Origin of the sequence: Novosphingobium nitrogenifigens DSM 19370 (assembly GCF_000192575.1) — a bacterium.
Classification (GTDB): domain Bacteria; phylum Pseudomonadota; class Alphaproteobacteria; order Sphingomonadales; family Sphingomonadaceae; genus Novosphingobium; species Novosphingobium nitrogenifigens.
Window position 1 is genome coordinate 60,193 of the sequence record NZ_GL876931.1, and the last position, 57,671, is coordinate 117,863.

General features: G+C 64.1%; 50 protein-coding genes and 1 tRNA gene (1 of these 51 running past the window's edge). 33 read left to right on the plus strand and 18 right to left on the minus strand.

Going from position 1 to position 57,671, the window contains the following annotated elements; translation table 11 throughout:
• Nucleotides 1–97 precede the first annotated feature (97 nt).
• Entirely contained in the window at nt 98–571 is a 474-nt protein-coding gene (locus tag Y88_RS08270) for a hypothetical protein (RefSeq protein WP_157132614.1), read from the plus strand.
• Between the two features lie 128 nt (nt 572–699).
• Here Y88_RS08270 and Y88_RS08275 read toward each other — a convergent pair whose 3' ends face one another.
• Both Y88_RS08275 and Y88_RS08280 read right to left on the minus strand, forming a co-directional pair.
• Nucleotides 700–2,025, minus strand: coding sequence for a sigma-54-dependent transcriptional regulator (locus Y88_RS08275; protein WP_008068288.1), 1,326 nt, complete (start codon nt 2,023–2,025; stop codon nt 700–702).
• Nucleotides 2,022–3,758, minus strand: coding sequence for a sensor histidine kinase (locus Y88_RS08280; protein WP_232280981.1), 1,737 nt, complete (start codon nt 3,756–3,758; stop codon nt 2,022–2,024). The genes Y88_RS08275 and Y88_RS08280 overlap by 4 nt, the downstream gene beginning before the upstream one ends.
• A 168-nt stretch (nt 3,759–3,926) precedes the next feature.
• Between Y88_RS08280 and Y88_RS08285 the strand changes: the two genes are divergently transcribed.
• The 4 genes from Y88_RS08285 to Y88_RS08300 are packed head-to-tail and all read left to right on the plus strand — an operon-like array spanning nt 3,927 to nt 6,927.
• Nucleotides 3,927–4,253, plus strand: a complete 327-nt coding sequence (locus tag Y88_RS08285; RefSeq protein WP_008068291.1) for a hypothetical protein — start codon at nt 3,927–3,929, stop codon at nt 4,251–4,253.
• A 10-nt stretch (nt 4,254–4,263) separates the two neighbouring features.
• A complete protein-coding gene (locus Y88_RS08290) occupies nt 4,264–5,484 on the plus strand; it encodes an SDR family oxidoreductase (protein WP_008068293.1) in 1,221 nt (406 codons plus the stop codon).
• Nucleotides 5,477–5,947 (plus strand): DUF2269 family protein, encoded by a 471-nt coding sequence (locus Y88_RS08295; protein ID WP_008068295.1) that lies wholly within the window; start codon nt 5,477–5,479, stop codon nt 5,945–5,947. The genes Y88_RS08290 and Y88_RS08295 overlap by 8 nt, the downstream gene beginning before the upstream one ends.
• Nucleotides 5,944–6,927: an SRPBCC family protein gene (locus tag Y88_RS08300; protein ID WP_008068296.1), complete on the plus strand. Its 984-nt coding sequence runs from the start codon at nt 5,944–5,946 to the stop codon at nt 6,925–6,927. Before Y88_RS08295 ends, Y88_RS08300 begins: the two co-directional genes overlap by 4 nt.
• Before the next feature lie 151 nt (nt 6,928–7,078).
• Here the strand turns inward: Y88_RS08300 and Y88_RS08305 are convergent, their stop codons facing one another.
• The gene (locus Y88_RS08305; RefSeq protein ID WP_008068298.1) at nt 7,079–8,194 is read right to left on the minus strand and encodes a Fic family protein; all 1,116 of its coding nucleotides are present in this window, start codon (nt 8,192–8,194) and stop codon (nt 7,079–7,081) included.
• A 191-nt stretch (nt 8,195–8,385) separates the two neighbouring features.
• Nucleotides 8,386–8,793, minus strand: a complete 408-nt coding sequence (locus Y88_RS08310; protein WP_008068299.1) for a helix-turn-helix domain-containing protein — start codon at nt 8,791–8,793, stop codon at nt 8,386–8,388.
• Between the two features lie 110 nt (nt 8,794–8,903).
• On the opposite strand from Y88_RS08310, the gene Y88_RS19165 reads away from it, so the two are divergent.
• From Y88_RS19165 to Y88_RS08315, 3 genes are read left to right on the plus strand one after another with little or no spacing between them, the layout of a single operon-like run.
• Entirely contained in the window at nt 8,904–9,098 is a 195-nt protein-coding gene (locus Y88_RS19165; RefSeq protein WP_157132615.1) for a MerR family transcriptional regulator, read from the plus strand.
• Between the two features lie 33 nt (nt 9,099–9,131).
• Nucleotides 9,132–9,311 carry a hypothetical protein gene (locus tag Y88_RS19170; protein WP_008068302.1) on the plus strand — a complete coding sequence of 60 codons (180 nt, stop codon included), beginning with the start codon at nt 9,132–9,134 and terminating at the stop codon, nt 9,309–9,311.
• On the plus strand, nt 9,308–10,387 hold the full coding sequence (locus tag Y88_RS08315) for a tyrosine-type recombinase/integrase (protein ID WP_008068303.1): 1,080 nt from the start codon (nt 9,308–9,310) through the stop codon (nt 10,385–10,387). Before Y88_RS19170 ends, Y88_RS08315 begins: the two co-directional genes overlap by 4 nt.
• A gap of 14 nt (nt 10,388–10,401) precedes the next feature.
• On the opposite strand, the gene Y88_RS08320 is transcribed toward Y88_RS08315, so the two are convergent.
• Nucleotides 10,402–10,478: transfer RNA gene (locus Y88_RS08320), tRNA-Arg, on the minus strand.
• A 187-nt stretch (nt 10,479–10,665) separates the two neighbouring features.
• On the opposite strand from Y88_RS08320, the gene Y88_RS08325 reads away from it, so the two are divergent.
• Both Y88_RS08325 and Y88_RS08330 read left to right on the plus strand, forming a co-directional pair.
• Nucleotides 10,666–11,490 carry a formate/nitrite transporter family protein gene (locus Y88_RS08325; protein WP_018075879.1) on the plus strand — a complete coding sequence of 275 codons (825 nt, stop codon included), beginning with the start codon at nt 10,666–10,668 and terminating at the stop codon, nt 11,488–11,490.
• 56 nt (nt 11,491–11,546) lie between these two features.
• Entirely contained in the window at nt 11,547–12,041 is a 495-nt protein-coding gene (locus tag Y88_RS08330; RefSeq protein ID WP_018075880.1) for an MmcB family DNA repair protein, read from the plus strand.
• A 4-nt stretch (nt 12,042–12,045) separates the two neighbouring features.
• On the opposite strand, the gene Y88_RS08335 is transcribed toward Y88_RS08330, so the two are convergent.
• The gene (locus Y88_RS08335; RefSeq protein ID WP_018075881.1) at nt 12,046–12,633 is read right to left on the minus strand and encodes a TMEM165/GDT1 family protein; all 588 of its coding nucleotides are present in this window, start codon (nt 12,631–12,633) and stop codon (nt 12,046–12,048) included.
• A 324-nt stretch (nt 12,634–12,957) separates the two neighbouring features.
• Here Y88_RS08335 and Y88_RS08340 point away from each other — a divergent pair, with 324 nt between their 5' ends.
• From Y88_RS08340 to Y88_RS08355, 4 genes are all read left to right on the plus strand, one after another.
• Nucleotides 12,958–14,421 (plus strand): DEAD/DEAH box helicase, encoded by a 1,464-nt coding sequence (locus Y88_RS08340; protein WP_008068309.1) that lies wholly within the window; start codon nt 12,958–12,960, stop codon nt 14,419–14,421.
• Between the two features lie 128 nt (nt 14,422–14,549).
• Nucleotides 14,550–15,272: a sterol desaturase family protein gene (locus Y88_RS08345; RefSeq protein WP_008068310.1), complete on the plus strand. Its 723-nt coding sequence runs from the start codon at nt 14,550–14,552 to the stop codon at nt 15,270–15,272.
• 75 nt (nt 15,273–15,347) lie between these two features.
• Complete coding sequence (locus Y88_RS08350) at nt 15,348–16,616, plus strand: MFS transporter (protein WP_008068311.1); 1,269 nt, start codon at nt 15,348–15,350, stop codon at nt 16,614–16,616.
• Nucleotides 16,609–17,496 (plus strand): HpcH/HpaI aldolase/citrate lyase family protein, encoded by an 888-nt coding sequence (locus Y88_RS08355; protein ID WP_018075882.1) that lies wholly within the window; start codon nt 16,609–16,611, stop codon nt 17,494–17,496. Before Y88_RS08350 ends, Y88_RS08355 begins: the two co-directional genes overlap by 8 nt.
• 50 nt (nt 17,497–17,546) lie before the next feature.
• Here the strand turns inward: Y88_RS08355 and Y88_RS08360 are convergent, their stop codons facing one another.
• Together Y88_RS08360 and Y88_RS08365 are read right to left on the minus strand one after the other, a co-directional pair.
• Complete coding sequence (locus tag Y88_RS08360) at nt 17,547–18,905, minus strand: NCS2 family permease (protein ID WP_008068315.1); 1,359 nt, start codon at nt 18,903–18,905, stop codon at nt 17,547–17,549.
• Between the two features lie 114 nt (nt 18,906–19,019).
• On the minus strand, nt 19,020–21,494 hold the full coding sequence (locus Y88_RS08365; protein ID WP_008068317.1) for a TonB-dependent receptor: 2,475 nt from the start codon (nt 21,492–21,494) through the stop codon (nt 19,020–19,022).
• A gap of 396 nt (nt 21,495–21,890) precedes the next feature.
• On the opposite strand from Y88_RS08365, the gene Y88_RS08370 reads away from it, so the two are divergent.
• From Y88_RS08370 to Y88_RS08405, 8 genes are all read left to right on the plus strand, one after another.
• A complete protein-coding gene (locus Y88_RS08370) occupies nt 21,891–22,751 on the plus strand; it encodes an aromatic ring-hydroxylating oxygenase subunit alpha (protein WP_008068318.1) in 861 nt (286 codons plus the stop codon).
• Nucleotides 22,748–23,347 carry a Rieske (2Fe-2S) protein gene (locus Y88_RS08375; RefSeq protein ID WP_008068320.1) on the plus strand — a complete coding sequence of 200 codons (600 nt, stop codon included), beginning with the start codon at nt 22,748–22,750 and terminating at the stop codon, nt 23,345–23,347. The genes Y88_RS08370 and Y88_RS08375 overlap by 4 nt, the downstream gene beginning before the upstream one ends.
• On the plus strand, nt 23,344–23,964 hold the full coding sequence (locus Y88_RS08380; protein ID WP_008068321.1) for a glutathione S-transferase family protein: 621 nt from the start codon (nt 23,344–23,346) through the stop codon (nt 23,962–23,964). The genes Y88_RS08375 and Y88_RS08380 overlap by 4 nt, the downstream gene beginning before the upstream one ends.
• A gap of 86 nt (nt 23,965–24,050) precedes the next feature.
• Nucleotides 24,051–25,523 carry a PAS domain-containing protein gene (locus Y88_RS08385; protein ID WP_008068322.1) on the plus strand — a complete coding sequence of 491 codons (1,473 nt, stop codon included), beginning with the start codon at nt 24,051–24,053 and terminating at the stop codon, nt 25,521–25,523.
• Between the two features lie 20 nt (nt 25,524–25,543).
• Complete coding sequence (locus Y88_RS08390) at nt 25,544–26,608, plus strand: alpha/beta hydrolase (protein WP_008068323.1); 1,065 nt, start codon at nt 25,544–25,546, stop codon at nt 26,606–26,608.
• A gap of 7 nt (nt 26,609–26,615) precedes the next feature.
• Complete coding sequence (locus Y88_RS08395; RefSeq protein ID WP_008068325.1) at nt 26,616–27,974, plus strand: M48 family metalloprotease; 1,359 nt, start codon at nt 26,616–26,618, stop codon at nt 27,972–27,974.
• A gap of 10 nt (nt 27,975–27,984) precedes the next feature.
• The gene (locus Y88_RS08400; protein WP_008068326.1) at nt 27,985–28,764 is read left to right on the plus strand and encodes a DsbA family protein; all 780 of its coding nucleotides are present in this window, start codon (nt 27,985–27,987) and stop codon (nt 28,762–28,764) included.
• On the plus strand, nt 28,761–29,738 hold the full coding sequence (locus tag Y88_RS08405; protein ID WP_008068328.1) for a M48 family metalloprotease: 978 nt from the start codon (nt 28,761–28,763) through the stop codon (nt 29,736–29,738). The genes Y88_RS08400 and Y88_RS08405 overlap by 4 nt, the downstream gene beginning before the upstream one ends.
• Nucleotides 29,739–29,771: 33 nt before the next feature.
• Here the strand turns inward: Y88_RS08405 and Y88_RS08410 are convergent, their stop codons facing one another.
• The gene (locus Y88_RS08410) at nt 29,772–30,425 is read right to left on the minus strand and encodes a TetR/AcrR family transcriptional regulator (RefSeq protein ID WP_008068330.1); all 654 of its coding nucleotides are present in this window, start codon (nt 30,423–30,425) and stop codon (nt 29,772–29,774) included.
• Between the two features lie 105 nt (nt 30,426–30,530).
• On the opposite strand from Y88_RS08410, the gene Y88_RS08415 reads away from it, so the two are divergent.
• The 9 genes from Y88_RS08415 (at nt 30,531) to Y88_RS08455 (ending at nt 43,738) form a co-directional block, all read left to right on the plus strand.
• Nucleotides 30,531–31,520: an HlyD family efflux transporter periplasmic adaptor subunit gene (locus Y88_RS08415; protein WP_008068333.1), complete on the plus strand. Its 990-nt coding sequence runs from the start codon at nt 30,531–30,533 to the stop codon at nt 31,518–31,520.
• Entirely contained in the window at nt 31,517–33,283 is a 1,767-nt protein-coding gene (locus Y88_RS08420; protein WP_008068334.1) for an ATP-binding cassette domain-containing protein, read from the plus strand. The genes Y88_RS08415 and Y88_RS08420 overlap by 4 nt, the downstream gene beginning before the upstream one ends.
• Nucleotides 33,284–33,291: 8 nt before the next feature.
• Nucleotides 33,292–34,416, plus strand: coding sequence for an ABC transporter permease (locus Y88_RS08425; protein ID WP_036500425.1), 1,125 nt, complete (start codon nt 33,292–33,294; stop codon nt 34,414–34,416).
• A gap of 1 nt (nt 34,417) precedes the next feature.
• Nucleotides 34,418–35,530: an ABC transporter permease gene (locus Y88_RS08430; RefSeq protein ID WP_008068338.1), complete on the plus strand. Its 1,113-nt coding sequence runs from the start codon at nt 34,418–34,420 to the stop codon at nt 35,528–35,530.
• 16 nt (nt 35,531–35,546) lie between these two features.
• Nucleotides 35,547–37,058: an efflux transporter outer membrane subunit gene (locus tag Y88_RS08435; RefSeq protein WP_232280982.1), complete on the plus strand. Its 1,512-nt coding sequence runs from the start codon at nt 35,547–35,549 to the stop codon at nt 37,056–37,058.
• 139 nt (nt 37,059–37,197) lie between these two features.
• Complete coding sequence (locus Y88_RS08440) at nt 37,198–38,532, plus strand: spinster family MFS transporter (protein WP_008068342.1); 1,335 nt, start codon at nt 37,198–37,200, stop codon at nt 38,530–38,532.
• 289 nt (nt 38,533–38,821) lie between these two features.
• The gene (locus tag Y88_RS08445) at nt 38,822–40,633 is read left to right on the plus strand and encodes a GMC oxidoreductase (protein ID WP_269724240.1); all 1,812 of its coding nucleotides are present in this window, start codon (nt 38,822–38,824) and stop codon (nt 40,631–40,633) included.
• Between the two features lie 160 nt (nt 40,634–40,793).
• Nucleotides 40,794–42,323, plus strand: a complete 1,530-nt coding sequence (locus Y88_RS08450; protein WP_008068347.1) for a hypothetical protein — start codon at nt 40,794–40,796, stop codon at nt 42,321–42,323.
• Between the two features lie 104 nt (nt 42,324–42,427).
• Nucleotides 42,428–43,738 carry an MFS transporter gene (locus tag Y88_RS08455; RefSeq protein WP_008068349.1) on the plus strand — a complete coding sequence of 437 codons (1,311 nt, stop codon included), beginning with the start codon at nt 42,428–42,430 and terminating at the stop codon, nt 43,736–43,738.
• 5 nt (nt 43,739–43,743) lie between these two features.
• Here Y88_RS08455 and Y88_RS08460 read toward each other — a convergent pair whose 3' ends face one another.
• The 7 genes from Y88_RS08460 to Y88_RS08490 all read right to left on the minus strand — a co-directional run bounded on the left by Y88_RS08460 (nt 43,744) and on the right by Y88_RS08490 (nt 50,273).
• Nucleotides 43,744–45,375 carry a pilus assembly protein TadG-related protein gene (locus Y88_RS08460; protein WP_008068351.1) on the minus strand — a complete coding sequence of 544 codons (1,632 nt, stop codon included), beginning with the start codon at nt 45,373–45,375 and terminating at the stop codon, nt 43,744–43,746.
• Nucleotides 45,372–45,962 carry a TadE/TadG family type IV pilus assembly protein gene (locus Y88_RS08465; RefSeq protein ID WP_008068355.1) on the minus strand — a complete coding sequence of 197 codons (591 nt, stop codon included), beginning with the start codon at nt 45,960–45,962 and terminating at the stop codon, nt 45,372–45,374. Before Y88_RS08465 ends, Y88_RS08460 begins: the two co-directional genes overlap by 4 nt.
• Complete coding sequence (locus Y88_RS08470; RefSeq protein WP_232280983.1) at nt 45,959–46,513, minus strand: TadE/TadG family type IV pilus assembly protein; 555 nt, start codon at nt 46,511–46,513, stop codon at nt 45,959–45,961. Before Y88_RS08470 ends, Y88_RS08465 begins: the two co-directional genes overlap by 4 nt.
• A 221-nt stretch (nt 46,514–46,734) precedes the next feature.
• Nucleotides 46,735–47,262 carry a hypothetical protein gene (locus tag Y88_RS08475; RefSeq protein WP_008068358.1) on the minus strand — a complete coding sequence of 176 codons (528 nt, stop codon included), beginning with the start codon at nt 47,260–47,262 and terminating at the stop codon, nt 46,735–46,737.
• Between the two features lie 160 nt (nt 47,263–47,422).
• On the minus strand, nt 47,423–48,160 hold the full coding sequence (locus Y88_RS08480) for a hypothetical protein (RefSeq protein WP_008068360.1): 738 nt from the start codon (nt 48,158–48,160) through the stop codon (nt 47,423–47,425).
• A 9-nt stretch (nt 48,161–48,169) separates the two neighbouring features.
• Nucleotides 48,170–48,574, minus strand: a complete 405-nt coding sequence (locus Y88_RS08485; RefSeq protein ID WP_008068362.1) for an ExbD/TolR family protein — start codon at nt 48,572–48,574, stop codon at nt 48,170–48,172.
• Nucleotides 48,564–50,273 (minus strand): MotA/TolQ/ExbB proton channel family protein, encoded by a 1,710-nt coding sequence (locus tag Y88_RS08490; protein WP_232280984.1) that lies wholly within the window; start codon nt 50,271–50,273, stop codon nt 48,564–48,566. The genes Y88_RS08485 and Y88_RS08490 overlap by 11 nt, the downstream gene beginning before the upstream one ends.
• 343 nt (nt 50,274–50,616) lie before the next feature.
• Between Y88_RS08490 and Y88_RS08495 the strand changes: the two genes are divergently transcribed.
• Together Y88_RS08495 and Y88_RS08500 are read left to right on the plus strand one after the other, a co-directional pair.
• Nucleotides 50,617–52,032 carry a bifunctional enoyl-CoA hydratase/phosphate acetyltransferase gene (locus Y88_RS08495; protein ID WP_008068365.1) on the plus strand — a complete coding sequence of 472 codons (1,416 nt, stop codon included), beginning with the start codon at nt 50,617–50,619 and terminating at the stop codon, nt 52,030–52,032.
• Nucleotides 52,029–53,222 carry an acetate/propionate family kinase gene (locus tag Y88_RS08500; RefSeq protein ID WP_008068367.1) on the plus strand — a complete coding sequence of 398 codons (1,194 nt, stop codon included), beginning with the start codon at nt 52,029–52,031 and terminating at the stop codon, nt 53,220–53,222. The genes Y88_RS08495 and Y88_RS08500 overlap by 4 nt, the downstream gene beginning before the upstream one ends.
• A 48-nt stretch (nt 53,223–53,270) precedes the next feature.
• On the opposite strand, the gene Y88_RS08505 is transcribed toward Y88_RS08500, so the two are convergent.
• Nucleotides 53,271–54,707 (minus strand): efflux transporter outer membrane subunit, encoded by a 1,437-nt coding sequence (locus Y88_RS08505; RefSeq protein ID WP_008068369.1) that lies wholly within the window; start codon nt 54,705–54,707, stop codon nt 53,271–53,273.
• 11 nt (nt 54,708–54,718) lie between these two features.
• Nucleotides 54,719–57,671 carry the 3' portion of an efflux RND transporter permease subunit gene (locus Y88_RS08510; protein WP_008068372.1) on the minus strand. The gene runs 236 nt beyond the window's last position, so only the last 2,953 of its 3,189 coding nucleotides appear in the window; the start codon falls outside the window, past its right edge; the stop codon is at nt 54,719–54,721.

Below are 57,671 nucleotides of genomic sequence, written 5' to 3' on the forward strand. Positions count from 1 at the left end.
TCCGGAGTGAGGGCGGCCATCGCCATCCCCGCGCCCACACCGGCATATCCGGATGCAACACCGTTGCGTACAAGGGGCTGCGTGGTAACATAAGAAAATGCGCGACGAAAAAATTCGGAATGGTGGTCTTTGGATAGCTGGCGGGGGCGGCATTCTCGCAGCCGGAAACATTTTCATCCCGCCTTTGCATCCAAGCCTATTTCCTGCGACCATTTTCGTTGCTGCGGTGGCTGCTCTACTTTTTCTGCGAATGCTGTTCAGCCGTTTTTATCGAGACGGTATTGATCTGATAAACCTCGATATGCGGGGAGGTGATCCATGGCCTGGAAAGCGCAAAAAATTCTTCGACCCAGATTGGGGGCTGTTTGGCATTCGAACTGGTAGCCCAAAGCTGCTGTGGGTTCGGGCTATTTTATTTTTGGGGGCTATGCCGCTTGCTTTGACTCAAGCATGGGTGGGCATAGCAATTGTCCAGCTATGGTGGGCAAGCCTGTTCGTCGTAATGATATTGAGCTTGATGTATGGGGCAATCGATACCCAATCAAAACACGCTGATGGCGGCCTAACCTAACTTTGCCGACGATGCGCCTGTTCGCGCTCTCCCCCAAACTCGCCGTACGTTGCCGATTTTCATCAGGTGAACGTACGACGGCTCCCGACGGCCTGGCCTTGCGCCTTGAACGTCGTGTTTGAGGGCGCCTACCGCAATCCCATCCGATCCATTTTCTTGAGCAGCCCCACGCGCGAGAGGCCAAGATCGCGGGCGGTGTGGGTGTGATTGTGGCCGGTGCGTTCAAGTGCCTCAACGATCCGACGCCGTTCCAATGCAACCACCTCATCTTCCAGCGTCAAATTTGCAGGAGTTAGGGTAACGGGCGCGGTTTCTCCGGTAGCAAAGACCAGATCCTCGACGCTGATCGCAGCACCTTGCGCCAAGGCCGCCGCGCATTCCACCGCCGCGCGCAATTCGCGCACATTGCCGGGCCAGGCACGCTGGGCGATCCACTCCAATGCCTCTGGGGCAAAGCGCGCAGCAGGTGCCGCGCGGCGCAAGAATATTTGCGCCAGCAACGCCTTGTCCGCCCCCCGTTCATCCAGCCTTGGCGTCGACAGCACCAGTCCCTTCAGGCGATAATAAAGATCTTCGCGGAACGAGCCATCAGCAACGGCGGCGGTAAGATCGCGATGCGTGGCGGCGATGATGCGCACGTCGGCTTGGCGCATCTCGCGCGCGCCAACTGGCTGATAGGTGCCATCGGCCAGAAAGCGCAGCAGCTTGACCTGCATGGCAGGCGGCATCTCGCCAATCTCGTCGAGGAACAGCGTGCCGCCATGCGCCACCTCGACAAGGCCAGCGCGGTCGGCATGGGCGCCGGTGAAGCTGCCCTTGAGATGTCCAAACAGCTCGCTTTCCAGCAAGTCGGCCGGAACCGCCCCGCAATGCACTGGCACCAACGGGCCCTTCGCGCGCGTGGAGGCTGCGTGAATGGCGCGGGCCACCAGTTCCTTGCCCGTGCCGCTCGGCCCCAGCACCATCACAGGCATGTTGGTGGGCGCCACCCGGCGGATCAGCGCGCGCAAGGCGACCATCGGCGGCGATTGGCCGATCAGCCCCATGTCCTCGCTCGTCTCATCGCGGGCGCGCAAGGCTGCCAGTTCCTGCGCTAGCCTCGCCCGCTCCACCGCTCGGGCGACGACAACCTTGAGCAGATCGGGATCGACCGGCTTGGCGAGAAAATCCCATGCGCCCGCCTCAATCGCCTGCATCGCTAGTGCCTGATCGGCATGGCCGGTCATCACCACTACTGGAGCCGGCGCAAAGGCGGAGATCAGCGCAATGCCCGCTTGCGGATCGTGGTGCGGCGGCATCGCCAGATCAAGCAGCACCACATCAGGCCGGTGCCGTGCAAAAGCGGCGCGTGCGGCATCGCCGTCGCCCACGGTGGTTACCTCATGCCCCTGCGCGCGCAGCCAGCCTGCGGTCAGGCGCTGAAAGGCGGGTTCATCATCGGCCAGCAGGATCATGCACGCTCTCGCAAATCTGGCCCGAATGTCAGGCGAAAACAGGTGGTCCAACCCTCGCGCCGGGCCAGCGTGGCGGTGCCGCCATGCGCCTCCAAAATGCGGCGCACGATGGCAAGGCCAAGCCCCGTGCCCCCGGGGCGGCGCGAAACGAAGGGCTTGAACAGGCTGTCGGCGATCTCCGGAGCGATGCCGGGGCCCTTGTCGCAAATGTCGATTGTGCGGTCATCGGCAAAGATGGCGCAATCACCACCCATCGCCTTTGCGTTGTCCACCAGATTGGCCAAAGCACGGCGCAAGGCTGCGGGATCGGCATGCAGTGTTGTGCCCTCGGCCACATCCACGGATACGCCAAATCCGGCCAGATAGGGCGCCAATTCGATGGGACGCGGCGCAATGGTCCACGCCCGCGCATAATCCAGAATATCGGTGACAAGCACGTTCATGCGCCCCACTTGCTCGCCAATCTCGGCGCGCACCTCGGGCGGAGCGCCGGTGGCGGCCATCTGCACAATGCCCAGCGGATTGCGCAAATCATGCGCTATTGTCGCCGCCAGTGCGCCCAGTTCGGCTAGCCTTGCCTCGCGCTCGGCCTCCACCATGCGGCGGGCGCTGGCAAGGCGGCGAGCGGCTTCTTCCACCAGCGTGGCGACGCGCGCGGCGGTGTGGCGCAGGGCGAAGGGCGCATCGTCCCATCCGTTCAGCGTCACAGCATCGCCCACAACGGCCAATCCCGGCCCATCCTCGGCAAGGCCCAGATGCTGGCGCAGCATGGCGTTGGCCAATGCTTCCAGCGCCCGCTCGTCCGCCACCTGCGCCAAGGCATCGCGCCACGGCTCGAGATCCAGCCTGGCACCGGGGAACACCAGCCGATCGGTCAGCCGCTTGAGCGGCGCCATCACCAACAGCCCCAAGGCCATCGCGCCTGCAAGGGCCGCCCATGTCGCCACAAAACCCTCTGGTCGCCCAGCCAGCGCCAGTGGCAGCGTGGCGATCAGCGCCGCCGCACCGCCCGCGCCCGCCAGCAGCAGGATCCACACCAAGCCCCGGCGCGCCCACACATCAGCCGCCATGAAGCGATGGCGCACCACCGCATAGACCAGCGCCACCGAGTAAAGCGGCAGCGCCAGCACCGGCCAAGGATAGGCCTCAATCCCCAGCGCGGGGAAGGCAAAGCCGGAGAGCGCCAGCAGGCCAATCCCGCTCGACACGAACACCGCGCCCGCCTGATCGCGGTGAAGCCCGCTCTGCTGCCGCCATGTCTGAAGTAGCCGCAGATGCCCCATCACCGACAGCGCCGCCGTAACCGCCAGCACACCCCAGCCCGCCAGCGAGGGGACAAAGGCCCCAGCAAAGCCATGCCAGGGCGCAATCCGTCCCACGCCCAGCGCAAGCCCCGCGACCACCGCCATAATGGCCATGCCATAGCTGCCCCATGCCACCGGACGCAGCGCGCCGCACAGCGCAAAGGCGAACACCAGGTGCACAAAGGCCGCCGCAGGCAGGGGCGATAGCGCGATCACCGTCAGCGTAAACGGCGCTGCGCTGGCGCCCAGCATCGCGGGGGCAGCCATAGCCAAGCTCCACAGCGCAACCCCGCACAGGAAAGCCACCAGCGTCCATGCCCCCGGCAAGGCTCGCGCCCTGGCGGCCACAAAACCTGCCAGCACAAAGCTGGCCAGTGCGGTCAGGCCCAGCGCGCCGATATAGGCCATGATACCAAGAGCTGTATCCATCGTTGACAGCATATCATGCGTTTCCGTTCACGTCGTTAACATTCAAGGAGCCGTTTCACCGCCGAAAACCCCTGTTTTCCGGCAATCATCGCAATTGGCATGCCAGTTGCGATGCAAGGGGCATGGCGCGGCCAACCCCGACCGCCCTTACGTGAAAGGAGCCATGCGATGTTGATCCCGATTGCCGCCTTGTTGCTCACCTATGTCATCACGCTGGTGCTGGCAGGCCTTGCTGCCTTTGTGCTGCGCCGCCCGCTTGCGATCCTGCTCTCCGAATTGTGCGGCACCGAGGAACGCTCCTCGTTCTGGACGGTGTGGTCGATGGTGATGATGATCGCGCTGCCGCTACTGTTTGTCTCGATGGCGCGGATTGCCACTGATCCTACCGAACTGATCCAGGGCACGGTGGCCTGCACCTTGGCCGGAATCCTGATGGCGATGGCTGGCATGGGGCTGGCCGTGTGGCGCCGCGTGCCTCGCCCGGTGATCGATTGAGGAGGCCGCGATGCGCGTGATGATCGTGGGCGGCGGCTTTATCGGCGGGCATCTTGCCGGGCGGCTGCGCGCTGAAGGATGCGCCGTGACGGTGGCAGGAAGGCGCGGTGCGGACATGGCATGCGATCTGGCCCGCGATGATACTGCCGTCTGGGCGCAGCGGTTGCGGGGGTATGACGCGCTGGTGAACTGCGCGGGCATCTTGGCTGCCGGGGCGAACTATGATGGCGTCCATGCCCGAGGCGCCATCGCCTTGTTCGATGGCGCAGCGCAGGCCGGGGTGGCGCGGGTGGTCCAGATCTCCTCGCTGGGCGCCAGCGACGGCACCACCGCGTATCACCGCAGCAAGCGCGCGGCAGACGAGCACTTGGTGAGCCTGAATCTGGGCTGGGCCATTGTCCGCCCCTCGCTGGTGGTGGGGCGCGGCGGGGGCAGCGCGGCTTTGTTCAGCGCTTTGGCGGCCTTGCCGCTGATGCCCGATATGGGCGGCGGCATGGTGCAACCCATCGCCATCGACGATCTGGTGGAAGCGATCTGGCGCCTTTTGCGGCGGCCGCTGCCCATGAGCGTGGTGGTGGATGCCGTGGGGCCGGAGCCGATGCGCCTTGTCGATCTGATGGCCATTCTGCGGCGCTGGCTGGGCTTCGAGGCCACACGCAGCCTGCCGGTGCCGCGCTGGATGATGCGATGGGTCGCCACTCTGGGCATCGGGCCGATGACGCGCGACAGCCTGACCATGCTGGAGGCTGGCAATGCCGCGCCGGTCGAGCCATTTGTGGCGGCGCTCGGCTTTGTGCCTCAACCTGTCGCGCGAGCCTTGGATCGCTCCCCCGCAACGCAGGGTGATCGGCTGGCCGCGCGCCTGTCGCCGCTGGGGCCTGTGCTGCGCGGGCTATTGGCAGCGGTCTGGCTGGCCGGTGGTTTGGTGCCGCTGCTGCTCACGCCCATGGCCAGCAACACGCATCTGCTCGCTCGCCTTGGCCTGACCGGCGAAGCGGCGATCGGCACCGTCTGGGCCGGATCGCTGGCGGATATGGCGGTGGGCCTCGCTTTGATCCTGCGCTGGCATGGGGCGGCGCTGGCGGGCGTGGCATTGATGGGTGCCTATAGCCTGATACTCGCTGCCGTCGCGCCCGAACTCTGGGCCGATCCCTTTGGCGCGCTGGTCAAGAACCTTGCCGTCCTCGGCCTGTCTCTGGCCATCCATGCAATGGAGAAGCCCCATGCCTGATTATCTGCTCCTCAAAACCGTCCATATCCTCAGTTCCACCCTGCTGTTTGGCACGGGGCTGGGCACGGCCTTTCATGGCTGGATGGCCAACCGATCCGGCGTGCTGGCGGCGCGGCGGGTGGTGAACCGCAATGTCGAACTCGCGGACTGGCTGTTCACCACGCCCGCTGTGATTGTGCAACCGGTGACGGGGGTGTGGCTGGCGCATATCGCGGGTTTTCCCCTGACGACGCCGTGGCTGATGGCCGCCATTGCGCTCTACATTCTGGTGGGGGCTTGCTGGTTGCCGGTGGTCGCGATCCAGATCGCCATGCGGCGCATCGCCGAGGCCACACCCGACGGCGGACAATTACCGGCCCGCTATCATCGCTTGGCCCGTTGGTGGTTCGCGTTGGGCTGGCCTGCCTTTATCGGCGTCATCGTCATTTTCTGGCTGATGGTCGCCAAGCCGGAGTTTGCATGATGACTGTGACACCTTCTGATCGCGGGCGCATTCTCGCCGGATTTACTCTGGCCCTGGCCATCGCGCTCAGCGCCTATATCCTGATCAACGCCAGCAAGGCGAACAGCGTGGCTTTTGGCAGCCTATGGTTTTTGGCCATTCTGCCAGCCTATCTTTGCGCTTTGATCTGCTACGTCGGGGATCCGGCGATGGAGCGGCCGCGCTCTTTCTACCTTTCGGTGCCGCCGGTCTTTGGCGCCATTGTCTGTGTGGGATCAGCGGTCTTTCTGCGCGAAGGCGTGATCTGCCTTGTCATGCTGGCGCCCATTTGGCTGAGCTTTGGCTGGCTTGGTGTCTATATTCTGCGCCGCGTGCGCAAGGGGCGGGACGATCCGGCGCGGTTTCAGGCCTCGCTGCTGTTCTTGCCGCTGATGTGCGGCAGCATGGAAAGCCAGATTCCGGTTGTCGAGCAACGGGTCACGCTCACACGCTCGATCGTTATTGAGGCAACGCCTGCGCAAATCTGGCCCTTTGCCGTGGCTAACGCCCATATCGGAAGCGACGAGGGGCAATGGAATTTCACGCAAAGCATCTTGCGCCTGCCCCGCCCGCGAGCGACCACATTGAGAGGACATGGAGTGGGCGCCATCCGCACCGCCTATTGGGGCGATCACATCAATTTCGAGGAGCGGATCACCCAATGGCAACCGGGGCGACGGCTAGGCTGGGCCTTTGCCTTCACCAACAGTTCGCTCCAAGACTATACCGACCGGCATATTTCGCCCGACGGGCAATTCCTGAAGATCGACACCGGCGACTACACGCTCACCCCAATGGGCGCGGGCCGGACGCTGCTGACCCTGCGGACCAATTACATCGCCAAGACGCATGTTAACCCATACGCGCAACTCTGGGGTGAAATCCTGCTCGGCGACATTCAAAGCAATGTGCTGGCTATTATCAAAGAGCGTTCCGAACGGAGAACTGGCCATGCAAGCTGAGGCATCCCGATGAACGGAAGCTAGCTATGGATGTTTGGATCAGATGTCTTAAACGGCTGCTCTGGCGGCGGGAACGTCCTCTGTGGCCGTAGAATCTTACAAGGATCGCAGACAAGTCGCCAGAGCTTACCTCCTAACGCATCCCCGTCCCTCAAAACACATCCCGCCCCTCCGCGATATTGAGCAATTCCGGGAACACCAAAGTCGCTGGCGCACGCCCCGATGGCGGCACCAATTCCCGCAGCAGGCCGTTATCGCGCAGGTCACGGATGATCTTGCGTGCGGTTGCCGGTGGGATCTGGGCTGAGGCGATGAAGTCCGGCGTCTGGAAGATCGGGCGCTGAAAGATCCAGTCCAAAGCGCGCACCGCATATTGGGAATGGGTAATCTCCACGACCCTATCGCGTTTGTCTTGATGCAAGGCCAAGATCGCCTGCGCCTTTTGCGTGTTCGCCTCGGCTTGGGCGATGATGCCGCGCAGGAAGAAGGCTACCCACCCGCTCCAGTCATCGTCGCGCGACACGGCCAGCATCCGGTCGTAATACTCGTCGCGATTGGCTTCGAGATATTCCGAGAGATAGAAATTCGGGCGCGAAAGCAGCCCATGGGCATAGAGGAACAACGGGATGATCAGCCGCCCGATGCGCCCGTTTCCATCCAGAAACGGATGGATCGACTCAAATTCGGCGTGAACGATGGCCAGTTGCACCAGCCGATCTGGCGCATCGGCGTGGATGTAGGCCTCCCAGCCCGCCATAGCACCTTCGATACGGTCGGCGCCGGGGGGCACGAAACGCGCTTGCTCGATGGTGCAGCCTTCCGGGCCGATCCAGTTGGGGATCCGGCGGTATTCGCCCGGATCTTTGTGACGGCCGCGCACCCCGTCCATCAAAACGCGGTGCGTCGCCTTGATCAGGCGTTGCGATAGCGGGAGCTCGGCCATCAACCGATCTGCCTCGCGCAGGGCGGCGCGATAGTTCAAGACCTCCCGCGCGTCGGCCTTCTTCGGCGTGCTTTCATCGAACAGATGGCCCTGCGCTTCGAACTCCAGCACTTCGCCCAGCGTGACCTGTGTGCCCTCGATCTTGCTGGACAGCACGGCCTCGCGCGCGGTCAACGGGGAGAGCAGGATATCCGGATTGGGAATGCCTGAAAGGACGCCCTCATACCGCGCAATGGCTGCGTTGGCTGGCCCCACCAGCGGAAACAGCGCGCCCAGATCAAGCGCAGCGGGAGGAAATCGTCCTTCATGGTAGGCAACAGGCAATTGGCGTCTCCGTCGGGCGCCCCGTGAGATGTGCCCCGAGTCGCCTATCGATTTGATGATCGTCTATCGACAGCTACACCATTTGATGATCGCGAAACAGGGTTTCGCTTACATCAAGCCACATTGATGTTCACAGACGATCATCAAAAAGGAAAGAGGGCTGAGGCAGGTAGGGCTTCGTGGGGAAGAGATCAGGCGACCAGCTTGCCCATGGCGTCCACCACGCCCTCGTCACACTGCTCGTGCGCCAAGATGTATTGGAACAGCGCAGTGCTGAGACGGATGAGATGCTCCTGCTGCACCTCGTCGCCGCCACGGGTGAGGTAAGCCCAGGCGGTAGCCAAGGCCCGCTGATGGACCTGCCCCAGATCCGGCGTGAAAATGGCGCCTTCGCCCAGCAGCAACCAGCCAGCGCTTACCCCATGCTTTTCGCAAAGGTCCGCCACAAGCGAAGCCGGCGGCACGCGAAAGCCGCGCTCGTAATTGGCAAGCCCCGGCTTCGAAATGCCTAGCTCCTCGGCCAGTTGCACCTGGCTGAGCCCCTTGAGGCGTCGCACTTCCGCGATGCGCGTGCCGATACCGCGTGACTCGTCAATCACGGTTTCAAAATCTGCCTTGACGAATACATATGTATGCCATTAGCCTATATATGACGTTCAATAGCAGCATGTGTAGCACCATGCTGCGCCAATATACAGGAGCAACTTTCGTGACGAGACTCCTCAGCCCCCGCGAGATGGCCCAGCAATCGGGTTGGCCCGAAGGCCGCATCCGCCGCCTGATCTCGACGCGCCGTCTGCGCCATATGAAAATCGACGGCCTGATCCTCCTGCCTGAAACTGCCATCGAGGAATTTACGGCTGCGCACATGGTCGAGCCGGAAGCGGTCAGCCCCTCGCACTAACCCGTTCACTCCCCTTAGCAAGGATGCAACACCATGGCGGCACCAGACGCTGTCCGGCAAAGAACCATCACGCGCGCGGCCAAGGCCATGCGCGCCGCTGGCGAGACCAGCTACAAGATCGAGATCACCCCTGCCGGCGCCATGGTCATCTGGGCGGGCGAGGTTGCCCAACGCCCTTCCGACAACAGCTTCGACCGGTTGATTGCGCGATGAAACGCCGCTGGCTGCCCAAATGGGTCTCAGGCTTTCGAGATCGACACGGCAAGGCCCGCTATCGCTTCCGCCGCAAAGGGCAGGCGCAATATCTGTTCAAGCACGCACCCGGCACCGAGGAGTTTCGGCAGGAATATCAGGCTTGTTTGACGGCCAGCGAAGCACCCAAGATTCAGCCGGGTGCGGATAAGATCAAGCCCGGCACCTTCGACGATCTTATCGTGCGCTACTACCGCTCACCCGACTTTCTAGATCCCAGCCCGCGCACCCAAGTCGTCTATCGCGGGGTGATTGAGCGCTGGCGCGCCAAATATGGCAGCGGGCGTGTGGCCGACCTGGAAACACGCCACGTCGCGGCGATGATGGCCGAAATGCTCCCACATCGCACGTCCGCGAACATGCTGCGCAAACGCCTGAGCGCCTTGATGGCCTTCGCCAATCGGCAAGGCGAAATCGACAAAAACCCCGTGCTGGCCACCAAGCCCTATCGCATCGATGGCGGCGGCTTTCACACATGGACCGAGCCAGAAATCGCGCTGTACGAAGCGCATCACCCCACCGGCACGATGGCCCGCCTGATGTTTGATCTCTTGCTGTGGACCGGGCAGCGAGGTGGTGATGTCCGGCTGTTAGGCCCCAACGCCATTCAAGACAAACGCCTCGTCATCACGCAGGAGAAAACCAAGGTCACGGTCTCCCTGCCGATCTTGCCAGCCTTGGCGCAATCCATTCTGGCCACACAAACGGGCGAGGACACTTTTCTTGTCACCACCCACGGCAAGACCTTCACCCGCAAGGGCTTCGGAAACAAATTCCGTGATTGGTGTGACGCGGCAGGGCTGCCCCATTGCAGCGCTCATGGCCTGCGCAAAGCCGCTGCACGCCGCTTTGCCGAGGCCCGTTGCTCCAACCAGCAGATCAAAGCGTGGACCGGCCACACCACCGATAGCGAGATCGCCCGCTACACCGCAGCCGTCGACCAGCAACTCATGTCGGACGCCGCCGCCGAGATGCTTTTGGCTAACCTCATTCAGCGGGTTAGCCAAAAATCCAGCCAAGCCCCTGAGAAAGGATAAAACTATGAGGAAGGTGGCGCACCCGACAGGATTCGAACCTGTGACCTCTGCCTTCGGAGGGCAGCGCTCTATCCAGCTGAGCTACGGGTGCGCTTGGTTCGTGTCCGGTAGCAGCGGTTTGACGAAAGCGAAAGGGGTTTCGCGCGCGGGGATGTGAATGGTCGGGGAGAAAGCGCGTTCCAGCGCGGATCGGGCTCGACCTGTCCCTTTTTGCGGCCTTTTCACGGCACCCGCGCGGGTTTGGGACGTTGGCGGACGGGCAAGGAGGGTATTTCCGCATGACCGATAAGCCCGAGCGCGACATCGCGCTGACACAGGAAGAGCTGGCCGCCGTCGCCGAAAAGCAGGTCGCCAACACCCGCGTGATTCACGAAGTGGTGCGCCGCCACGGTGACGAGGAAATGGAACGGCCAACGATGTCGCTTGCGGTGTCAGGCCTTGCCGGGGGCATTGCGATCTGCACCTCGGTTCTGGCCGAGGCGCAGATCGAGCGCATGCTGCCCGACGCGCCATGGCGCCCGCTGGTGGCCTGTTTCGGCTACACCATGGGTTTCGTCATCGTCATCCTGTGCCACCTCCAGCTTTTCACCGAGAGCACCCTGTCGGCAGTGATCCCCGTGGCAACCAATCCCCGCCACGCCAATTTCCTGCGTCTTTTGCGCTTTTGGGGGCTGGTGCTCGGCACCAACCTCGTCGGCACGCTGGCGACCGCCTGGGCCTTCGACCATCAATGGATCGTGACCGCAGCCCAGCATCAGGCCATGCTTGACCTTTCTACGCGCCTGCTCGCCCGCGACTGGGGAGAAACGCTGCGCATGGCGATCCCCGCCGGGTTCCTGATCGCGGCCGTGCCGTGGTCGCTGCCCTCGGCCAAGGGGCAGGAATTCTGGGTCATCGTCGCGCTGACCTATCTGATCGCACTGGGCGGGTTTGCCCATGTCGTTGCAGGGTCTACCGAAGCCTGGCTGCTCGCTCTCCACGGCACGATCGGTTTCGGCACCGCGATCGGCGGCCTGATCCTGCCCGCCCTGCTCGGCAACGTGCTGGGCGGCACCGGGCTTTTCGCGGTGCTGGCCCATACACAGGCGCGCCATGAACTTTGAGGCAAGACATGACCGCGGACTTTACGCGTTCAATGTTTGTTCTTATTCAACCCATCATGACCGCTCTGCCCGAGGACCTCGACCCGCCTCTCCCGCGTGAAGCCCTGGCGGTGGCGCGCGGGATCACGCGCCTGTTTGCGCGCAATGACATCTGGTGCCTGGGCGAAATGCCGCTGCGCAACGGACGGCGTGCCGATCTCATGGGCATCGACGCGCGCGGGCAAGTCATCATCGTCGAGATCAAGGTGAGCCGCGCCGATCTGCTCGGCGATGCCAAATGGCCCGATTACCTCGACCACTGCGACCGCTTTTTCTGGGGCCTTGCCGCCCATCTCGACCGGGCGGTCATGGAAACCGAAGCCTTTCGCCCGGAAACGACCGGCCTCATCGTCGCCGACGGTTACGATGCCGAAATCCTGCGCCCGGCCCCGCTGATCCCGCTGGCCGCAGCGCGGCGCAAGGTCGAGGTCGAACGCCTCGCCCGCGCCTCGCTGCGCCGCCAGACTATCGCAGCCGATACCCGCACCGCATCGTGGGGCCGGGACGGCTGATCGTTCAGACCAGCCCGGCCGTCTTCGCCCCCAGCCAGAGGCCAAGACAGACGAAAAGGATGGCGGCAACCGTGCGCACCAGCGCAAGCGGAACGCGCCGGATGACTTCGTTGCCGAGGAAGACCGCCGGGACATTGGCGAGCATCATGCCAAGCGTGGTTCCCGCTGCGACCGTCACTGCATCGTGATACCGCGCGCCGAGCGCGATCGTCGCCACCTGCGTCTTGTCGCCCATTTCGACGAGGAAGAACGCGATCAGCGTGGTGAGAAACACCCCATGGCGACCGCCCTTGGCATCGATGTCGTCGTCCACGCTATCGGGAACGAGCGTCCACAACCCCATCGCGACGAACCCGGCCGCGACCGCATAACGGAACCACACGCTGTCGAGCAGCCCTGCCGCCGTCGATCCGATCAGCGCCGAAAAGAAGTGATTGACGATCGTTGCGACCAGAATGCCCGCGATGATCGGCAAGGGCCGCCGATACCGGGTCGCCAGCACGATCGCCAGCAACTGCGTCTTGTCGCCGATTTCGGCAAGCGCGACGACGGCCGTCGACGTAAGGAAGGCATCGGGAAGAAAAGCTGTCATGGGAAACACCGTCTGGAAGCGGGGTGCCCGCACCTACCCTCTTGCGTGCAATGCAACAAGATCGGCGCGCAATTTTCTTGCCCGAGAGGACAATGACCGGTATAGGCGCTCCATCGCATGGACGGCCGCGATGTTTTTTCGTGGCAGGCTCGGGCAGCGTGGGATCGGCCGCAATTTGACATTGGCCTGATCCGCCCCGGTCGAACGCCCCTGCCGTTCGTCGCTTCCCTTTCACGCACGGGTCGCATTGGTCGACCCCGTGGCCGTTGCCCGCTTTTTTCTGCGCAGGCGACGTCCGCATTTTTGCGAAGGTATCACTCCTCGATGTCCTATTTCACCGAACTCGGTCTGGCCGAGCCCATTTTGCGTGCGCTGGCCACCAAAGGCTACAACGACCCGACCCCGATCCAGCGCCAGTCGATTCCCGCCCTGCTCGAAGGGCGCGACCTGCTCGGCATCGCCCAGACCGGGACCGGCAAGACGGCCGCTTTCGCGCTGCCCTCGCTGCACCGCCTTGCCGCCGATCCCAAGCCGAAGAAGCCCGCTTCGTGCCGCATGCTGGTGCTTTCGCCCACGCGTGAACTTGCCGCGCAGATCGCCGAAAACATGCGCGGCTATGCCCGCAATCTCAACCTCCAGGTCGATTGCGTGTTCGGCGGCGTGCCGATCGGCAAGCAGGCCAAGCGCCTTGTCCCGGGCACCGACATTCTGGTCGCCACTCCCGGCCGCCTGCTCGACCTCATCGACAGCCGCGCGCTGACGCTCGGTCGCGTCGAAATCTTCGTGCTCGACGAAGCCGACCAGATGATGGACCTCGGCTTCATCCACTCGCTCAAGCGCGTGGCCGCACTGCTGCCCGCCAAGCGCCAGAGCCTGTTCTTCTCCGCAACGATGCCCAAGTCGATCGAGGACCTCGGCCGCCAGTTCATCCACAACCCGGTCCGCGTCGAAGTCGCTCCGCAGTCGACCACGGCCGAGCGCGTCGAACAGTATGTCACCTTCCTCAACCAGATGGAAAAGCAGGCCCTGCTGACGCTGCGCATCCGCGCGATGCTGGCGGACAAGAGCCTCGATCGCGGCATCGTCTTCACCCGTACCAAGCACGGCGCCGACCGCGTCGCGCGTCATCTGGGCGTCGCAGGCATCGAAGCCCGCGCCATCCACGGCAACAAGACGCAGGCCCAGCGCACCGCGGCTCTTGAAGCGTTCCGTCAGGGATCGTGCCCGATTCTGGTCGCGACCGACATCGCCGCGCGCGGGATCGACGTCTCGGGCGTCAGCCATGTGTTCAATTTCGAACTGCCCAACGTGCCTGAACAGTATGTGCACCGCATCGGTCGCACCGCGCGCGCCGGGGCTGACGGCGTCGCGATCAGCTTCTGCGCGCCCGATGAAAAGCCCTATCTGCGCGACATCGAACGCCTGACCGGCGTGAAGCCGACGCCGATGCCGCTGCCCGACGACTTCCTGGCCGAAGCAGCTCGCCTGCCCACGCCTCCGCGTCGCCCGGCGCAGGAAAACGAAGGTGGTGCGCGCCACGACGGACGCCGCAACGGTCCCGGCCGCGGCGACCGTCCGCAAGGCGATCGCGCCCGTTCCGACCGTTCACAGGGTGATCGGCAGCGCCCCCGTCGCGACGAACGCGGCCCGGCGGCCGATCCGCAGCGCAAGCCGCGCACCGAACACGCCAACGGCCCCGATGGCGAAGCCCGGCCCAAGCGCCGTTTCCGTCCCCGTGACGCACCGGGCGTCGGCCAGCACCGTGGCCGGGTCCGTCAGGCAAGCTGAGGCCTGACGCACAACCACCGAACGAAACGAGGGGCGGGTAACACCGCCCCTCGTTTCGTGTCCGGACGCGGCGCCATGCATAGCGCCCCCTCTGTGCAGCCCGCGCCCACCTTGGCATAAGCACGCGGATGGAAGCCGTCGCCCTTTCCGCCCTCCTGTCCGCACTGGCCATGACGGTGATCGTCGCCTTGCGCTATCTGGCGGTCAGCGGCGTGTTCGCATGGGCGACCCGGCGCGTGCGGCCGGGGCACTATGCCGGCCTGGGGCAACAGATCCGCAAGGAGATCGGGTGGAGCCTTGCCTCGTGCCTGATCTATGGCCTGCCTGCCGGAGTCATCGCCTGGGGCTGGCAAAATCGCGGATGGACGCGGATCTACAGCAATCCGGGGGACTGGCCCATGTGGTGGATGCCGGTCTCGCTGATCCTCACGCTCGCGCTGCACGACACCTGGTTCTATTGGGCGCACCGCTGGATGCATCGTCCTGCCGTCTTTCGCCGCATTCATGCCGTGCACCATGCCAGCCGCCCGCCGACGGCCTGGGCCGCGATGAGCTTTCATCCGGTCGAAGCGGCCATCGTCGGCCTGTTCATCCCCGCACTCGTCTTTGTCCTGCCCATTCAGGCGGGCGTTCTGGCGACGGTCCTTGTCATCATGACGATCATGGGCGTCACCAATCACATGGGCTGGGAACTGTTCCCCCGCGCGCTCGTCCATTCGCGGATCGGAACGGTGTTAATCACCGCCAGCCATCATCACCGCCACCACGAACAGTATCGTTGCAATTACGGCCTCTATTTCCGCGTGTGGGACCATCTGTGCGGAACCGACCGAGGTCTATCGGCACCATAACGCCTGCGAGCCATAACGCCTTGGGATACGTCTGCGGGGTAGCATCGGCACACGGATTGAGGCACGGGACGATCCGTGAGCAATGAACCTTCCCTCTCCGGCGCGCGCAGCAGCGGCGGTGCATTGGCCCCCTTCGGCTATCCCGCATTTCGCGCGATCTGGAGCGCGAATCTCTTTTCCAACATCGGTTCGGTCATGCAGGCGGTCGCCGCCGGATGGCTGATGACAGAATTGACCGACCGCCACCTGCTGGTCGCGCTGGTTCAGGCCTCGAGCACGATCCCGATCCTGTTGCTCGGGATTCTGGCCGGGGCGATCGCCGACAATTTCGACCGCCGACTGGTCATGCTCTGGGCGCAGAGCCTGATGCTGGTGGTTTCAGCGGTGCTGTCAGTGCTCGGCTATCTCGGCGCAATCACGCCTTGGTCGCTGCTTGTCCTCACACTCATGGTCGGGATGGGAACCGCGCTCAACGGCCCGGCGTGGCAAGCCTCGGTGCGCACGCAAGTCGATCGCGGCGATCTGCCGCAGGCCATTTCGCTCAACGCGATCGCGTTCAATCTCGCGCGCAGCCTCGGCCCCGCACTCGGCGGGATCGTCATCTCGATCTGGAGCGTGAACATGGCTTTCGCGCTCAACGCGGTCAGTTATCTGTCGATGATCGTGGTGCTGTCACGCTGGCGTCCGGTGGTGCCGGTGCCCACGCGCGAGCCGATCGGTCCGGCGATCATGGCGGGTGTCGCGTTCTGCATGGAATCCGGGCCGATCCTGCGCGTGCTCTTGCGCGGGCTGGTGTTCGGCTTCGGCGCGGCGGGGTTTCAGGCACTGATGCCGGTGGCAGTGCGACAATTGCTGCACGGGAACCAGATCGACTACGGCCTCGTGCTCGGCGCTTTCGGGCTGGGCTCGGTAATCAGCGCCATCTGGGTCAGCGCCATTCGCCGCCGCTTCGGAGCCGAAGCAGTGGTGAGCGCGGGCACAGCGGCCTATGCCCTTGCCATGCTGCTGCTGTCGCTGTCCCACGGGCTCACGCCTGCGCTGGCGGCCGGGTTCATCGCCGGGTCGGGCTGGGTCTCGACGATGACCAGCCTCAATGTCGCGATGCAATTGCGCTCGCCCGAGGGGATTCTCGCCCGCTGTCTCTCGATCTATCAGTCGATCGTCTTTGGCGGCTTTTCGCTGGGCGCATGGGCGTTCGGCATTTTGGCCGATCATGGCGGGCTGGTGCTGTCGATGCGTATGTCCGCGCTGTGGCTTGCCCTGACGCTTGTCTTGCGGTTCCTCGCGCCTATGCCCGCGCGCGAGGAAGGTCGAATCGAACCAGAGGAGAGCACCCATGCCTGACCAGACTGTTGCCGCCCCGCTTCGCTCGGTGCTCTACATGCCCGCCTCCAATGCCCGGGCCATGGCCAAGGCGCGCACGCTCGATTGCGATGCGGTCGTGCTCGATCTCGAAGATGCGGTCGCCCCGGACGCCAAGGACGCCGCGCGCGCCGCGCTGGTCGCCGAGACGAAAGCGGGCGGGTTCGGTCATCGCCACCTGATCGGGCGGATCAACGGCTGGGGCAGCCCGTGGGGCGCCGACGACCTCGCCGCGCTGGCCGATGCGCCGATCGCGGCGCTGCTCGTTCCCAAAGTGGAGCGCGAAACCGACATCACCGCCCTGTCGCTGGCGATGGATGCGGCCGGATATGCGCCCGAAGTCGAATTGTGGGCGATGATCGAAACCCCGCGCGCCATGCTGGCGATCGAGCGGATCGCGGCCATGGCCGAAACGACCCGCCTGGCAGGGTTCGTGCTGGGTCTCAACGATCTCGCCAAGGATACCGGCATGGTGCAGGCGCCGGGTCGAGCCGTGTTCATGCCCGTGCTGGTTCAGGCGGTTCTGGCCGCGCGCGCCAATGGCCTTGTCCTGCTCGACGGGGTCTGCAACGCGATCGACGATCCTGTGCGGATGGAGGACGAATGCGTGCAGGCGCGCGATCTCGGCTTCGACGGCAAGACGCTCATCCATCCCGCGCAAGTCGAGACCACCAACCGCGTCTTCGCCCCGTCCGAAGCCGACCTTGCGCAAGCCCACGCGATTGTCGCCGCCTTTGCCGACCCCGCCAATGCGGGCAAAGGCGCGCTCAAGGTCGACGGCAAGATGGCCGAATTGCTCCACCGCGACATGGCCGCCCGCCTCATCGCCAAGGCGGAAGCAATCTCTGCCCGCGCAGGATAAGGGCCCGCGCAGGATAAGCGACGGCGGAAGCGATCGCTTCCGCCGCTTGCTCACACCCCGGCGATATAGGCGAAGCGGAATACGAACAGGACTGCCAGGACATAGAGCAGCCAGTTCTCGCGCCCGAATTCGCGCCGGAATGCTTTCATCAGCGCATGGCTGGTGATGCCGAAGGCAAGGCCGTTGGCGATCGAGAACGTCAGCGGGATCATGACCAGCGCGAGGAAGGCCGAAATCGCCTCGTCGCTCTTGTTCCAGTCGATTTCCGTAAGCGGCGCCATCATCAACGCGCCCACCACGATCAGCGCGGGCGCGGTCGCGGCCAGCGGAACCAGTTGCGCATAAGGCGCGAACGGCAAGGCGACGAGGAACAGGAGACCTGTCACCACCGCCGTCAGCCCGCTGCGCCCGCCGACTTCGACGCCGGTCGCACTTTCGACATAGCTGGTGACGGTCGTCGTGCCGAGCAGCGCGCCGATCATCGAGGAAATCGAATCGGCATAGAGCATACGATCAAGGCCGGGGATCGTGCCGTCACGCCGAACCAGCCCCGCCTTGCGCGTGACCGCAACCAGCGTGCCGATATTCTCGAACAGATCGACGAACAGGAACACGAACACGACTTCGAGCACGCCCCAACCGTGGCCGAACAGGCGCCATGCCCATGCCGGATCGAGCGCGAGAATGGTCGAACCCATGTCGGCCCAGCCCTGATGCGTGGGGGCAACCGGGGCCATGCCGGTCGCGATACCGATGACGGTCGTCACCAGGATCGAGATGAGAATGGCGCCGCGCACACCCAGCAGAGTGAGCCCGATGATGACCGCAAGACCGATCAGGCTGAGCACCGGGCCGCCCGCCGTCATCTTGCCCAGGGCAACGATGGTGTCGGGATTGGCAACGACGATCCCGGCGTTCTTCAACCCGATCAGGGCGATGAACATGCCGATCCCGGCCGCGACCGCCGCCAGCAGGTGATGCGGGATGACCGACATCACCATCTGCCGCACCCCGAGCCGGGTCAGCAAGAGGAAAAAGAGGCCCGACAGGAACACGCAGACCAGACCGACCTGCCAGGGCAAGTGCATCTGCTGAACCACGGTGAAGCTGAAATAGGCGTTGAGCCCCATGCCCGGCGCCATCGCGACCGGTGCATCGGCAAGGAACCCCATCAATAGGCACGCGAACAGCGAGCCGATGCAGGTTGCCGTCGCGACGCCCGCAACCGGCATTCCCGCCATCCCGAGGATCGCGGGATTGACCACCACGACATAGGCCATGGTGAAAAAGGTGGTGAAGCCCGCAAGCACTTCGGTGCGCACGTTGCTGCCGCGTTCACGGAAACGGAAACGGCGATCAAGCCAGCCGGTGGGCGCGGATTCGATAGCGGAAGAGGCAGCGGTCGACATGGGGCGGGACCATAGGTTGAAGCGGGGACAAGGCCAACGGCAAGCCGCCGCAAGGCCCCAAAAAGAAAGGACCGGAAACGCTTTCCCCGCGCTCCCGGTCCTTCGTCGGTCAGGTCAGAACCGGTATTCGGCCGACACGATCAGGCGACGCGGCGGGGTATATTGCCGCGTGACTTCGCCGCCGAACTGGTTGGTGAACTGTCCCAGCACGGCTCCCGAATTGGTGATGTTCTTGATCACCGCCGAGAACGTCAGGCGCGGATCGCGCGGCTTGAAGCGGAACGAGAGGTTCCACAGCGTGTAGCCGGGCGTGCGATAGACGTGGACGCCGTCGATCACCACGTCGCCATAGGCGGCATTGACGTAGCTGTGACGATATTCACCCTGGAACGCAGTGGTCAGCGAGCTGCCGCGCCCGAGGTCGAGAACATGGCTGAGCGTGCCCATGGCCGTGACCGAAGGCAGGTTCGGCGCCGGATTGCCGTAGACGTCATAATAGGCCGACGACCGGGCCGCAACGTCCTGTGCTGCGCAAGCCGAGCTCGCGAAGACGCAGGTATCGCCATAGGGATATTGGGCGAAGGTCTGCTTGTCGATGTTGTAGCCGCGGATGTTGTCGAGCAGCAGGTAGTGCTCGGTCATCTTGCTGCCTTCGACCGTGACGTTGCCGTCAAAGCGGAAGCCCTTGGGCAGCACCGCATTCATTTCCGCCTCGATGCCGTAGACATGGAGCTTGGGAATGTTGGCGACCCCGCCCTGATAGGCGATCGCGTCTTCGCCTTCGAACTGCAGGTTCTTGTAGAAATAATAGAACCCGGCGACGTTCAGGCGCAGCTTGCCGTCGAGCTGGGTGGTCTTGACCCCCAGTTCCCAGGCCTTGATCGTTTCGGGATCGTAAGTGTAGCCTAGGCGGATCGGTGCAGCAGAGATGTTGCCGCCGCCCGGCTTGAACCCGGTCGACCAGCTGCCGTAGACCAGCGTGTGCGGTGCGGCGTCGAATTCCACGCCGACCTTGCCGGTCCAGGCATTGTTCGACTTCGACACGTCGACCGGCGTCGAGCAGGCATAGTCGCAGATGCTGGTGCTGTTGCGGTCCTGCGTATAGCGGATCCCGCCGGTCAGGCGCAGCGTATGCGTCAGATGCATCGTCGCCTGTCCATAGAGCGACCAGGATTCGCGCGTCAGGTACGAGATCGAATAGAAATAGGGATAGAAGAACCCGTTCGGGCTGTCGAAGCCGAGCGAGTTCGCATCGGTGACCGTCGGGAACAGCTGATTGACGAGCGAGGACGGATCCCCGGTCGTCGGATAGGCATGGACCGCATACTGGTCATAGCCGACGTGATAGTCCGACGAGAGATAGAAGCCGCCCACGATCCAGTCGACGAACTGACCACCAGGCGAAGCGAGGTCGACTTCCCCGGTCTTGGCCGTCGAACGGTGATAGAAATACTGGAGATCGTGAACGTCGGTATAGCCGTAGGTTCCGCCCGGATAGCCGTACGTCGAAACCGCCGTCGCAAGGTCGAGACCGTCTTCGTTGACCGAACCGTTCTGGCGCACCATCTGCCAGCTGCCCAGCGCCTTCAGCTTGGCCCAGCCGAAGTCGTAATTGAGCGTGCCGGTGAAGACGGTGTTGTCGTACTTCATGATCCCCGGCCAATCCGACGTCTGCTGCCACGGATTGGGATTGGGATCGAAGATGTTCTTGCCTTCGGTCTCGTGATTGCGCGCATGGGCATATTCGGCGCGCAGGACGAGCGAGAACTTGTCGGTCGGCTCGTAAAGCAGCGTGATACGGCCATGCAGGCTGTTTTCATCCGACAGCCCGTAATGGCCGTTGGTGCCCGGCACCTGCGTCGCATTGGCATAGCCGTCGTGGTGGGTGCCCTGCCCGGCGATGCGCACGGCGACGGTATCGCCGATCGGCACGTTCACCGCGCCTTCGAACTGGGCAAGCGCGTACATGCCGGTGTCGAAATGGACAAAGCCGGTGGTCTGCCCAAGCTTGGGCTGTGCGGTGACCAGATTGACCGTCCCGCCGGTCGAATTCTGGCCATAGACGGTGCCCTGCGGCCCGCGCACCACTTCGACGTGATCGACGTCGAGGAAATTGGTGTTCAAGGCCACCGGATTGGCGATGTAGACGCCATCGACGTGGTACGAGATCGACGGCTGCGCGCTGTCGTTCTGCGGCACGTTGAAGCCGATGCCGCGAATCGCGAGATTGCGCTCGAACCCTTCCGAGGTCGAAATCACCAGCCCCGGCACGAGCCCGTTGAGATCGACCGCGTCGACCACCGCATTCTGCTTGAGCAGGTCGGACGACAGCGCGGTGACCGCAAGCGGCGTCCGCTGAACGCTGGTTTCACGCTTTTGCGCGGTCACGACGATGTCGGTGATCGGCGCAGCAGCCCCCGATGCTGCCTCCCCATCCCCGTCCGGTGCGGCAGCGGTCTGTGCCAAAGCAGGCGCCGCAACCGTTGCCAGAGCCAGAGCCGAAACCAGCCCCAGCCTGCGACGCAGAGTATAATGTCCCCCAGCCGGCAGACACAGGTCTGCACGGCTCCGATACTTCGAAGTCCTCATGTTTTCTCCCTGACTCAACCGGTCACACCCCGAACGGGCGGCTGTGCGCAACAACCACCCGCGGTCCCTCCGGGGCCCACCCTGTCCACTTTCCGGCGCGGGCGAACTCTATCGTCGGCCACTGCTCCGGGCCAACGCCATTTTTCGCGTGCGCAAAACCAAAAAAGCGAACGGGTGGCCGGCCCGATAGCCGCGTTGCGCTTTTGCGAACACCCCCAAAACGGTCTCGGGTTGATCTCCGACGTTGATCCCCGAAGTTGATCCCTGACAAGGACACCCGCCCCAATCACCGCAACGCAGCGAACGAAAAACGACGCTGGACATGCGAGCCGGACAGCTTAGGCGAACCGGTCGCGACAACGATTTCGACAAACAAACGGGACGCACATAGATAGCATGAGCACGATCGATCCGATCCTGTGGAACGACTGGCACCCGGTCGCGGAAACCTGCACCCTCCTGTCCGGGCCTCCGGTCGAGACGGTGCTTCTGGGCGTGCCGCTCGTCATTGCTGCCGATGCGGACGGCGCCTTTCACGCACGCCGCACCGATGATGTGCCGTTGCATCAGGATGAACGCTATGGCCTCGTCTGGGTCTGCCTCGGCACGCCCGAGCGCCCGGTCCTTGCCATTCCCGAAGCGGACGAGCCCGACCGCCCCGCCGTCACCGTGGGATCGATTCGCGTCCAGACCGCAGGCCCCCGCGTGATCGAGAACTTCCTCGATCTTGGCCATCTCGGCTATGTCCACGCCCGCTATCTGGGCGATGACCCGCACACGCAAGTCCTGCCCTACAAGGTCGATGCCCTGCCCGAAGGCGGGATCATCGCCACCGGATGCAAGATGTTCCAGCCGCAGGCATCCCCGGCCGCGACCGAAGGGTTCATGGTCGACTATGTCTACAAGGTCGAACGCCCGCTCGCGACCTGCCTCTACAAGGCCAATCCGGTTCACCGCGACCGCTTCGACGTCATCTTCCTGTTCGCCCAGCCGGTGAGCGAAGAAGAATCGATTGCCCACCCGCTGCTGCTGTGCCTGCCCGACGGTACCACTGCCGCCGACTTGCGCACGTTCCAGCAGCTGATCTTCATGCAGGACAAGCCCATTCTCGAAAATCAGGTGCCCAAGCGCCTTCCGCTCGCCGATGGCGCCGAATTGCCCATCGCCGCCGACAAGTCCTCGGTCGCCTATCGCCGCTGGCTTTCGAAAATCGGCATGACCTATGGCGTCATTCCGGCACAGGCACGGGCGGCATGACCATGGTTCCGGGAAACTGGTACGCGGTTGCGGCCGAACACGACGTTCCTGCCGGGCATATCTATCGCACGGCCCTTGGCGGCAACGACCAGGCAATCAGGGAACTGGCGATCTGGCGCGCGAGCGACGGCGCCGTGCAAGTCTGGGAAGATCGCTGCCCCCATCGCGGCGTGCGCTTTTCGCTGGGCGAAGTGGTGGGCGACGAATTGCGCTGCCAATACCACGCCTGGCGCTTTGCCAAGGGTGGCGCGTGCACGTTCATCCCGGCACAGCCCGACATGAAAGTGCCCGGCTCGATCCACGCAAAGGCGTGGCCCGTCGCCGTGTCGGCCGGTCTGATCTGGACCGGTGTCGATCCGGTGGGTGAGCCCCCGGTGCTAGGTGAAGGCGCCGCGATCCGTGCCGTGCCGGTGGCGCGTCCTCTGGCCGAGGTCGAAACCGCGCTGGCGCAAGCGGACCTACCCGGTCTTGCGCTGACCCTGCAGCCGCTCGGCGACACAGAAACCATTGTGCGCGGGCTGGTCGCGAATGGCGATTGCGCCGCTGCCGACCGCGCGCTCGCCGCCTTGCGCCGCCAGCTGGAGTGCGTGGCATGATCCTTTATGATGCGCATCATGTCGCCCCGGCCTATGCCGTGCGCCTGCTCGCCGGTTTTCTCGGGCTGCCCCTCGAACTGCAAGGGATGGACGTCTATCCCGGCCATGACGATCGCAGTGACGAATTCCTCGCGCTCAACCCGCTCGGCACGCTGCCGGTGCTGGTCGATGGCGACACGGTCTTCACCGACTGGCAGGAAATCCTCGCCCATCTCGCGCTTGCCCATGGGCCGGACTGGTATCCGGCAACCGATCCCGCGCTTGTCGGCTGGCTCGGCATCGCGCGCGATCTTGCCGCCAGCGCGGGCGCCGCGCGACTGATGCAAACCTTCTGCGTCCCCGGCGACCTTGCCGAGGCAAAGGCACAGGCCGAGCGCCTGCTCGACGAAGTCGAACGGCGGATGTGGTTTGCCGAACGCGCCGGACACGGCTGGCTGCTGGCCGGGACGCACCCGACGATCGCCGACATCGCCGCCTTCGTCTCGATCGCCCCATGCGAGGACGGCGGGCTCAGCCTGCGCGACCGTCCGGCCTTGCGCCGCTGGTGCGACCGCGTGCGGTTCCATCCCGGCTTCGTGCCGATGAGCGGCGTGTTCCCGCCCATGGCCAACACCTGAGAGCCTGATACCAACCTGCGGTGAGACAAGCTCACCGCAGGTCGGCATTAGACAATTTTTCACCATGTTGCGCGAAAACCCGTTCGATGCGGCAGGCTGCGCCGATCTTGCTCGGCCTGTCCGCCTCGGAAGGGTGCGTTTGCCATATGGATTTCCTGCGCGGTTCGAATCTGGATCCCGAAGATGTCTGGTCGGACGACGATCATGATGAAGTGATCGATTCGCCCCCGCCCATCATCGGCCAGGACGAACGCCGGATGCAGGTCCGCGCCTACAATTTCTGGGCGAGCCTGCTTGGAAACCGGCGTTTTCCCTCGCCAGATTCCCTCACCGAATACGGCAGGCCCGACTTTTCACCCAACTCGGTGCTGCTGCGTTTCGATGAAGGCATCGATGATCCCCAAGTGGTCTTTCTGGGCGAGGCACTGGCTGCCGAATGCGGCGAAGATCACACGATCCACCGGCTGTCGGATGTGCCCGGGCGCTCGGTCCTGTCACGAATCACCGATCATTATCTTCAGATCATCGCCAACGAGGCGCCGATCGGGTTCGAGGCCGAATTCGTCAATCAGCACGGGCTGACCATTCTCTATCGCGGCATTCTGCTGCCCTTTTCCAGCACCGACGAAACGATCGATCACATTTACGGCGTCATCAACTGGAAGGAACTCGCCGACCAGCACACGACCGACGCCCTGATGGTCGAACTGGGTCAGGCGCTGGAAGAGCAGGCCAGTGTGCGACGCCCGGCCGTCCCTGCGCATGACCGCCTCACACTGGGAAGCTGGGCCGACGGCCCGGCCGCATCGGTCACGCCGCTGTCCCCCACGGCCTTTGCAGAAGAAGATTCCGGCGACGGTCACGACGACATTCCGCTCGACCTTGCTCCTTACGTCGAAAATCGGGTCGAGGATGATTTCGGCACGTTTCCTCCGCCCGCATTCGAACCGGTCGAAGAGCGCGAACCGCGTTCCTTGAGCGAATGGCTCGAAACCGCGCGCGCATCGGCCCAGCGCGCCCGCGCCACCGAGGACCGCACCCGACAGGCGCTCTATGCCGCGATCGAACGGACCTGGGACTTTGCGCTCGCGGCCCGGGCGGCGCCGGACGACTATGCGCGCCTGATCGCCGAAGCGGGTCTGGTCGCGCAGGACCGCGCGCCGCTCATTCCACTGATGAAGCTGGTTTTCGGCACCGACTACGACAAGACGCGATTGACCGAATATGCAACCGTGCTTGCCCATGCCGAACGCATCGGCCTCGGACGCGGCGAACTGGCCGCATTCCTGACGACGGCACCGGGCGGTCTCAAAGGAGTGATCGCGATCGAGCGGTCCTTGCGCCGGGGCGGAGCTGCCGTCGGCGCGGCGCGACGCCGGGAAATGACGGCGGTCCTGCGCGCCTTGCCGTCGCAGCCCCTCGCCAGCCTCGCGCAGAACGGCGCCGAATTCGCGCTGGTCATGGTCCGTCGCATGCCCGACGGGGATGTGCGGATCGTCGGCGAAATCGCGGATGACGAATTCCTGCTGACCCGCGCGGCCAGACACTTCACCGACTGACCGACAATCTCCCGTCCGCCATGGCCAACAATCGTCCTTCGCGCTCGCGGCGCGAGATGTTAGCCATGGTGACGATGCCCCTGCTCCCCCTGCCCTCATCCACGCGCGCGCCCGGCACGATCGGTGCAGGTGGGTGGATCGGCCTTGGCCTCTTTCTGGTCGGCGGGCTCGGCCTTGCCGGGATCCGCACCGCCATGAGCCGCAATCCCGTCGCCCTGCTCGACGGAGTCGATCGCATGCTTGCCGTCGGCGGCGCGGTGCGGGCCGTCGCGTCCCACGCCTATGGCCCCGACCCGGCGCAGAAATTGCGGATGTTCGTGCCCACGGCGTCTGATCTCGATCCGGCAAAGACAGGTCGCGCGCTGCCGATCGTCATGTTCATCCATGGCGGCGGCTGGATGGACGGCGATCCGCACGATTACAGCTTCATCGCCCGCACGCTGGCCCCGCTCGGCTATGCGGTGGTTCTCGCCGGGTATCGCCTGCATCCCCACGGGATCTATCCCGCCATGCTCGAGGACGGGGCCGAGGCGATGCGGTGGATCGCCCGGGAAGCCCCGGCACTCGGAGGCGATGCGGCAAAAATTGTGCTCATGGGTCATTCGGCCGGGGCCTATAACGCGGTCATGCTCGCGCTCGACCGGTCGTGGCTGGCCCAGGCCGGGCTTTCCCACGACATCCTGCGCGGGGCGATCGGGCTTGCCGGTCCCTATGACTTCCTCCCGCTCGACGATCCGGTGACGATCGCGACGTTCGGGCATGCGGACGATCCGGCCGCGACCCAGCCCTTGTCCCATGTCCACGGCAACGCCCCACCCGTTCTCCTGCTTCACGGAGAGCGGGACGAACGCGTCGCCCCGCGCCACAGCCTCGCGCTTGCGCGCACGCTGGCCGGCGTTGGCGCCCGCACCGAAACCCACGTCATCGAAGGCATCGGGCACGAAGGCCTCATCATGCGCTTTGCCCGCCCGTTCCTGCACGACCGGCGCGCGCTCGACCGGGTGGCCGGCTTCCTCGCTCGCGTGACGGCATCCGATGTCGCCGATGCGCGCTCTTCAGCCATGGTTCAGACAGTCGGAGCATAACAGGCAAGTGCTGAAAAAACTGGGTCTCCTTGCCTGTGCCGCGCTGTCCCTCGTTGCCGCGGGTGAGGACGCGCAGGCGCAGGAAGTCCTGCGCGACGCTGAAACCGAAGCCCTTTTCCGCGACCTTTCGACACCGATCGTCGCGGCCTCAGGCCTCGATCCGCACAATGTCGATGTCATCCTGCTCAACGACGGGTCGATCAACGCCTTCGTCGCGGGGGGGCAGGCGATCTACGTCAATTCCGGTCTGATCGGGGCGGCCGACCATGCCGAAGAAGTGCAAGGCGTCCTTGCCCACGAACTAGGCCACATCGTCGGCGGCCACGTCATCCGCAACGACGAAGGCGCACGTCCGGCAACCGGCATCACCCTGCTTTCACTGTTGCTCGGCGCAGCAGCGGCAGCAGGCGGCGCGGGCGAAGCAGGTCTGGGCATCTTCCTTGCCGGACAACAGGCCGCGCTGGGCGAATATCTCGCTTTCAGCCGCGCCCAGGAAGCGACCGCCGACGCCGCGAGCGTCAAGTTCCTGTCCAAGGCGGGGATTTCCGGACGCGGATCGGTCAACTTCTTCAAGAAATTGCAAAGCTACGAATTTCGCTACGGCTTCAAGCGCGACGCCGAGAGCGAATTCTACAGCACTCACCCGATGACGTCGGACCGTCTGGCAACCTTGCAGGATTCCCTTCAGCAGGACCCGGCATGGAACAAGCCGGAAGACCCCGATCTCCAGCGCCGGTTCCTGCGTGTGAAAGCCAAGCTCTACGGCTATCTCGCCGAACCGCAGAACACGCTGACCGCCTACCCCGAATACATGACGGACATTCCCGCGCACTATGCCCGTGCCTATGCCTATCACAAGCAGGCTTTCATGGACAAAGCGCTGGCCGAGACCGACGCCATCCTCGCACAGGAACCCGACGACCCATACGCGCTCGAACTCAAGGGACAGGTCCTGCTTGAATCCGGCCGTCCACAGGAAGCGATCCCGCCTCTGCGCCGCGCGGTCCAGTTGACCCAGAACCAGCCGCTGATCGCGACGACTTTCGGTCATGCCCTGCTCGCGACCGAGGACAAGGCCAATTTCGTCGAGGCCGAACGCGTGCTCAAGGCCGCCGTGGCCAAGGATCACGACAATCCCTTTGCCTGGTACCAGCTCGGCGTCGTCTACGAAGCAGAAGGCGACACGGCCCGTGCACGCCTCGCCAGTGCCGAGCAGGAACAGATGCAGCTCCAGTTCCCCGAAGCCATGCGCAATGCCGAAGCGGCAGAAGCGGCTCTCCCCAAAGGATCACCCGATTGGCTCAGGGCACAGGACATCGCCTTTTCCTCGCGCGCGATGATTGAGCGGACGAAGAAGAGGAAGTAGACGCAAGGTCATGCAAAAGCCCGAACGCTCCGGTTTCGCCTATATCCTTGCCATTCTGGTCGGTATCGCCGCGGGCGGTTTCGGCTGGTATTTCGCCAGCCATCGGGCGGTCGGCAACGATGCCGTCTCTGCCCAGCTGGCAAGCGCAGGGATCGATCCGCGCCAGCGCACGGCGATCGAAGGGCTGGTTCGCGCCTACATTCTCGACCACCCGGAAATCCTGCCCGAAGCAATGGACAAGCTTCAGGCCAAGGAAACCAGCGAAAAACTGGCGCCCGTGCGCGCGGCTCTCGAAACCCCCTTCCCCGGCGCGGTGCTCGGCAATCCGCAGGGCAAGGTGACGCTCGTCGAATTCACCGATTTCGCCTGCACCTATTGCCGGGGCAGCGTTGCCGACATCAATGCACTGATCGCGGCCAATTCCGATCTCAAGGTCGTGATGCGGGAATTGCCGATCATCTCGCCCCAGAGCGAACCGGCTGCCCGCATGGCGCTTGCCGCCGCCGCCCAGGGCAAATTCGCCGCCTATCACACCGCCATGTTCGCAGGTGCCCGCCCGGATGACGCCAGCATTGCCGCTGCCGCCGCCAAGGCCGGGCTCGACATGAATGCCGCGCGCACGTTCGCTGCGGGCAAGGAAGCGCAACAGGAACTCGAACACAATCTGGCCTTTGCCCGCCAGCTCGGCATCAACGGCACGCCCGCATTCCTGATCGGTGGTCAGGTGATCCCGGGCGCCGTCGGCCGGGACAAGTTGCAGGAAGCCGTCGACGCGGCCCGCAAGGGATGACGAGAGCGCGCGGCACCACGATTGCGGGCCTGGCTTCCCTTCCTCTGGCCGCCTTTTCCCTGCTTGCCGCCGTCTTGACGCCCGCCCCCCTCGCGGCCCAGCCGGTCGACGGTCTTCAGGTCGCCGACAGTGCGGTCCAGAGCGTGGGATGGAAACTGGCGCTCGCCAACCGCCGCTATTGCGCACGCACGGCCCCGGAAACCGGGATCATGCTGGCCGACCTTGCCACGTATGATGATGCCCGCGCGACGCGCACGGCCTATGGCCTTGGCACGTCGGGCGAAATCTTCGTCGGGGCGCTCGCCGACGAAGCGCCCGGAGCCCGCGCAGGACTTGTGGTCAACACCATGGTCCGCTCGATCGGCAACCGCGTGATGGCCAATGAAATGCCCCCGCCCCGGCAGGACTGGTTCGCCCGCGTCCAGCGGTTGCAGAACCTGATCGATACGACCGCCGCGCGCGAAGGCCATGTCGATTTCGGGCTCTATGGCGGCAAGACCGTGACCGTGGTCCCCGAAATCACCTGCCACGTCCGATTTTTCCTCGATGACGGAAAGACCGACGCCCATGCGGTGCGGGACGAAGTCCATATCGGTCATCGCTATGTCGACCAGTTGGGCGGGGACACCGATCTCCTCGCCGCGTTGGTCGCGCATGAAATGGCCCATGCCGTGCTCGACCACGAAACCGAACTGGAAGCCGCACACGGACGGATCGATGTCACGCGCCGGACCGAGCGCGAGGCCGATCGCCTGTCGGTCTGGTTGATGGCGAACGCCGGATACGATCCCGAAAACGCGGTTCGCCTGCAACAGGAAGTGATCCGCCGCCGGGGTTCGTTCCTTGCCTTCGACCCCACGCACGGCAGCTGGCGCAGCCGGGCCGAGACCATCAGCGCGGAAATCGAGGCCCTTCACGCCGCGCCCGATGCGGACTGGCCCCATCGGTTCGTGCGGGAAAAGCGGGACAACTGATCCCGCAAGGCCTGGCAGGCGGAGCGAAAGGCTTCAATCCGACTGGCGATAGGCCTGCGCGGCGGCATGCAGGCCGCCCATCGTGAAACGATAGAGATGTTCGGCAAGCGCGGTCGCCGACATCTGGTGGATGGTGCGGCTGATCGGGGAAAGATTTTCGGGAAAGATGATCAGCATGGCGCAGGGAGCGCCAAAGCTGATGAGGCAGCACATGAGTTCCGGCGCATCTGCGGGAATGCCGGTGATCTCGCTCAGGACGCCGAGGACGAGATCGATCTTGGGCGCGACTTCGTCCCGGAACAGTTGGGAAAGATGATCCGAAGGCGCCAGCATTTCGCGGGCGAGCACGGTCATGTTCCACGGAGCATCATCGATGATGCGTCCGGCAAGAGTTGCGAGCAGGGCATGGAGCTTCTGCTCCGGCGTCCGCTCGCTCGCAACGATGACCGAGATTTCCTCGTACCGCATGAAGCGGCGATGCGCTTCGACCAGAACGGCCTGATAGAGCCCGTCGCGACTGCCGAAATGGTAGTTGATCGATGCCAGATCCACCCCCGCCTGTTCGGCGACCACCTTGTTCGGTGTCTGTGCAAAGCCGTTCTCCGCAAAGAGCTTTCCGGCGCTTTCGAGTATGCGGGTCCGGGTTGCGGCGCCGTCCGAACGGGCGACACGAAGAGTTTTGGGCATCGTTGCGCGATCCTGTCTGGTTTCCCCTCCTTAAAGGAGTTGAAATCTAAATTCAATTTAGTCTAAGCGTGCGACAGCCAATTCCGGTGCGTCGGGATTCACGGAATGAGAAAGCTTGCCATCGGTTGTCTGGGCCTTTTGACTGCATCGCTGGGCGGTTGCGGTGACGGAAAGGCGGGCAAAGGGGAAATCGTCCTCCACGGCAATGTCGATCTTCGTCAGGTCTCGCTGGCTTTCGACGGCAATGGCCGGATCGTCCGCATGAACGCCGAGGAAGGCGATCAGGTCCGCGCGGGAACCGTGCTTGCCGAACTCGACACCGTCACGCTGCAATTGCAGGCGCAGCAGGCCAAGGCCCAGCTCGACCAGCAGCAGCAGAACCTGCGCAAGCTGCTCAACGGATCGCGGCCCGAGGAAATCGCCGAAAGCCGGGCCAAGCTCGCCGATGCGCAGGCGCAGGCCGCCCGCGCACAGGACGATCTCAAGCGCATGCGCGACATTGCCGGGCGGACCGACGGGCGCGGCGTCAGCGGACAGGATCTCGACCGCGCGGCAAGGGACGCCACAGCGGCACAAGCCCGCGCCGACGAACAGGCACAAGCCTTGCGCCTCGCCCGGATCGGCCCGCGCGAAGAGGAAATTGCCGGGGCGCGTGCGCAAGTCGCTTCGGCGCAGGCCCAACTCGCCCTGCTCCAGCACCAGATCGATCAAGGGCATCTGGTCGCGCCCTCGGACGGCGTCGTCCGGTCGCGACTGCTTCAGCCCGGCGATCAGGCAACGCCCCAGAAACCGGTGTTCAACCTTGCACTCACGCATCCCAAATGGGTGCGCGTCTATGTGCCCGAACCCGACCTTGGCCGCATTCGCATGGGGCTTCCCGCCAAAGTGACGACCGACAGCATGCCCGGGCAATATGTCTCGGGCCGGATCGGCTATATCTCGTCGGTATCCGAATTCACGCCCAAGTCGGTCGAGACCGAGGATCTGCGCACCAGCCTCGTCTACGAAGTGCGGGTCTGGGTGGACGATCCGGGCAACCGCCTGCGTCTGGGGCAGCCGGTGACCGCGACTCTCGAAACGGGGTCGAGCCGGTGACGGACACCGGCTTTACCGTTGTCGCACAAGGCCTGCGCAAGGTCTTCGTCGCGCCTGACGGAAAGCCGTTCGATGCCATCGACGATCTCTCGTTCCGGATCCGGGCGGGCACCTTGACCGCGCTGACCGGGCCGGACGGCGCGGGCAAGACGACCCTGATGCGGATGATGGCGGGGTTGCTGCGGCCCGACGCCGGGACCTTGCAGGTTCTGGGCGAGGATGTGAGCCTGCGTCCCCAGGCCGTGCAGAACCGCATCAGCTACATGCCGCAACGCTTCGGCCTTTACGAAGACCTGAGCGTGCAGGAAAACCTCGACCTTTATGCCGACCTCCACGGCGTGCCGATGGAGCAGCGGCGCGAGCGGTTTTCGCGGATGCTGGAAATGACCGACATGGCGCGCTTCACCGCGCGTCCGGCCGGAAAGCTGTCGGGGGGCATGAAGCAGAAGCTCGGCCTTGCCTGCACGCTGGTCCGCTCGCCCGACCTGCTCCTGCTCGACGAGCCCAGCGTCGGCGTCGATCCGCTGTCTCGCCGCGATCTGTGGACGATCCTCGAACAATTGATCGAGGGCGAGAACCTGAGCGTGATCGTCAGCACCGCCTATATGGACGAAGCCGCGCGCTGCACCGATGTCTTCGTGGTCAATCGCGGCCGCCTGCTGGCCGAGGGATCGCCCGAAGACCTCAGCCATCGGGCAAAAGGGCTGACCTATGAAGCCGCGCCTCCGCCGGGCATGCCCGCGCGCGTTCTCCAGGCCAGGTTGATCGACGCGCCCGACCGAATCGTCGATGCCGTGCCGCGCGGCGGCCGGGTGTGGTTCATCCGCCAGCCCGATTGCGACGAGGCCGCGCTGCGCGAGCTTCTTCCCGACACCCCGTTCGAACCGCGTACGGAAGAGCTGGAAGACGCCTTCATGGCGCTGCTGCGCGAACATGACGGCGATAGCGGCAAAACTGCCGAGCACGCCCCCGCAGCCACCGTGCCCCAAAGCAAGGGGGACGGGCACCCGGTCATCGTCGTGCGCGATCTCGTCCGTCGCTTCGGCGATTTCACGGCCGTTGCCAGCACGTCGTTCTCGGTCGCGCAGGGGGAAATCTTCGGCCTGCTCGGCCCCAACGGCGCGGGCAAGACGACGACGTTCCGCATGTTGTGCGGCCTGCTTCCCGCGACCAGCGGCCATCTCGAAGTCGCGGGGCTGAACTTGCGCAAGGCCCGGGCCGAGGCGCGCGGCCGGATCGGCTATGTCTCGCAGAAATTCGCGCTTTACGGCAATCTGACCGTGCGGGAAAATCTCGAATTCTTTGCCGGTGCCTATGGGCTCCCCCGCAAACGGGCCCATGCCCGGATCGAAGCGGTCCTGAAACAGTTCGACCTCGAACCCGGCGCGGTCAGCGGCATTCTTCCGGTCGGGTACAAGCAGCGTCTGGCGATGGCCGCAGGCCTGCTGCACGAACCCGACATCCTGTTCCTCGACGAACCGACCAGCGGCATCGACCCCATGGCGCGCCGCGCGTTCTGGCGCACGATCACGGCACTCGCGCAGGACGGCGTGACGATCATCGTCACCACCCATTTCATGGAAGAAGCCGAATATTGCGACCGCATCGCCATTCAGGATGATGGTCGCATGCTCGCATTGGGCACGCCCCAGCAAGTGCGCGAACAGGCAGGCGGCGATCGTGCGATGGACATGAACACGGCTTTCATCGCCAATGTCGAACAGTCGCGCGCGGCTCTGGCCCGGAAAGGCGAGGCAGCGTGACGCGCGGCATGTCCGGTTTTCTCACGCGGCTCATTGCCCTGATCCGCAAGGAAACGCGGCAGATGCTGCGCGACCGCAGCAACCTCATGGTCGGCCTGCTGCTGCCTGCCGCGCTGATCCTGCTGTTCGGCTATGGCCTTTCCTTCGACGTGCGCGATGCGCCGGTCGCCGTGGTTCTGGAGGACCGGTCCGAAACCGCACGGGATACGGTCGCAGGTCTTTCGGGATCACCTTATCTCGCCCCGGTTGCAGTTCCCGACATGGGCCGCGCGGTTGCCTTGCTGCGCGCGCATACCGTCGATGCCATCGTTCGTGTCCCGGTCGATTTCACCGCGCGCAAGGCCGGTGGCGAAGGGCGGATACAGGTCCTGCTCAACGGCTATGACGCGACCTCGGCGATGACCATCGGCACCTATATCGACGGCGCGATCCAGCTTTCGGTTCTCCACGATCAGGATCGCATGGGGCCGGGCATGGACAGCGGCAGTACGCTCGGCCTTGTCCAGCGGGTCTGGTTCAATGCCGCCAGCATCAGCACCTGGTATCTGGTTCCCGGCCTGCTGGTGCTGGTCATCACTCTGATCGGGGCGTTCCTGACATCGCTCCTGATCGCGCGCGAGTGGGAGCGGGGAACGCTCGAATCGCTGTTCGTGACGCCGGTCCGGCCGCTCGAACTGGTCATGGCAAAACTGGCGCCCTACATGGTGATCGGCGCGATCGACGTGGCGCTCTGCCTCGCGTCGGCGCGGTTCCTGTTCCATGTCCCGATCCGCGGCTCGCTCGGGGTCATCATCGTCTCCTCGCTGCTCTACCTCTCGGTCTCGCTCATGCTCGGGCTGCTCATTTCGGGCGTGACGCGGAACCAGTTCGCGGCGAGCCAGATGGCCATGCTGGCAAGCTTCATGCCCGCAACCATGCTTTCGGGTTTCGTCTATGACATCCGCAACATGCCGACCGCGATCCGGGCCATCAGCCTGATGCTGCCCGCCACGCATTTCATGGACCTCATCAAGGGGCTCTTCCTTGCCGGAACGGTCTGGCCGCTGGTGTTCAAGTCGTGCGGCATTCTGCTGCTCTATCTCGTCGGCCTGGGGTTCCTGACCACCCGCACCTTGCGCAAGAGGCTCGACTGAGATGGAATGGCTCACCGTCTGGCTGGCCCAGATCCTCTCGCTGTGCCGCAAGGAATTCCTGGCGGTGATCAAGGACCCGGCGAACCGCACGATCCTGTTCGTGCCGGTGCTGATGCAGTCGGTCCTGTTCGGCTATGGCGCGACGTTCGACCTCACCAATGTGCCCTATGTCGTCGTCGATGAAAGCCGCAGCGCGACCTCGACCGCCCTGCTGGCGCGGATCGACGGAACCGGCGTCTTCCGCCGCGCCGCAACGCTCGAGACCCCGGCCCAGATCGCCGCCATGATCGATGCAGGCAAGGCGACCGTTGCCATCACCATCCCCTCCGACTTCGACCAGCGCCTGACCCGGGGGCAGGCCTCGCCGGTCGAGGTCGTTCTCGACGGGCGCAATTCCTCGACCGCCGGGGCGGCTGCCGGGCAGATCGGCACGATCGTTGCCGACTTCAACCGCTCTCGGGGCGTCCATCCGGCCGTCACGGTCGAGCGGCGGGCATGGTACAATCCCAACCTCCTCACCCGATGGTCCCTGCTCCCGACGCTGATCGCCTCGCTCAGTTTCATGCAGACCTTGCTGATCGCGGCTCTCTCGGTTGCGCGCGAGCGGGAACAGGGGACATTCGACCAGTTGATGGTGACGCCCTTGCGCCCGATGCAGATCATGGTGGGCAAATTGCTTCCGGCCATGACCATCGGCCTGATCCAGTCCACGCTGGTCCTTCTGGTAATCCGGTTCTGGTTCCAGATCCCGATGCAAGGCTCGCTGGTCCTGCTCTATTGCTGCCTGATCGGGTTCACGACGGCAGCGGTGGGACTGGGGCTTTCAATCTCGGCCCTGTCGCTCAACATGCAACAGGCGATGCTCTACACGTTCATCGTCATCATGCCGATGATGCTCCTGTCGGGCATGGTCACCCCGGTGCGCAACATGCCCCGCGTGCTTCAGCTCGCAACCATGGTCAATCCCTTGCGCTTCGGCATCGACATGGCCCGCCGGATCTATCTCGAAGGGGCCGGATTGTCCGACATCGCGTTCGATTTCGTGCCGCTGGCGGCAATCACGGCAGTGTCGCTGCCGCTTGCCGCCTGGCTTTTCCGCAACCGCCTCTCCTGATCGGGACATGCCGTTGATGCAGGTTTCTCGCCCTCTCGCCCGCAAATCCGCGACTCTCGCCATGGCGGCGGCGCTGTGCCTTGGCGGCTGTACGGTCGGACCGGATTACCACAAGCCCACCGCCGTTGCGCCCGCCGACTGGACCAGCTGGCACAGCGGGTCGGACGCCTTGCGCCCGGCGCTTGCCGATGCCGCCCCGCTCCCGCCCGACTGGTGGCAGGGGTTCCACGATCCCGTTCTCGACGAACTCGAACGGCGCGCCTTTGCCGCGAGCCCCGACTTGCGCACCGCCGCGCTCCATTTCGCACAGGCACGGGTTCAGCGCGACGTGACTGCCTCGCAAGGCCTGCCGCAAGTCGATGCGAGTGCGACGGTCCAGGGGCAGCGCCAGAGCGAATTCGGTGCCAGCACGCGGCTGTTCGACGAGATCGGCGGGGCCAACCGCAACGCTCTCGCCAAGCTGCTGGGCGAACCCTACACGCTCTACAAGGGCGGCTTCGACGCTTCGTGGGAAATCGACTTCTGGGGCAAAGTGCGGCGCAGCGTCGAAGCGGCCAATGCCGACATCGCCCAACAGGGAGCCCTGCTCGATCAGGCGCGGCTCACTCTCGCCAGCGACGTAGCGCAGGCCTATTTCTCGTTGCGCAGCGCCCAGCGCGACCTCGCCATGGCCCGCGCGGACATCGACGACTTGCGCGAACGCACCCGGATTCTGGCCGAACGGACGAAGGGCGGATTGGCGAACCACTTCGATCTCGAACGCCAGCATATCGACTTGCGCTCCGCCGAAGCGCAACTGCCCGCGCTTGAGGCACAGGAAGCCTCGCAGATCAACCGGATCGCGCTGCTTCTGGGCGACCGCCCCGGTTCGCTGTCCGACCTGCTGCATCCGCAGGAAAGCGAAGTGGCGGGCGCGCTGCCCGATCTTACTCTCGGTCTGCCGTCGGCGGTCGCCTTGCGTCGTCCCGACATTCGCGCCGCCGAAGCCCGCCTGCACGAGGCGACCGCAAAGATCGGCGTCGCACGCGCCGATCTCTATCCCGCGATCAAGCTGGGCGGGAATTTCGACCTCGAATCCTATCGCGCCAGCAACCTGTTCGAATGGGGCAGCCATTCGTGGGGTATTGGGCCGAGCGTCGATCTGCCCCTGTTCGACGGCGCGCGACGCAGGCGCACCATCCGCTTGCGCGAACTGGAACAAAAGGAAGCGGCTGTTTCCTTCGAACAGACCGTGCTGCGCGCGTGGCAGGAAATCGACGACGCGCTCAATGCCTATCAGGCCGAACGGGTCGAAAACGCGAAACTCGCCGAACGACGCGAAGCCGCGCGACAGGCACTCGACCTTGCGCAGGCGCGCTATGCGGGCGGGATCGTCACCTGGATCGATGTGCTCGACGCCCGCCGCGCCTATCATCAGGCCCGCCGGGAAAGCTGGGACAGCGATGCTCGCCTCGGTACGCGCTATGTCGTGGTCAACAAGGCCATCGGCAATGTTCCGGGAGACCAGGCGAAAACCGCCGTTAACTGAGATCGCACCCTTTTAGGGTCGCATGTCAAATAGGCATGACAGGATAGCGATTTCGTCCAGCATACTCCGCACCTTCGGACGACCGGATCGAGAGTCCCTGATCGAACGGGCCCTGATCGGACGGGGAGGCAGGCGAGACATGGAGAGTGCGAGCGCGACGGGCGAGATCGAGCTTTCGATCGAAAGCGAAACGCAAGCCGCTACGGGATGGTCCCGCTGGTACGTGGTGACCGTGCTGGGCCTCGTCTATGCGATGAACATCGCCGACCGCTATGTCGTCTCGACCTTGATGGAGCCGATCCGGCTCGACCTGCATCTCACCGATTCCGGCATTGCCATGCTGACCGGGACTGCGTTGGCGCTGTTCTATGTGACGATCGGAATTCCCGTCTCCGCACTCGCCGACCGGGCGAATCGGCGCAATATCGTCGCGGGTGCGCTGGTGCTGTGGTCGGCTTTCACCATGGCATGCGGGGCTGCGCGCAATTTCGGCCAGTTGATGCTGACCCGTGTCGGTGTCGGCATCGGGGAAGCGGGCGGCACGCCCCCATCGACCTCGATCCTCTCGGACCTCTTTCCCGCGCGCGAACGGGCGATGGCGGTGACGTTCTATTCGCTCGGGTCGCCGATCGGCGCGTGGATCGGGGCCGATCTCGCCGGGCGTCTTGCCGATCTTTATGGCTGGCGCACAGTGTTCTACGCGCTGGGCCTGCCGGGCGTAGTGCTCGGCCTGCTCGTGTTCCTGACCGTGCGCGAACCTGCGCGGGGACAGATGGAAGAGGTCGTTGCCAAGCCGGCCGTCATCCCGCTGTGGCACGCGCTGCGGTTCATTTTCTCGCAGAAAAGCGCGGTCCATCTCATCATCGCAACCGCTGTCGCCACTTTGTGGGGATGGGGCCTGATGTGGTGGACGCCGACGTATCTCATGCGCGCCTATGGCATGACGCCGGGACAGACCGGCGCGATCCTGGGGCCGATCCACATCGTCGCGGGCAGCGTGGCGACACTGGCAACCGGCCGGGTCATGGCGACCGGCACGATGAGCGACCCGCGCCGGGCCTTGTGGTTCATCGGCGCCATGATCGCGGTGATTTCGGTGCCGACTTTCCTGATCTACCAGACGCACCATCTCGACGTCGCCATTCTCGGGCTGTGGATCTTCGTGCCCGGCGTCTATTTCTATGTCGGCCCTTCGTTCGGGCTGCTGTCCAATCTGGTGCCGCCGCAAATGCGCGCGACGGCGCTGGCGATCCTCTTGCTCGCGTCCAACATCGCCAATCTCGTCATCGCGCCCCAGGCCGTCGGATTTGTCAGCGATCACCTTGCCGGAGCGGGCGGCGCGAACGCGGCCTCCCTGCGAATCGCCCTGCTGCTCCTCACCCCCACCGGTTTCTGGGGCGCGTGGCATTACTGGGCCGCCGGACGCCGCTTCGTCGCGGATCAGAGACGCGCCGAACAATGGACGGCCGGTTAAGAAGCCTCTTCCGAAACGCTCCATTCCCGAAAGATCGGAATGGCAATAAAATCGAGCATTTCAACCTCTCGGTTTCTTTCCGTCGGGTGGATCGCACGGATTACGAAGCAATTGTCCGGGGGCGTTCGTTGACTTCACACCCTGCCGGGTTCCCTTTCGAGTTGGGACCAGGCAGGCATCTTTTCGCAAAGGCACCTGCCCAAAAACGACAGGTGCGGCCATCACACGCTATCTCGACTTCGAACGCGACACTGTTTCGCCCGAGGATATTGCCGGACACGATGTCCTGATCGTTGGCGGCGGCGCGGCGGGACTGACCATGGCGCACGAACTCGCCGCCAAGGGCAAGACCGTCTGCGTGATCGAAAGCGGCGGGTTCGAGGAAACCCCGGAGCACGAGGCGCTCAACGCCGTCGAGGCGAGCGGCAGCCTCAATGATCCCGCCATTCGACAGGCGCGGCAGGACTGGCACAGCCCGCAGATGCGCTTCTGGTCGGCCGAGGGGCAACGCTATGGCGTGCGCAATCGGGCTCTGGGCGGATCGACCGTGGCCTGGGCGGGCAAAGTCGCTCCGTTTGCCGACATCGACTTTGCGTCGCGCGCATGGGTTCCCGGATCCGGCTGGCCGATCGGACGCGCCGATCTTGCCCCCTATCTGACGCGGGCGGCCGATCATCTCGCGCTCGGACCGCTTCTGAACGATGCTGCGTTCTGGGCCGAGCGGGGCATGGACCGCCCCGAACCAGTCGCAGCGATGACCGCTTTCGATTCCCATTTCTGGCAATTTGCCCGCTCGCGCCGGGTCGTCACCGACGTGACGCGGATGGGCGACGATTTCCGGCAAGAGGATCTGCCGGGTGTGACCGTGCTGACCAATGCGACGGTCGCGCGGCTGTTTGCCGCCGAAGGACGCGTGACCGGCCTTGAATGCCTGTCTTCGCTCGGCGGGGGACAGCGGGCATTCGTTCGCGCGCAGCGCATCGTGCTGGCGTCCGGGGCCATCGAAAACGCGCGGGTCCTGCTGCAATCGGGTTTCGACCGACCCGGCACGGCCACGCGCACGGGACTGCCCGCCATCGGGCGCTATCTGATGGATCATCCGACCGTCCGGGTCGGAACCGTCACCGGCGAAGGCTGCGCGGCGGCGGCACGCCTGTTCGGCTTCTTCCCGCTGCGGCAGGGCTATCGCATTTCGATGTATGCCCATGGCCTTGCCCTGCGCCCCGGGACGCAGGAACAGCACAGCCTGCCCAACATGGCAGCCTTCGGTTCGCTCGAGCTGTCGCCGCAGGATCCGATTGCCGCCTGCGGGCGCCTTGCCCGTTTCAAGAGCCGCGCGGTCTGGAGCGATCTGGGCATCGTCATGCGCAATGCGGGCGTGATCGTCAGCGCGGTGGGTCGCAAATTGCTCGAAAGTCCGCGCGTTCCCGACCGGTTGAAGCAGGCGATCGCGGATGCAGCGGTATGGATCAATGCCGATTTCGTCGCGCAGGACTATCTGGCCAAGGGCGGCAGTCGCAAGGTCGATGCGTTGCACATCGAACTGATCGCCGAGCAAGTCGCCGACCTCAACAATCGTGTGACGTTAAGCAAAGTGCGCGACGCGCTCGGATTGCAGCGCGCCAACGTCCGCTGGGAACTGGGCGAGACCGTTCGCGCGGCCCTGCTCGACGGGGCGCGTCTTCTGATCGATGATCTTGCCCGCGCGGGGATTTCCGGCCTCGAGCCCACCGCCGCCGTGCGCGACGGCGATACAGCCGCACTGGTCGCCCGGGACATGGCCCACAGCGCGGGAACGACGCGCATGGGCCGCGACCCCCGCGACAGCGTCGTCGATGCCGATTGTCAGGTCCACGGCGTTGCCGGGCTGTTCGTGGCGGGGGCCTCCGTCTTTCCCACTATCGGCCACGCCAATCCGACCCTGATGATATTGGCCATGGCGATCCGCCTTGCCGACCATATCGTCGCGACACCGCCGCCTGCGGCCGGAACCGGCGAAGGCCTGTTCTTCACCCACGAAATCGACACGAGCGCCGAAGTCTGGCTCGTCGATCAGCCCGAACTCGACGCTGCTGACGAGCGGAAAGAACATGTGTCATGAGATGTTACCGCAAGATTCCAGATATGAAATATTTGTTACGTAACAATATTACCATGAATTGATTACGTTAACGCCTTATCCATACTCGGGCACATACCTGAATCCACATTCACCGGACTTGTTGGGATGAGGAAAACAAAGGCGGCGTAGCGTCCTGGCAATGACCAGGACCACCGCCATTCGGGCCGCAGATTTCACCGCATCGGTCGGCGTCAACGCCTCGATCAATTATACCGACGGCAAATACGTCAATATCCAGAACGTCCTGTCGGACCTGAATTATATAGGGGTAAGCCTGATCCGCACGGCGGCCTACTGGGTCGGGATGCAGGGTCAGGCGGCCTATAACCTTGCCGCGAGCAAGGGCATCCGTTTCGACATGCTGCTCTATACCAACAATACGCTCGCCAACAGCATCGCGCAGATGTCGAGCTTTTCGGCAGCCCATCCCGGCGCTCTCGTCGCGATCGAGGGACCAAACGAGATCAACAACTTCGGCGCCAGTTACAAGGGAATGACCGGCGCGGCGGCGGCCGTTGCGTTCCAGAACGATCTCTATGCCGGGATCCGCGCCGACAAGGTGCTCAAGGCGACGACGGTCTACAGCTACACGATGAATGCGGGCGCCTCCTCGACCACGGGCTACGACTATGCCGCAATCCATCCTTATGGGCGCAAGGGACTGCCGCCGCTGTCCTACCTCAAGGGGGACATGGCCTCGATCCCCGGCAACAAGCCCTTTGCCGTCACCGAAACCGGCTATTCGACGCTCACCACCAACATCGACGGCGTCGATCCGCTGGTTCAGGCCAAATACGATCTCGACATGATTTTCGACGCGAAGAAGGCCGGGGCCTCGACCGTCTTCCTCTATGAATTGCTCGACGCCTATGCCGATCCCAACGGCACGGATCCCGGCAAGCATTACGGCCTGTTCGATTACGGCAATGCGCCCAAGCCGATCGCGACCGCGCTGCACAACCTGATGCAAATCCTCGGCGACAGTGCGGCAAGTGCAGGCAGCTTCACGACGGGCGTGCTCGATTACACCATTTTCGGGGCGGACAAGACCGCGTCGAATTACCTGATGCAGAAATCGTCGGGCGTCTTCGACCTTGTCGTGTGGAACGAGCAGACGATCTGGAACGCGACCACCAAGACCGAAGTGGCAGCAGTGCCGGACAAGGAGACGATCCGCTTTGCCCGCGTGCAGGAGACAGTAAAAGTCTACGACCCTCTCGCCGGAACCGATCCTATCAAGGTCTGGCACAATGTGTCGCAGATCACCGTAACCGTCACTGATCACCCCCTAGTCGTCGAAGTGACGAAGATCGCGAGCCAGACCAATGCCATCAATGCGAGCAGGGGCATGGCAACGATCCATGCCACGGCCAAAGGCAGCGTCATCGTCGGCGGTCCGGGCGACCAATTGTATGCCGGAGCGGGCGCCGACACTTTCGTCTTCCACAAAGGTTTCGGCCACGAAGACGTGTTCGACTTCGACGCCTTATCGGCCAAACACGACACCGTGCAATTCGACAGCTCGCTCTTCGCCGACTATGCGGCGGTCACGGCGGCGATGCATCAGGTCGGCAGCGATGTCGTGATTACCCACGATGCAGCCCAATCCGTCGTCCTCCACGATGTCAGCCTGTCCGCGCTGAGCGCCGCCGATTTCCTGCTGCTCTGAAAGCTGTCATCACGCTGTCACGACCGATGGTCACCCAAAAGGATCGCATGGTTGATCCGGGGACGTGAGCGCAATGACATGTGCAAGGCAGGGCAAGGCCTGTCATGGCTGAGGCCGGGGTCTATGATGCGGGACTGACGTTCACGCCCGATCTTCCCGCCACGCCCTTGCGCTGGCTGGCCTTGGTCGCGGCGGCGCTGGCGATCTTTTCGGTTTATTACGAGACCGACGTCATCGGCGAGATCGCGGATCTCCTGATCCGGCAACGCGGGTTCAGCCAGGCTGACATCGGCAGCCTCAACGCCGCGATCTACTGGCCCAATGTCGTGCTGGCGCTGGTGGGGGGTGTCCTGATCGACCGCTTCGGCCCGTCGCGCATTGCCTTGTGGACGGCGGCTCTGGGCGTTTTCGGCGCGACCCTGACCGCGATCGGCGAGCCTTACGCACTGATGTGGTGTGGGCGCCTGATCTTCGGGATTACCGAAGGGGCGATTTTCATGGCCCTCGTCGCGGGACTGGCACAGTGGTTTCCCCGCAACGGGATTGCGCTTGCGACCGGCCTGTTCCTGTCCCTTGCCCGCGTCGGCTCGTTCCTGTGCAACACGTCCTCGACATGGGCGCGGCCGCTCTATGATGCGGGGTGGCAATGGCCGCTCTGGCTGGGCGTCGGCGTCTCTGCTCTCGGCTTCGTCGCTGCGCTGGTCTTTCAATTGATCGAACCGGGTCGCCCCCTGCCCCCGGCCTCGTTCGATGCCGGGGACATGCTCTCGGCTGCGCGAGGCCTCGACCGGCTGCGCTTCGACCGCTCGTTCTGGACCATCCTCGGGCTGCATGTCCTTTACGCGGCGGTGTTCTTTCCCTTTCGCCAGACTTATGCGGTCGAATATTTCCAGCATGCCAAGCATCTGAGCCTTCAGGCCGCAGGGCAGGTCAATTCGGGCGTTTTCGCTGCCGCGATTTTCGCCACGCCCCTCTTCGGCGTGATCGCCGACAGGTTCGGAAACCGCGCGATGATGCTGGTTTTCGGGACTCTGCTCCTGCCGCTGACGCTGGCGATACTCGCCTTCACGGGGCTGTCGCCCTGGCTTTCGACCGTGCTGATGGGGATCAGTTGGGGGCTGGTTCCGGCGGTCATCTGGCCCGCGACGACGATGATCGTCCCGCGCGAACGGCTGGGAACCGCGCTCGGGCTCATCACCCTGATCCAGTCGCTGGGGATCGCGCTTTCCAACATGATCGCCGGGCATCTTGCCGACTGGGCGGGAGCAGGCCCCGGCCATCCGCACGGCTACGATGCCGTGCTCGGCTTTTTCGGTTGCGTCAGCCTTTTGGCGCTCGCCTGCGTGGTCCTGCTCTGGCGCCACGAAACCGGACCCAACGGGCACGGCCTGGAAAGGCCCGGCCCGCAAGGGTGAACGCATCACGAAACGAGGTGCGAATCCTGCAGCGTCAGCGCGAAGAGAGCCTGCAGCGCGGTCGAAATGCTCTGATCCGAGGACACCGTGTAGACCAGCGGATTACCGTCCGAGCCGACCGACGCGCAACTCTTGAGCGCGGGCAGGACGTTGGGAAGATAGGGCGCCGTGTTGGTCTGCGACCAGCTGTCCCCGGTCAGTGTGGCTGCGGCATATTCGGTATAGAGAATCGCGATCTTGATCTTGCGGTTCTTGATCGTCGTGCAAGCCGCGATGTCGGTGCTCGACAATTCGCGCGTCCGGCGTGACCCGCTGATGGTTTCGTCGACCACCCCGTCGGTGATGATCATCAGGACTTCCTGCGGATTCCCGGTCGACCCATTGCCCGGATTGGGCATGGCCGTGTTCATCGACGTCATCATGTTGAGGAATTCGGTACCCATGTCATTGATATTCTTGCTCGACGTGGGATTGTTGTTCGAATACCAAAAGTCCTGCGTGCCATCGAGATCGGGCACAGATGCCGTCGTCAGCGACTTGACGTCGGTCATATTGGTATATTGCGTCACCGGACTGCTTTTGCCCGAATGAGTCCAGTCAAAGCTGTAGAGCTGCAACTGATAGGTGACCTTGTTGTCGGTCTCTTTCTGCTGCGCAAACGGAATGAGATCCTGGGCCGCGAGCGTTTCCGCGCCGACACGCAAGGGAATAGAGCTCAGGTCCGAATAGACCTTCGCGTAATTATGCGTCAACCAATACCCATCAGCATAAAGAACGCTAAGCGTCTGCGAGTTATTATTGTTATCCTTATAGCTCAACGAAGCCGGTGAAGACGATCCGCTCGGAATCTTGGACGATGAAACCGTTCCGATTTTAACGCCGGAAGAATTGTAGAGATTGTAGCTTCCCGAGCTATTCGCCGTCGTTGATAGAAGGTAGTACGCATTATACCCAGATGACGATGATGAGTAATAATTGGCATCAATAAGAACCGCGCGTGAACTCGAGTCCTTAACGTAGTTCTGTCCCGGCAACTGCTGGTGGCAGGCAAAGGCGCAGCCGGTAACTTTCTGAATCGCACTGATACCCGACGATGTCGAAGGCAGCAGCATCGAGGGCGACTTGTCCATTACCAGGTAGAAATTGATATTGGGAAAGAAGCTGGCATAGGCCGTCGAACTGCCACCGATGGGCAGCGTTGCCACACCCAGAATACCGCTGAACAGATTGGTTGAGCTGCCACGCCATTTCACCAGCGCCGTGCGACCGAGATTGAGCGTCCCCCCGTCGGTGATGGTCACCGTCAGATCACTGGCCGGGGTATAGACGAAATCGGCATAGTCGGTGACTTGCGTGGTGAAGATTTGCGTCGAAGCCGCCTGAGCCACAGTCGACGTCTTGGAAATGTAGGTGGTATCGGTCGCAGCAAGGGCTGCCGCGTCAGCGACAGCATTGATCCGCGACTGAAGCATCTCTGCACGTGCATAGTCGATGGTGAAGCCCAACCCGAACAGGGCCGGAATGATCGCCAGCGCCGTGATCAGCGTGACGTTGGCATCGTCCGCCTTTGCAATGTCGGTCAAGAGCGCGCGCGAACGAAGGGCCAGAGCCCGGGCGCGTTGAATCCAGCGTGTCATTGGTGCGCAACCTGCGTGGTAAGGCGAGGCAACATGAAATAGCGATTGTAAAGCGTCGGCGAGGGCAGGATCGTGCCGCCGAACAGCGGGGTGTAGGTATAGCCGACTTCCCCCATGACGATGTATGCCCCGACGGTCGACGTCGTCGTGTTCGGCTGCATTTCTGTCGGCGCGAAATTGGTCGGCAACGTCACGATCGTGCCGGTCGTCAGAGCCGTGGCATTTTGCGCCTGGCTCCAGACGACCGAGGCATGGCTCGCATCGGTAATCTGCAATTCCGACACCCGCATGGTCGCATTGCTGGTGCTGTACGGTGCCAGCACGAGCTTGCTGTTGGACATGATCGAGGTGAGATCGGTCGAACTGACCGTCGCATAGCGCGTGGTCAGGTCGGTGACGGTCTTGGCGGTCAGCGAAACCTTGCGCCCGCAGGTGACCAGATCGCTGACGACATAGGCACCGCAATAGAGCAGGACAAGTGTCGGCGCGACCAGCGCGAGTTCGACGAAGGCCACGCCCGAACGATCGCGACGCAGACACCGCAGGACGCGCCCGATCCGCCCCAGAGTCCGATGGATCCCGCTCATGAGGTGTAAACCTCGGTCTTGGACACCGACGTCGCGATCAGGATGCGATGCGCGCCGGGCAACGTGAGCGTACTGTCGGCGATGTTGAAACCGAAGATCGACGTGACCGACCAGATATAGAACAGGCGCACCGCCACGATCTGCCCCTGCGTGCCGGGGTTGTAGTTGAACGTGTTGGTAACCTTGTAATTGTTGGTCGCATCGAACGTGAATTGCGGAACCGACAGATCGACAGTCGTATAGTCCGAGCCGCTGTTCACATCGACGTAAAGATTGTTGCACGACATGAACGAGGACATCTGCGTGCAGACATAAGCTGCGAACTGCTGCTGCGGCGTGGTGATGACTTTGCCGTTGCTGTCCTTCACTCCGGTGAAATTCGTCTGGGCCTGTCCGGTCAGGACATAACGCGCAGCCCCTTCGGCCGTCGTTTCCAGAGCCGCCTGGGCAAGGAACAGGATGATGATCTCGAACGTCGCCATCAGGATGCCGATCAGGAACGGCGCGGCGATGGCAAATTCCATCGCAGTGCTCGCTTTCTCGTCGCGCATCAGACGTGCCAGAAAGGCGAACGGACGGCCATGATGCGCAGCCGCGATCAACCGATCGCACTGTCTGTCGCAACCGCCGCTCGAGGCGGGGGGCCTGCCAAGACTCTGTTGCCGTCCCATCGAATAGGGACATTAGGCATGCGGGCCTTAAAGATGTGTTTCCAAGCCCTTCCCGGCCGCTAATTCCGTCCCATGCCGTGGTTGCGGCACAATTAAGAATTCTACTCCTGCCAACTCAGGAAAAGCGACACGTCCCCCGGCATCAACAGCGGCCAGGTCACGATCGCGGCACCGATGCGGTATCCCAACGGTTCGAAACACTCCTGCAAGACGACGAACAGGGTTCGTGCCGGACCTTGCAGGGTATGGGGCCAATCCGGTTCCTCGTTGTTTACCGCCCGTCCCCGGTCGGTGCAGTAATCACTGGGAAAGCGATAGACATGGGCCAGCATTTCACCTTGTGCTGCCGCCCTCTCGACCGTCTCGATAATGCGATCCAGCGTGTCGGCAGCCAGCGGTTCATCCCGCCACGCGGTGAACTGTTCATCCAATTGCTGGCGACGCAGCGAAATGTCGTCGCTCGAACGTCGCCTGCGTGCCGCCACGGCACCGCGTGCGACTGCAAGGATTTCCCGGGCAGGCGGCAAGGGTGCAGCCTTGTCCGTGGGTACTTCGGCGTCATGAAAGTCCATGATCTCGCCTTTCGTCTGGCCCGAGCCGAACGCGTCGGCGCCATGGTTGCGCGGCACTGGTCCCACTTGGCTCAATACTCCAGTTTCGCGGGGTTGCACAATGGGGTGAAGCAGCCTTGTTGCGCCGGACAATTGCTTGAATTCACGATGCATCCCGCACGAACAAAACTCCGGCCGGGATGCCGGCTTCGCGAGTGCAAAAACCGCTCACAAGGCGTCATTCGAGCCGCGACCGGATCAAAATCCTGAGCGTGTCGCCGGCATGGGGCGGCTCTTCGCCGGTATCCATGCCGACAAGCGCGGAATTGAGTCGCCCGGAAAGCGGGCCATCACCGCCGGCGTCGAGCACTTGCGCCTGGCGAATGATGCCATGGGCATCGATGGTAATGGCAACCGTTGCCCGCCACGACTGGCGACGCAGTTCGTCGTGATGGGCAAGCAGCCCTTCGAGGCGATAGCCGATCCGCCGCATGTAAAGCCCGAGAAACGCGGTATTGAGCTTCCCCGCCGCTCCGGTCCCGACGCCGTCCCCGCTTCCCCCGCGCCCCAGCCCATAGCCGGACCCTTCGGGATAAGTCGTCAGTTCGCGTCCGCCCGGATGAGCGGCAAGGGCAAAGCTGTCGGCCCCGGCGTCGCCCTCGCTGTCGACGCCGAGCGGGCCGGGCTGCCCCGGTGCGGAAGGCGCGGCCGAATCGAGTATCTGCGTGCTGTCGGCGTCGAGCTTGTCGGGCTTCTGGTCCTGTGGCTCGGGCGTGGGCTGCGGCGTCGGGGGCGGCGTCGCATCAGGCGCCATCAGCTTCACGCGCTGGACCGCCGGACCATGCCCGATCGGCACGACATGGGCATGGAACCACAGGCCCGCCCCCGCCATCAAGGCCAGCACTAGCCCGCGCACAAGCCAGCGCAGGCCCGGTGACGGATCGAAATGATGGTCGTGGGCGATGACCTGAGGCATTGTCCGGCCCTATTTGACCAGCTTGTCGGTCACGAGGCCAAGCTCGGAAATGTGGACCCGCTTGGCCACGTCGAGCACTTCGATCACGCGTTCATAGGACACACCCTTGTCCCCTTTCACCACCACCGGCAGCTTTGGATCAGCGGCCTTGGCGGTGGCGAGTTGCGCTTCGAGTTCGGCAAGGCTGACCCCTACCGTATCGAGATAGATCCGTCCGTCGGCGGTGATGGTGATCGCCCGCGTGTGGGGTTTGGCAAGGGACGGCGCGGAACTGGCACGCGGCAGATCGACCGAGATCCCCTGAACCGTGGCAGTTGCCATGACCATGAAAATGATCAGCAGATTCCACGCAAGGTCGAGCAACGGTGTGACGTTGATCTCGTCATAGACCTTGGTGTCGTACTTAAACCGCATGGGCCGCGCTCCCGGTTCTGGCGGCCTGGCGCAGGACGAGCGCGGCGCGCGTCACCGCGTCCTCGCCATAGACGTCCATCGCGGTCAGCTGCTCGCGGATGCGAGCCATCAGGATGTTGTAGGCAAAGACAGTCGGGATCGCGACGACCAGCCCGACCACGGTACAGGCGAGCGCCGCCGAGATCCCCGGTGCGATGGTGTTGACGTTGACGTCCCCCGATGCGGCAATGGCGGCAAAGGTGATCATGACCCCGATCACCGTGCCGAGCAGGCCGAGAAACGGCGCACCCGAAATCGTCAGGGTGAGCATGACCAACCCTTTGTTGAGCGCGGCGGCCTCGTCGATCTGGGTTCGCGCGACGGCCGAGCGGACCAGTTCGATCTGTCCTTCCGGGACACTGCCGTCCTCTTCGCGCACGGCGGACAGCTTCTGCGCGGTCGCCTCGATGCGGGCGAACGAGGATTGGGCGAAGAATGCGGTCGGATCGGGCGCTGTCGCCGTGCCGGTAGCGCCGATGAAGCGCGCGTTGCCCGCCGCGATCCGGCGCAATTGCACGACTTTGGTCAGACTGACTTCCCCGGCGATGAACCCCAGGATCAAGGTGAAGCCGATGATGACCCAGCCGTCGAGGCTGACCATCGAGGCGATCCCGCCGAGCATCGAGAAATAGGCCGAAGCCTGGCTTTTCTGTTCGAGCGCGCCGAGCGCGACGACATGGCTTTCCGGACGGGCCGCCATGGCCCCGGCACGGATCCAGTCGGCGGCGCGCGCGGTCTTGTCGAATTCGAGATCGTCGAGCAACCCGGAGAACCCTGCCAGAGCCCCATTGGCGCCAAGCGTCACGGCCCCGCCGAACGGCAAGATGTCGGTCGCGTTCGCGCGCACCTTTTCCTGTCCGTCGAGATAGAGGATCACGGTATTGGCGTTGATCGAGACCGCGACGTGGTGCCAGGCATTGGCGCTCAGCGGTCCGGTCGAAAGATCGACGCCGTGCAGGTGGACGATGACTGCACCGTCCGCGCCGACTTGAGCCGCAAGCGCAGGGGCCGCCGGATCGCCGATGGCGATGATCGATCCCGCACCGCCCGGGTTGGCATGGATCCAGAACGACAGGGCCGCCCCGCCTGCCTTGCTGACCGCGAGTGACGGCGACGCGGCAATGGAGACGGTGTCGGTGGCCGTAAATTGCCCGGCATCACCGATCACCCCGCCCGGCGCAGCCTTGATCGCGCTCGTCGTCGGGCTGTTGCCATAGGACGTGCGGTCTTTCAGTCCGTTTTCAAGGCTTTCGAAGTCGAACGCCATCAGCGCGAGCCGGTCGCGAACGGTGCTGCGATCGCTCGCCGCATCGGCCTTGCCATTACCGTAATAGAGCCACAGGTGTGTCGGATGACCCGGTTCGAGCACGGGAACCAGCACGCGGATGATCGCGATGCCGCTGTCCTTGGCAAAGCGTTCGATCGCGAACGGCAGTGGCGTCTTGTCGTCCTCTGTCACCACGCGCAAATCGCTGCCGTCCGGCTTTACCGAATCGAATGCGAAATTGCCGGTATGCAGACGTACGATCACCGGAACGTCAAAAGCGCGATCCTGCAGATGTGCACCGTTGGCTCCGGTGTCGATCGTGATCGACTGGCGATAGGCCCAGTCGCTGTTCCACCAGGCCATCGCGGGACGGGCGGCGAAAAGAGCATTCATTGCAAGAAAAAGGGCCATGAAACGCAATGGGCGAATGAAGCGAGGGCTCATGCGACTCTTTCTGACGGCACGACTGGAAGACGATGGCACTATCAGAGCAGGCGATGATTTCAGGCCGAAGGCGAACCGGGCCGATTCGAAGGAAATTTAAACCTTATTTGATCGCTTTTGATGAAATATACGAAACAATTGACGCATTGCTGTCACAACACCATTTAGGCGCACTCAATTCCCTCCCATTGATGTTCAGCAATTCTCATTTGCGGTTTGCGTGCTATTGTCCGGCCCGGCGCGCGGCTCGTCGGGTCGTGCGTGGATCCCACCCCCCGAACGAGATCCCATCATGGCCGAACTGATTGAAAACCGGACTTTTGCCGAAATCGCCATGGGCGACAGCGCCAGCCTGTCGCGCACAGTGACCAAGGATGACATTACGCTCTTCGCCACTGTTTCGGGCGACGTGAACCCCGCGCATCTCGATCCCGAATTCGCCGCGCAGGACATGTTCCACCATGTGATCGTCCACGGCATGTGGGGCGCAGGGCTCATTTCGGCGGTGCTCGGCACCCGCCTGCCCGGCCCCGGCACGATCTATCTGTCGCAGAGCCTCAAATTCATCGCTCCGGTCAATATCGGCGACACCATCACCGCCACCGTCACCGTGTCCGAACGCGACGAAGCGCGGCGGCGGCTGACGCTCGCATGCCAGTGTACCAATCAGGACGGCAAGCCGGTGATCGTCGGCGACGCGCACGTGATCGCCCCGGATGAAAAGGTTTCGCGCCCGCGCGTCGTGCTGCCCCAGGTCCATATCACCGAAAACCCGTGCCACGAACGCCTGCTCGCCATGGCCAAGGGCGGAACGCCGGTCCCGACCGCCGTCGTCCATCCTTGCAGCCCGGCCGCGATCGAGGCTGCTGTCGAAGCTGCCGAAGCAGGCTTCATCGCCCCCTGGCTGGTCGGCCCGGAAGCCAGGATCCGCGCCGCTGCCGAGGAAGCGGGACGCGACATCACGCCGTTCCGCCTGATCCCTGCCGAACATAGCCATGCCGCCTCAGCCCAAGCAGTCGCGCTGGCACAGCAAGGCACGGTCGCCATGCTGATGAAGGGATCCCTGCATACCGATGAACTGATGGGCGCGGTCGTCGCCCACGACAGCGGTCTGCGCACCGGGCGGCGGATCAGCCATGTCTATGTCATGCAGCTCGACGGACGCGAAACGCCGCTGTTGATCACCGATGCGGCGATCAACATCGACCCCACGCTCGAAGACAAGCACGACATCATCTGCAACGCCATCGACCTTGCCCACGTGCTCGGCCTGCCCCAGCCCAAGGTCGCGATTCTGGCGGCGGTCGAAACGGTCAACCCGGCCATGCGCGCGACCATGGATGCAGCAGCCCTGTGCAAGATGGCCGATCGCGGGCAGATCACCGGAGCGATCCTCGACGGGCCGTTGGCCTTCGACAATGCCGTCAGCGCCGAAGCCGCGCGGGAAAAGGGCATCGTTTCACCGGTCGCCGGACAGGCCGACATCCTGGTCGTGCCCAATCTCGAGGCGGGCAACATGCTGGCCAAGCAATTGACGTTCATGGGTGGCGCCGATGCTGCCGGCGTCGTCCTTGGCGCCCGGGTTCCGATCATTCTCACCAGCCGCGCCGACAGCCTGCGCACCCGCGCAGCATCCTCGGCGGTCGCAGTTCTGCTCGCCCGCTCGCGGGCGGCCAAGGGCGGCACCCAAGGCGGGGCGGGGCAATGACGCGCGGTCTCGTCAGTCTCAATGCGGGTTCGTCGAGCATCAAGTTCGGCCTCTATCGCCTCGACCCCGATGGCCGTCCGCGCCATGCGGCAGGGGGCAAGATCGAGGGCATCGGAACCGCACCGCATCTGGCGGCAAAGGCCGACGACGGCTCGCTGGCCGTCGATCGCCGCTGGACCGACGGCGCCGGGCTGAGCCACGAGGAATTGCTGGCCGAGCTGATCGACTGGGCCGTCGATCACCTCAAGGGACATGAAGTCGTCGGGATCGGCCATCGCGTCGTTCACGGCGGTCGCCAGTTCGCAGCACCGGTCCGCATCGACGAGGATGTGCTGACCAAGCTGGAGAGCCTTTCGGCGCTCGCCCCGCTGCACCAGCCACACAACCTCGCCGCGATCCGGGCCATGGCCAAGCTGGCGCCCGACGTGCCGCAAGTCGCGACGTTCGACACGGCATTCCATCGCGGACGGGCCGACGAGACCAAGCGTTTCGCCTTGCCGCGCGCAATGTATGACCGGGGCATTCGCCGCTATGGCTTCCACGGGCTGTCCTATGCGTGGATCGCGCGGGAACTCGCACGCGTGGCGCCGACGCTCGCCGCCGGGCGCGTGGTCGTCGCCCATCTCGGCAATGGAGCCAGCCTTTGCGCCATGCACGGGGGCAAGAGCGTCGACACGACCATGGGGTTCACCGCCCTCGACGGTCTGGTCATGGGGACGCGTTGCGGCACGCTCGATGCCGGACTGGTGCTGCACCTCATCCGGCATGAAGGCATGGACCCGGCCGATGTCGAAACGCTGTTCTACCAGCGTTCGGGCCTGCTCGGGGTTTCGGGGATCTCGAGCGACATGCGCACCCTGCACGAAAGCGATGCCCCTGCCGCGCAGGAAGCGATCACCCTGTTCACGGCCCGGGCCGCGCGCGAGATCGCCGCTCTTGCGACCAGCATGGGCGGACTCGACGGCGTGGTCTTCACCGCCGGAATCGGGGAAAACGATCCCGTCATCCGCGCCATGATCGCCAAGCGGCTGGAGTTTATCGGCCTTGCGATCGACGAAACCGCCAATGCCGCCAATGCCCGCGACATCCATGCCTCGGGAAGCCGGGTCGCGGCCATGGTCATTCCGACCGACGAGGAACGGATGATCGCCTTCGATACGGTGACTTGCCTCGACCTGCACGAGGCATGACGGTCCTGCCGCCATGGCGCCACGATGCGCCATGGCGGCTCTTTCCGATCAGCTCTGCTGCCAGCCGCCGCCCAGTGCGCGGAAGACATCGACCTGGGCAAAGGCTCCGGCACGGCGCGCCGCGACGAGATCGGCCTCTGCCCCGGCGAGCGTGCGTTCGGCGTCGAGCACGGTCAGGAAGTCGATCTGCCCCTCGCGCTGGCGGGCCAGGCTGATCCGCGCGGCGCGTTCGGCTTCATCCCGCGCCCGCGCCAGGGTTTCGACCCGTTCCTCTGCACGGGCATAGGCGGACAAGGCCCGCTCGGTTTCCTCAAGCGCAGTGAGGACGGTGCCGTCGAAGGTCGCCAGTGATGCCTTCGCATCAGCCTTGGCCGCACCGATCCGCGCCCGGACGGCGGCCTGATTGGGGAAAGCCCAGCTGATCAGCGGCCCGACCGCCCAGCGCGAGGCGCCCGCGCCAAGCACATCCATGGCTCCGAGCGAACTGAACCCGCCCGATCCGCCCAGCGAAATGCGCGGATAAAGATCCGAGACGGCAACGCCGATCCGCGCGGTGTCGGCGGCCAGCCGCCGCTCGGCCGCGCGCACATCGGGCCGCCGGGCGAGCAGGGCCGCGCCATCGCCGACCGGGATCGGCTGTGCGAGATGCGGCGTTTCGGTCCGGGTGCCGACATCGGCGGGCAATTCCTGCGGCGCGCGTCCGGTCAGAGTTGCGAGACGCAGCAGCGCGGCTTCGCGATCCGCCTTGAGCGAGGGAATGGTCGCCGCCTGTTGATCGCGCAGGGCGGTCACGCGGATGAGATCGAGCCGGTCGGACCGTCCGACATCGACGCGCGCGCCGGTGATGCGGATCGACCTGTCGAGGAGAGCAACGGTTTCCTCCGCCACTTTCACCCGCTCGGCGCTGGTCGTCACGTCGAAATAGGCGCGCACGGTGTCGGCAATGACTGCGAGCCGCATGGCGTCGGCATCGGCTTGCGCTGCCTGTGCATCGCCGCGCGCGGCCTCGATCCCGCGCCGCACGCGTCCGAACAGGTCGACTTCGTAGGACAGCGACAGCCCGCCGTCATAAGCCCAGCGTTCGCGCGGCAGGCCGGGAATGGTCTGGATCGAGGGCACCCGTTCGCGTTGGGCGGAAACATCGATCCCGGTCGTGGGCAATTGCGCGGCATGAGCGTCGCGCAAGAGCGCCCGCGCCCTGTCCACCCGCGCGGCGGCCACGCGCAAGTCGGTGTTGGCCGCCAAGGCGTCCTCGACCAGCCGGTCGAGCATGGGATCCTTGTAGAGCGACCACCAGCGTTCCTCGACCGGGGCGGCGGCAAAGGCTGGTCCCGTTCCGGTATCGAGCGCAGCGCCCCGGAAAGGGGCCGCCGCAGCCGGCGCCGGACGGGACGCGTGGTAATCGGGCCCCACCGCGCATCCGGCCAAAAGGGTCGTGGCAAGAAGCAGGCCGATGGATCCTGTCGTCTTGGACTGAAAGGTCATGATTGCAGTTCCTATTCGGCCGGTTGCAGGTGCGCGTGCGCCTCTGCCCGGCGGGCCGGGCGCAGGCGATCGGCCAGCGCGCGGCACAGGACATAGAAAGTGGGCGTGAACAGCAGGCCGAAGCCCGTCACCCCGGTCATGCCGAAGAACACCGCCGTTCCCAGCGCCTGCCGCAGTTCGGCCCCTGCCCCGCTGGCCGTCACCAGCGGCACCGCGCCGAGGATGAAGGCAAAGCTGGTCATCAGGATCGGGCGCAGGCGAGTTCGGGCAGCAAAGACGGCCGCCTCGACCGGGCTCATGCCCTGTTCGTCCTCCGCCTGTTTCGCGAATTCGACGACCAGAATGGCGTTCTTGGCCGCCAGCGCAATCAGGACGACGAGACCGATCTGGGTCAGCACATTGTTGTCCATGCCGCGCAGATTGACCCCGAGCATGGCCGCGAACAGGCACATCGGCACGATCAGGATGATCGCGAACGGCAGGGCAAGGCTTTCATACTGTGCCGCCAGCACCAGGAAGACGAACAGCACGGCCATGCCGAACACGACCCCGGCGGTGTTGCCCGCAAACTTCTGCTGCCAGGCGATCCCGGTCCATTCGCCGCCGTATCCGGAGGCAAGCGAGGTATCGGCCAGACGTTCCATCGTCGCCAGCGACTGTCCGGTCGAATAGCCGGGCGCAGTGTCGCCGTCGATTTCGACCGCCGGGCGCAAGTTGTAGCGAACGACGCGATAGGGCCCGGTCTTGTCCCGGAACGTCGAGACCGAACCGATCGGCACCATTTCCCCGGTGTTCGACCGCGTTTTCAGATTGGCGATGTCGGCCACGGTGGCGCGATGGTCCGCGTCGGCCTGCGCCGTGACGCGATAGGTGCGGCCGAGCAGGTTGAAGTCGTTGATGAAAGTCGAGCCCAGATAGACCTGCAAGGCTTCGAACACGCGTTCGGGCGGAACCCCGATCAGGTCAGCCTTGCGCCGGTCGACATCGGCATAGATGCGCGGCGTGCCGACATTGAACAGGGTATAGACCTGTCGCAATCCCTTGTCGGAATTGGCTTTGGCAATCAGCGCCTGTGCCTGGGCATTGAGCGCGTCATAGCCGCGTCCTTCGTTATCCTCGAGCATGAAGCGATAGCCGCCCGCTGCCCCGAGCCCCTGAATCACCGGCGGCGGCACCAGCAGGACGCGGGCGCGGTCGTATCCGGTCATCGCCTTGTGCGCCTGATCCATGATGCCCTGATAGGTGACGCCCAGCTTGCGCCGCTCATCGAACGACTTGAACGGGAAATAGATCGCTGCCGAATTGGGAGCCGACGTCTGCGAAGGGCCGTCGAACCCGGCGAACATGACCGCCCCGCGCAAACCCTGAATGGGCAGGATGCGTGCGGCGACTTCACGCGTCACCGCATCGGTGCGTTCGAGCGAGGCTCCCGGCGGCAATTGCACGATGGCGAGGAAATAACCCTGATCCTGTGCCGGGATGAAACCGCTCGGCGTTGCCACGAACAGCGCGATCGTCGCTGCGATCAACGCGGCATAGACCCCGATCACCTTGCGCGGCGCGGCCAGCAGGCGTCGCGTGAGCGCCGCATATCCGTCGCTCAACCGGTCGAACCCGGTGTTGAACCGGTCGCCTGCACGCGCGATCATCCGCCGCCAGCGCGGCACCGACAGATCGTTCGCCACGCTGGGGCCGCCATGACGCAGCAGGCGCGCGGCCATCGCGGGCGAAAGCGTAAGGCTGAGGACGAGCGAGATGACGGTCGCCGTCGAGATCGTCACCGCGAACTGGCGATAGAACGCTCCGGAGAGGCCGGTGATGAATAGTGTCGGCACGAACACCGCGCAGAGCACCAGCACGATCGCGACAAGCGCGGTCGAAACCTCGTCCATCGATGTCCGCGCTGCTTCGAGCGGGGATTGCCCGAGCGCGATGTTGCGTTCAACGTTTTCGACCACGACGATGGCGTCGTCGACGACGATCCCGATCGCCAGCACCAGCCCGAACAACGACAGGTTGTTGAGCGAATAGCCCAGCCCCGCCAGCATCAGCGCCGTCCCGATCAGCGAAACGGGAATGGCGATGATCGGAATGATCGCCGCGCGCCAGTTCTGGAGGAAGACCAGAATGACCAGCACCACCAGCACCACCGCTTCGAACAGGGTGTGATAGACCGCGTCGATCGACTGGCTGATGAATTCGGTGGGGTTGTAGATCGTCGAATATTCCATGCCCTTGGGAAAGCCGCGGGCGATGGTATCCATTTCCGCCTTCACCTTGAGCGCGGCATCGAGCGCGTTCGATCCCGGACGCTGCATGACCGCGATCACCACGGTCGGCTTGTTCGAGAGATAGGTGTTGACGGTATAGTCCTGCGCGCCCAGCTCCACCCGGGCAACGTCGCGCACGCGGACCTGATGGCCTTGCGCGTCGGTGCGGATGACGATGTCGGCAAATTGCTGCGGATCGGTCAGGCGCCCTTGCGTCTCGACGCCGAGCTGGAAAGCCTGCCCCTTGTCATAGGGCGGCTGGCCGATTTCGCCCGAGGAGACCTGAACGTTCTGTGCCCGCAACGCGGCGACGATCTCACCGGCCGTCAGGTTGAGTTCGGCAGCCCGGCCCGGATCGATCCAGATGCGCATGGCATAGTCGCGCGACCCGACCAGGCGGATGTCGCCGACCCCGTCGATGCGGGCGAGCCGGTCGCGCACCTGCGTCAGGGCATAATTCGACAGATAGTCGCGGTTGAGCGACCCGTCGGGCGACTGGAGATTGACCACCATCAGGAAGTCCGGCGTCGTCTTGCGCGTGACCACGCCCAGGCGTTGCACTTCCTCGGGCAGGCGCGGCGTCGCGACCGCGACCCGGTTCTGCACCAGCACCTGTGCGGCATCGAGATCGACGCCCGCCTTGAACGTCACCGTGATCGTGACTTTGCCGTCACCGGTCGACTGGCTGCTCATG

Bases quoted from the DNA above. Each gene is read 5' to 3' on its own strand.
- Y88_RS08390 (WP_008068323.1), top strand. From the start codon at position 25,544: ATGGCCAACAATCGTCCTTCGCGCTCGCGGCGCGAGATGTTAGCCATG.
- Y88_RS08365 (WP_008068317.1), bottom strand. From the start codon at position 21,494: ATGAGGACTTCGAAGTATCGGAGCCGTGCAGACCTGTGTCTGCCGGCT.
- Y88_RS08430 (WP_008068338.1), top strand. From the start codon at position 34,418: ATGGAATGGCTCACCGTCTGGCTGGCCCAGATCCTCTCGCTGTGCCGC.
- Y88_RS08415 (WP_008068333.1), top strand. From the start codon at position 30,531: ATGAGAAAGCTTGCCATCGGTTGTCTGGGCCTTTTGACTGCATCGCTG.
- Y88_RS08370 (WP_008068318.1), top strand. From the start codon at position 21,891: ATGAGCACGATCGATCCGATCCTGTGGAACGACTGGCACCCGGTCGCG.
- Y88_RS08330 (WP_018075880.1), top strand. From the start codon at position 11,547: ATGACCGCTCTGCCCGAGGACCTCGACCCGCCTCTCCCGCGTGAAGCC.
- Y88_RS08495 (WP_008068365.1), top strand. From the start codon at position 50,617: ATGGCCGAACTGATTGAAAACCGGACTTTTGCCGAAATCGCCATGGGC.
- Y88_RS08400 (WP_008068326.1), top strand. From the start codon at position 27,985: ATGCAAAAGCCCGAACGCTCCGGTTTCGCCTATATCCTTGCCATTCTG.
- Y88_RS08290 (WP_008068293.1), top strand. From the start codon at position 4,264: ATGCGCGTGATGATCGTGGGCGGCGGCTTTATCGGCGGGCATCTTGCC.
- Y88_RS08490 (WP_232280984.1), bottom strand. From the start codon at position 50,273: ATGAATGCTCTTTTCGCCGCCCGTCCCGCGATGGCCTGGTGGAACAGC.
- Y88_RS08375 (WP_008068320.1), top strand. From the start codon at position 22,748: ATGACCATGGTTCCGGGAAACTGGTACGCGGTTGCGGCCGAACACGAC.
- Y88_RS08485 (WP_008068362.1), bottom strand. From the start codon at position 48,574: ATGCGGTTTAAGTACGACACCAAGGTCTATGACGAGATCAACGTCACA.
- Y88_RS08405 (WP_008068328.1), top strand. From the start codon at position 28,761: ATGACGAGAGCGCGCGGCACCACGATTGCGGGCCTGGCTTCCCTTCCT.
- Y88_RS08500 (WP_008068367.1), top strand. From the start codon at position 52,029: ATGACGCGCGGTCTCGTCAGTCTCAATGCGGGTTCGTCGAGCATCAAG.
- Y88_RS08505 (WP_008068369.1), bottom strand. From the start codon at position 54,707: ATGACCTTTCAGTCCAAGACGACAGGATCCATCGGCCTGCTTCTTGCC.
- Y88_RS08270 (WP_157132614.1), top strand. From the start codon at position 98: ATGCGCGACGAAAAAATTCGGAATGGTGGTCTTTGGATAGCTGGCGGG.
- Y88_RS08455 (WP_008068349.1), top strand. From the start codon at position 42,428: ATGGCTGAGGCCGGGGTCTATGATGCGGGACTGACGTTCACGCCCGAT.
- Y88_RS08315 (WP_008068303.1), top strand. From the start codon at position 9,308: ATGAAACGCCGCTGGCTGCCCAAATGGGTCTCAGGCTTTCGAGATCGA.
- Y88_RS08340 (WP_008068309.1), top strand. From the start codon at position 12,958: ATGTCCTATTTCACCGAACTCGGTCTGGCCGAGCCCATTTTGCGTGCG.
- Y88_RS08410 (WP_008068330.1), bottom strand. From the start codon at position 30,425: ATGCCCAAAACTCTTCGTGTCGCCCGTTCGGACGGCGCCGCAACCCGG.
- Y88_RS08295 (WP_008068295.1), top strand. From the start codon at position 5,477: ATGCCTGATTATCTGCTCCTCAAAACCGTCCATATCCTCAGTTCCACC.
- Y88_RS08280 (WP_232280981.1), bottom strand. From the start codon at position 3,758: ATGGATACAGCTCTTGGTATCATGGCCTATATCGGCGCGCTGGGCCTG.
- Y88_RS08300 (WP_008068296.1), top strand. From the start codon at position 5,944: ATGATGACTGTGACACCTTCTGATCGCGGGCGCATTCTCGCCGGATTT.
- Y88_RS08335 (WP_018075881.1), bottom strand. From the start codon at position 12,633: ATGACAGCTTTTCTTCCCGATGCCTTCCTTACGTCGACGGCCGTCGTC.
- Y88_RS08425 (WP_036500425.1), top strand. From the start codon at position 33,292: ATGTCCGGTTTTCTCACGCGGCTCATTGCCCTGATCCGCAAGGAAACG.
- Y88_RS19170 (WP_008068302.1), top strand. From the start codon at position 9,132: ATGGCGGCACCAGACGCTGTCCGGCAAAGAACCATCACGCGCGCGGCC.
- Y88_RS08385 (WP_008068322.1), top strand. From the start codon at position 24,051: ATGCGGCAGGCTGCGCCGATCTTGCTCGGCCTGTCCGCCTCGGAAGGG.
- Y88_RS08325 (WP_018075879.1), top strand. From the start codon at position 10,666: ATGACCGATAAGCCCGAGCGCGACATCGCGCTGACACAGGAAGAGCTG.
- Y88_RS08345 (WP_008068310.1), top strand. From the start codon at position 14,550: ATGGAAGCCGTCGCCCTTTCCGCCCTCCTGTCCGCACTGGCCATGACG.
- Y88_RS08285 (WP_008068291.1), top strand. From the start codon at position 3,927: ATGTTGATCCCGATTGCCGCCTTGTTGCTCACCTATGTCATCACGCTG.
- Y88_RS08360 (WP_008068315.1), bottom strand. From the start codon at position 18,905: ATGTCGACCGCTGCCTCTTCCGCTATCGAATCCGCGCCCACCGGCTGG.
- Y88_RS08380 (WP_008068321.1), top strand. From the start codon at position 23,344: ATGATCCTTTATGATGCGCATCATGTCGCCCCGGCCTATGCCGTGCGC.
- Y88_RS08275 (WP_008068288.1), bottom strand. From the start codon at position 2,025: ATGATCCTGCTGGCCGATGATGAACCCGCCTTTCAGCGCCTGACCGCA.
- Y88_RS08355 (WP_018075882.1), top strand. From the start codon at position 16,609: ATGCCTGACCAGACTGTTGCCGCCCCGCTTCGCTCGGTGCTCTACATG.
- Y88_RS08480 (WP_008068360.1), bottom strand. From the start codon at position 48,160: ATGCCTCAGGTCATCGCCCACGACCATCATTTCGATCCGTCACCGGGC.
- Y88_RS08470 (WP_232280983.1), bottom strand. From the start codon at position 46,513: ATGCGCGACGAGAAAGCGAGCACTGCGATGGAATTTGCCATCGCCGCG.
- Y88_RS08450 (WP_008068347.1), top strand. From the start codon at position 40,794: ATGACCAGGACCACCGCCATTCGGGCCGCAGATTTCACCGCATCGGTC.
- Y88_RS08435 (WP_232280982.1), top strand. From the start codon at position 35,547: ATGCAGGTTTCTCGCCCTCTCGCCCGCAAATCCGCGACTCTCGCCATG.
- Y88_RS08440 (WP_008068342.1), top strand. From the start codon at position 37,198: ATGGAGAGTGCGAGCGCGACGGGCGAGATCGAGCTTTCGATCGAAAGC.
- Y88_RS08465 (WP_008068355.1), bottom strand. From the start codon at position 45,962: ATGAGCGGGATCCATCGGACTCTGGGGCGGATCGGGCGCGTCCTGCGG.
- Y88_RS08460 (WP_008068351.1), bottom strand. From the start codon at position 45,375: ATGACACGCTGGATTCAACGCGCCCGGGCTCTGGCCCTTCGTTCGCGC.